This window comes from Paraniabella aurantiaca, from assembly GCF_050309965.1.
GTDB lineage: Bacteria > Bacteroidota > Bacteroidia > Chitinophagales > Chitinophagaceae > Niabella.
In genome coordinates this window covers 2,132,622-2,190,292 of record NZ_JBLOSY010000001.1, presented here as the reverse complement: position 1 = coordinate 2,190,292, position 57,671 = coordinate 2,132,622, and the positions used below count along the sequence as shown (strand labels likewise).

Below are 57,671 nucleotides of genomic sequence, written 5' to 3'. Positions count from 1 at the left end.
TTTGTGCAGCTGATATTGTTTTAAATATATCAATACGGTTATTGATACCCCTGTTGTATGCCGCGTTCAATGAAACCTTAAACTTGTTAGATGCTTTATAATCGACATTTGCTCTTATCGCCTGCCGTTCGTAAGAGTTATTTTTAATGTATGACTCATTCATACTATAAGTAGCCCCTATAAAAGTTCGCCATTTTCCCTTCCCCTGAGTCATAGAAAGATTATGCTCATTAATGTAACCGGTTCTGGTTACCATGTCCCACCAGTCATTATTTGTTTTAGAAGCTTGCTCAAGAGTTAAGCCCCCGGGTATTACTGTTTCATTAATTACACCAGTTTTACCATCATTTTCCCAGGCTTCCTGCAGCAATTTTAAATACTCAGAGGTATTAACAAAATCAGGACGGTTAGCATAGCTTACCAGCCCTAATTTATTGGAATAATTAAACTGAGCTCTTCCACCTTTACCGCGTTTTGTGGTAATGAGAATAACACCGTTGGCGCCCCTGGAACCATATATACCTGCTGCACCGGCATCTTTTAAAATCTCTACACTTTCTATATCATTAGGGTTAATGGCTGCCAGAGGGTTGCTGTTCATACCTCCATCGCTTCCTCTCAAAAAAGGATCTGAGGTCACAGGGATTCCATCAATTACATACAAGGGATCACCATTAGCGCTTATCGAACCAATACCCCGTATTCTTATTACAGATGAAGAACCGGCCATACCACTACCTTGTATTACCTGAACGCCAGGAGCCTTGCCTTGTAAAGAAGCCTCAAAGCTGGGCGCAGGGATCGCCGTAATTTGTGCACCACTCACTTTAGAAATGGCACCGGTAACATCACGTTTTCTTTGAGTACCGTAACCAATAACCACTACATCATCCATAGAGGTAGTTGACTGTCCTAATACTACATCGATAATGCTACGGTCTAACGGCATTTCTTTGGTAACATGCCCTACATATGAAAAACTCAGCATGGTGGCATTTTCAGGAACGCTTAACCTATAATAACCCGTACTATCTGTTATAGTGGCCAGCGTAGTTCCCTTTACTTCGACAGTAGCCCCTGAAATAGGAAGATTCGTGCTTTCTTCAGTAACCCTACCTGTTACTTCTTTGGTTTGCGCATGACTTATCAGCGCGCAAATCACCATTAATAGCGTTAAAAACGCAGGCAATCTTTTCATAAACATAGACAAACAATGTTAATTTTCTCAATCAGTTATGTGTACATGGTACACGATAAATTTTCGATACGAAAACAAAGTTAGGAATACTATGTGTATTAAGTACACATACCCCAATATTTTTTTTAGGCTTTTTTAGAAACCGAAGATTTTGCAGCTTTGGTCTTGAATTTGTGCAGCTTGCCCGGCCGGTGTGTTACGTCCTCCTCCAGCTCATCCAGCTCTAATAGCCAGCTCTTTAAGGCAATCTTTTTCCTGAAGTTCCTGCGGTCAAGTGGTGTTCCTAAAATGGCTTCATATAATTCCTGCAAGGCGCGCAGCGAAAACTTTTCCGGTAAAAGGTTGTGCACAATGGGGTGTTCCATGATCTGCTCCCGCAACATTTTGATACAGGTATCAATAATCTGCTTATGATCGAAGGCCAGCTTTTTAACGCCCTTAACAGCGTGCCAATGCAAATCGTTACTATCAATATTCAGCTTGTGGCTATTAATATCTACCAGGGAATAATAAGCGGTGCTTACCACCCGCCCCGACGGGTGACGGTTGACACTTCCAAATGTATGCACCTGCTGCAAAAACACATCATCCAAACCGGTACGGTCCTTCAACACGCGGTATGACGCGGCATCCAGGTCCTCATCCGGTTTCACCAGGTCGCCCAATAAAGAGTATAAACCTGAAAATTCTTCAAGATCCGACTGTATTAATAATACCTTCAACTCCTTATCTTCGTAACCGAAAATCACACAGTCAACCGACACCGCAATATTGAAATACTCCAGGTGGCTACTTTTCTCTACAGCTGCACTTTTTAACAGGGGATTATTCGTCATGGCTTATACAATGTGTTCTATATACACAAACCTAATATAATTTTCCTAATAAGGCAAACTATGCAAAAATTCTTTTCCAGCCCCGAAAAATAATTAGCTATTTAAAAACTTCCTTACATTTGTGTATCAAATACACATTAGCAGAACTGTTGTTAATATTGCTTTGCCATAGTCAGCTACAGGTGTTATCATTGAACGGCTGGTAAAATCAATACTTATTGCAGATAGCCATGCACTGATAATTCGCTGCTGCCAGCAGACAGATATCTGACCAACAGCATTAATAAAATAAGCAGATGAAACGATTTCTATTGCCCATACTCCTTTTAGCAATAAGCCTGGGCTGTAAAAAAACAAACCCTAACGAGCCACCCGAACCGGAGCCGCAGGTAGTGACTCCCCTTGTACAAACGGGCCTGGTTACTACAGACAAAAATTTTCCGGGTGCTAATGAAATGATTACGATTACATTCAACCCTGGTAAAGGAAACGCTGCACTGAATGCCACTACAGGGGATGTTTATATTCACTGGGGCGTAGTTACCAATAGCAGCAACGGCAGCTGGAAATATGTGAAAAGTGATTTTAATACAGCAGATCCATCGTCAAAAATGATTCGCCAGGCCAACGGCAGCTACTCCATTACAATTACACCACAAACTTTTTTTAATGTTCCCCCGGGAGAACAAATATTGAAAATAGCCATGGTTTTTAAAAATACAGATGCCAGTATAGTTGCGCGTAATACTGATGGAAGTGATATTTATATACCTGTTTACAGCAGTGGTTTACATGTGCGTTTTTTAGGCCCGGAAATGGCTCCCACTTCAACGCCATCCCCGGTTGTAGCTAATGTAACCGTAGGCCAACAGCTGGAAATAAGCGGCGTGGCCTCGCAATCAGCCAACCTGAAGCTTACCCTCAACGATATTGAGTTTGCCAACGCTGCAAATGCCACACAGATTATAGGGAAAGCAACCATCACTACCATTGGTGAACAGGTCATCAAAATAACTGCCAACGGTTCGGTACAGCAATCTTTTAAGGTAACCGCAACCGGCGCAGTGACTACGGCAGCCTTACCGTCAGGCGCAAAACCCAATGGCGTAACATTTTTGAATAATGGCGGCTCCGCTATACTGGCTTTATACGCCCCTCAAAAAAACTATGTATATGCGCTGGGAGATTTCAATAACTGGACAGCAACCGCTAATAGTTATATGAAACGCACTGCCGATGGCAATACCTGGTGGATACAGTTAGATGGGCTTGATCCTAATACAGAATATGCTTACCAGTTCTGGGTAGACGGCACCATTAAAATTGCTGATCCTTATACCGAAAAAGTGTTAGACCCTAATTATGATCAGTACATACCGGCCACCAACTATGCTAATTTTGGTACTTATCCAACCGGCAAAACAACCGGTATCGTCAGTACGATGAAAGCCAGTCAGTCACCGTATAGCTGGACCAATCCGGCTATCACCCGGCCGGCCAAAAATGACCTGGTGATTTACGAACTGCTTTTACGCGACTTCCTGGGAACCAATAATTACCAGATGTTAAAAGACACCGTCAACTACTTAAGCCAGCTGGGTGTAAATGCCATTGAATTATTACCTGTGAACGAATTTGAAGGCAATAATAGCTGGGGATATAATCCGTCCTTCTATTTTGCGCTGGATAAATATTATGGCAGCAAACCCATGCTGCAGGCTTTTGTAGATGCCTGTCATGCCAAAGGTATTGCGGTAATACTTGATGTTGTTTTTAATCATGCCGAGGGACAATCACCCATGGTGCAATTATATTGGGATGCAGCTAACAACAGGCCGGCGGCTAACAACCCCTGGTTTAATGCTGTGGCACCGCATAGCGCTATAAAATTCGGTAACGATTTTAACCATGAAAGCATGGCTACAAGAAATTTTGTCAAAGACGTGCTGAAGTTCTGGATGCAGGAATACAGGATAGACGGTTATCGTTTTGACTTTACCAAAGGATTTACACAAAAAGCCAGTTCGGACGATGCAGCCATGAGCGCAAAAGATGATAGCAGGATTGCTATTCTGAAAGATTACAATAATTATATCAGGTCAATTGATCCCAATGCATATGTTATACTCGAGCATCTGTGCAGCGATGAAGAAGAAAAACTGCTTGCTGCAGAAGGCATGATGCTTTGGAATAACCTGAACCATTCTTTTATGGAAGCCAGCATGGGTTGGCTGACCAACTCGAATTTTAATCGTGGCTTATTTACCACGCATGGCTTTGCCCAGGCTGATGGTTTGGTAAGTTATATGGAAAGCCATGATGAGGAACGCATGATGTATAAAAACCTGCAATATGGAAATGCAGCGGGGGCCTATAATGTAAAGGATCTGAATACTGCATTAAAAAGACAGGAACTATGTGCAGCATTTCTATTCACTATGCCGGGACCAAAAATGATCTGGCAATTTGGGGAGTTAGGTTATGATATATCTATTGATCATAACGGGCGCACCGGGGAAAAACCTCTTTTATGGGACTATAACAAACAGGCAGCAAGGGTGGCATTAAAAAATGCGTTTGCCCGGTTTATTGCTTTAAAAAAGAATAACAGCATTTTTAAATCCAATAACATCGTTGCTAATCTTAGCGGCGCTGTGAAATATATCAAATTAAGCGAAGGCACCAACACGGTTGTGGTGGTGGGAAATTTTGACGTAAATACGCAAACGGCATCTGTAGACATGGGTACTACCGGAACCTGGTATGATGTAGCTAATAATAGCACCATTTCACTGGCAGGCAGCAGCTATATCGCCAATCTTGCTCCGGGTGAATATCATATTTTCTCTAAAGCACTTCTTCAATAGCATAATTAAATCAAGCATAATCAATGCGCCCTTCTCCGGGGCGCATTTTTCTTAATAATACGTTAAAACAATTACGAAACTTTCGTAGACGACTTAAGATATTTATCTTGCTGCAAAATAGTTTATGAGAATATTGACCTGGTTTGCGTGCCTGGCCATCTGTCCTATGTTTTTATGGGGCCAGGATAAAGCACTATACCTCAATCCCGAAAATGCCCTGGGCTTTAAGGCCTCGTTGATATTTTCTGAAGCCGAACTAATACCGCTTGAAACCACCAAAGCCAGCAGTTTCAATAATGTTCAGAATTTTTTGGTAACTCCTTATTATTTTGCGGTGCTCGATAATAATTCCAATGCAGTTTTGTTTTTCAGCAAACAAGGTAAATTCCTGTTTAAGTACAGGAAAAAAAAGTATCGTATTGAGGACATTCAATATTCGGCGGAAAAGAATATCTTTTTTATCAGGTCGGTTAATAAAAACTATACAATACCAGAGCTCAAGGCTCAGCAGATAATAGAGCGATCTACCAGAACCGATTTTTCGAAGTATGTTAGCCTGGAGTTGCTGATGCCGGATGTCAACAACAGTTTTAAGGTGCAAAAACTACCGGTACCACGATATGCACTCAATGAGCTTGTATACTTAAATGGATATTATGTTGCCTTAAACGGGCGGTATAATAAATATGTAAAAGACACTGTAGCATATCATCTCAAACTTATTAAGGATAATAAAATAGTGAAATCCTATTTTCCGTTTGTTAACCTGCCAAAGCTGCCACCATTTTATGAGAACGTAGACTTTACCATCAATAGTACAACCGATGCTGCTGCAATGTTGGTACAAAAACAGTTTGACAATACCATTTACAGGCTTACACCAGACTCGCTCTACCTGGAATACAAATTTGTTTTCCCTGCCGACCAGACTATGACCGGCGATTTTCAATCAACCATGTTTCGAAGTAATATAGAGCATAACGCCGCTATCAATAAAAACAACAAAGTAATATCTGAACTGAATAACCTGGTAGAACATAAACACCTCCTGTTTTTCTCAGCAAGAGCGGTTAACTACGCTCAAAAAAACTACCTGTTTAATTCGACCGATAATAAGCTATATGACCTGGGGAAAATAACCACAGACAGCATTGTTTATAATTTGCCGCCTAAGATTTTTTCATCCATCACCCAGCAGGACGAAGAGTATGTTTATACAAGGATATCCAGTGTAGATCTGCTAAAGGAAAAAGACAAACTGATCGCTCAAAACAAGAACCTGCCTGAAAGAACAAAAGATCTCCTGGCAAAGCTCGACAAGTTCGACAATGCTATCGTTATTAAATTAAAAGTAAAACCATCAACCGCAAAATAATGAGAACTTTTTTACTGCTATGCCTCGTAGTCCTGTTTCCCACGGTGTTGATGGCTCAAAAAACGACGGGGGGTATTAAGGGTACCATTTATGATTCTATTAATGATTACGCCTTACAATCTGCTTCCATATCCGTTTACAAACAATCTGATTCCAGCATTGTAGAGTTTCAGCTTAGTAATACGTCCGGCGAATTTGATATCAAAAATTTACCTCCGAAAGTACCCTTGTATATGGTCGTATCACATACAGGATACCGGCCATTGGTAAAAAATCTTTTGCTCGACAGTTTAAACCTAATTACCGATTTTAAAAAATTGTTCCTCTTCCAGAAAGCAGAAAATGAAATGGATGAAGTAGTGGTAAAAGCGGTACAGCCTATACGAATGAACGGAGATACGCTTGAAATAAACCCTGATGCTTTTAAATTAGATTCGAATGCAGTAGTAGAAGACATGCTGATGCGGGTGCCGGGGCTGACAGTTTGGGGCGACGGAACAATTACCATGAATGGCCGCAAGCTTGAAAAAGTGTATGTAGACGGAAAGCCTTTCTTTGGCGGAGCTGCTCAAACTGCTACCCAAAACCTTCCTAAAAATGCTATTGAAAAAATTCAATTGTACCAGGAAAAAGATTTATCTAAAGTCCAACAGTCTGAGGAGAAAACAGATTCCCTGTATGCCATGAACATTAAGCTGAAAGCCGATAAGAAAAAAGGTATGTTTGGGAAAATTGGCGCAGGCTATGGAACCGATAACAGATACACGGGCGATGGTGTGATGCAGTTTTATAACAAACGAACGCAGGCGGGCATTGCAGCCGGTATTAACAATATCAATAAAGAAGAAGGCACGGGCGAAAATGCATTCATGGAGAACACTTTCAAATCGAACTTCCGGGTATTTTTTGGAGGTCGCGGAGGCGGAGCCGATGGCATTACCAGGCGAACTTATGCCAACGCCAAAATACAGCATAGCTTCTCCGAATCGGATAACTCCCAATTCTATAACCGTATGTCGGCAGATTATGGCTACCTGAATACTTTGAGAAATGTGACAACCAATACCACCAATGTTCAAAACATTACAGGCGACAATAACAACTATAAGTTATCAAATATCAGCGAAAGCAGAGGCATCAACAATAATACGAGCAATAATGTAAAGTTCATGTATGAGAACCGCAAACAATTCGGCAATTTTGTAAACCTGACAGCCAACTACACCAACCAGTTTACAACCAGCGAGAATGAATCCACTACCAATGTTTTCAAAAATGATTCAACAGCAATAAGTACCGCCCTTAACCGCAACAGGTCTACCACTGTAAATGACAACCTGAATATGTTTGGTTTTATACGTTCTAACGATGCCGGACAGTTACAGGACCCCAGGAAAAATTTTATGCTGTTTTTCAATGGAGGTTATAATAACTCGAGTAGCAACAGCAATACCGTAAGCCGCTTTTTGTCTTATATTGACAGCATTCCTTCCGACCTGATTGACAGAAAGTATAACACGCTTAACAGGAATTACAATGCCAGCCTAACCCTCAACTATGACGGTTTCAAAAGCCTGATATTCGGCATTTATAATTTCTTCAATATAGACGTATCCCTGGCCAATGACATCAGCATCAGCAGAAGCGAAATGGATTCCAGGGTTGCTGACCTGGATACCTTAAACAATTTATACCGGGCAAATGACCAGCTGACCAATAACAATATACTCACTAACTTCTATTATAAACCAGGTTTGAGTTTCAGGAAATCCATCAATAAATCGGTATGGGAAAAGTACAACTACTGGTTCTCCATGGGCATAGAGTTAAAATACCAGTTCCTGAATCAAAAAAATGAATCGAGCTTTTTGTTTCGCAATATCGACAGGAACTTCACCGCCTTCACGCCAAACCTGAACATGAATTTTAATTACAACAAGAATAATGCATACAGGATCAACTCTTACCTGTGGGCCAACATGCAGCAAACGCCGGCATCTATTGATCAGCTGTATCCGCTGGTAGATAGTACCAACCGGTATAATATCATAGCAGGTAACCCCAACCTTAAAGCTTCAACCAATACGTATAGTAACTGGAACTTTGATATCAGCCGCGCCAAAATGAATACCAAGAGCAATTACAGCGCAGGTTTAGGGTTAAATTATAACAACACAGCTAATGCCATTAGTGATAATACAGTTTACGATAGTTCGGGCCGGAGTACACGTTACCTGATCAACGTAGATAACCAAAGAGCTATCAGTGGAAACGTGAATGCAAGGTTTTCTACTAATCTTACCAAGATGAGCAATCTGAATTTCTCTTACAGGTTGAACCTGTCTACCAACGAACGTCCGGGATTCATCAACGATGTAAGTTCCAAGTCTACCAACAATTCTATCTCGAACAACTTAAGTGCTACTTATAGTCTGGTAGATAAATTCAATATCACCATTGGAGAAACAATAGCAACAAACAGAAGCAGACAGCAAAGTATCCGTTTTACGGGTAACTCTGTGATACGTAATTACACTACTTCGGGTAATATTAATTACTTTATAACAAAAGAGCTCACCCTGAACTCCTCTCTCAACTACCAGAATAATATTGCAGCAGACGGTAATTCGGCAAAAGCTACCATCTGGAATGCCAATGCCATCTATCGTTTTATGCAGCAGAAGGCCGAAATAAAACTTTCTGCATTCGACCTTTTACGTCAGAACCGAAACATCACCAATTTTATTGAACGAAATACAGCAACAACAACCATTTCCAATGGCCTGCAACAATACTTTATGGTCACTTTCTCCTACTATCCCAGGAAGTTTGGAGGTAGCAACCGCCCCAGTCCACCGTCATCGGGTGGCGCCATTATGATTGTTCGTTAACTCTTTCAAAGCCGTCTTTCACAGGACGGCTTTTTACTGTGCATTAAAAACTTTACTTTTAATTGCTTTTTATCCGTTTATATGTACAGCAAAGAAATTACCATTGCCCTGCAGGAAAATACGCAGGCACTTTTAAAAGACACCCCTGAAACACTTGCCTCCCCGGACAGTACCGAACAGCTGCGCCAGGCATTGCGTTTTCATGAATACCGCTATTATGTTTTAAGCGACCCGTTGATCGCAGACGGGGAGTATGACCAGTTATTTAAATTACTGGAAAGAACGGAACAAGCCCATAAAAACTGGATCACTAAAGATTCACCTACACAAAGAGTTGCCAAAGAGCTGACCGGTAATTTTGTAACCGTACAGCATCTGGTACCTATGTTGTCGCTGGACAACTCCTATAATGAAGCCGATCTGAAAGATTTTGACAGGAAAGCAAAACAACTATCCAAACTGGATACGATCACTTATTGCGTGGAGCCTAAGTTTGACGGGGGTAGTATTTCCCTTATTTACGAAGATGATTTATTGGTTCGCGGTGCTACCCGCGGCAACGGTGTGGCCGGAGATGATGTAACTACGAACGTGAAACAAATCCGCACTTTACCACTCTCCGCACGTTTTAGCGACTACGGTTTGCAGCAGGTTGAAATACGTGGTGAAGTATTAATGAACAAAAACAGTTTTAAAAAATATAACGATGCGCTGGTAGAAAAAGGCCTGGCGCCTTTAGCCAACCCTCGTAATGCAGCGGCAGGTACACTGCGCATAAAAGACCCGGCAGAAGTAAAAAGAAGAAACCTGGAAGCTTTTGTTTATCATATCAGCGACTACACGCTACTGCCCGGAAAAGAAATACCTGAAGAGCTAACTACACATGCAGGCTCGCTGAAACTATTATGGGAACTGGGTTTCAGAAGCCCGGTTAAGGAAATGCGGGTGTTTGATGGTATAGACGCAGTTGTAAGCTATTGCCTGGAATTTGAAACTAAACGGGATGACCTGCCTTATGAAATTGACGGTATGGTTATTAAAGTGAATAGCTTCGATCTGCAGGATCAGTTAGGCATGACCTCTCACCATCCGCGCTGGGCGATGGCTTTTAAATTCAAGGCCAGGCAGGGAACGAGTAAATTATTGAATGTAGATTACCAGGTAGGGCGTACAGGTTCCATTACTCCTGTTGCGAAAATCGAGCCTGTATATATTGGTGGCGTTACTGTAAGCTCTATTTCTTTATTTAACGAAGATGTGATACGTGAAAAGGATTTGATGATCGGAGATACGGTATTGGTAGAGCGTGCCGGCGATGTAATTCCCTACATCGTCAAACCCCTGGCTGAATTGCGTACAGGTGCAGAAACAAAGATAGAATTCCCCCGGGGCTGCCCGATCTGCGACAGCCAACTTTTTAAGGAAGAAGGAGAAGCAGCCTGGCGCTGCATCAATATTGAATGTCCTGCCCAGGTAGTAGAGCGCATGATCCATTACGTAAGCAAGAACGCACTGGATATTAAAGGCTTCGGGGAAGCCAATATCAGGAAGTTTTATGAATTGGGTTTATTAAAAGATATCCCGGGTATCTATAAGCTGGATTTTGAAGCGATTGGAAAACTGGAAGGGTTTGGCGCCAAATCAATTGAAAAGCTGCAGGAAGCCATACAGCAAAGTAAACAGCAGCCGCTGCACCGCCTCATTTTTGCCCTGGGGATCCGGTTTGTAGGTGAAACCACTGCCAAAGTATTAGCGCAGAAATTGAATCACCTGTTGGATCTCAGGAACTTTAGCCAGGAGGCATTGCAGGAACTCGAAGATATTGGCCCGAAAGTAGCGGGCAGCATTGTAGACTTTTTTAGCAATGAGGATAATATTAATATGCTGCAGGAACTGGAAGCATTAGGCATTGAAATGAATAATAGCACCAGGAAGATGCATGGCGGAGGCGAGCTGGAAGGTGTAACTTTTCTATTTACCGGAACACTTCCCACGCTTAAAAGAAGCGAAGCCGAAGAAATGGCGGAAGCCAAAGGTGGAAAAATACTGGGAGGAGTAAGCGCCAAATTGAATTACCTGGTAGTAGGTGAAGACGCCGGCAGCAAACTCGACAAGGCGAAAAAGTTAAATACTGTCAAAATTATCAGCGAAGCCGAGTTTTTGAAAATGATCTCTGCAGAAAATACCGGTTCTTAAAACCGGTTATTGATCTAATACTTTCACACTTCGGGAGAAGCTTTCTTCAAGCGATATGAAAGTTTCTGTTCTTTCTATACCTTTTATCTTCTGAAGCTTTTCATGCAATACATCCCTTAGTTCGGAGATGTCTTTACATATAATTTCAGCAAACATGCTATAATTACCCGTTGTGTAGTTTAAACGTACGATTTCTTTTATTTTATGGAGCTCTTTAGCTACCGAATCATATAATGAGCTTTCCCGCAGGTAAATGCCAATAAAAGCGATTACATCATATCCCAAAAGCTTCAGATCCGGATTTAAACGGGTACCTTTTACCACACCGTCTTTCTGTAGCTTTTTGATGCGCACATGTATGGTACCACCAGATACAAATAATTTCTTCCCCAGGTCGGCATACGAGATCTCAGCATCATCCATCATATGCTCAATGATCTGCAGATCCAGCTTATCAAGATTTAATTTAGAATTCATACTTAAGCAGCTTTAATTTGAAATAATCTAATACTAAACGCAATTTATTGAATATTTACTATATTATAAAAAATATTCTTAAAATATTTGGAACGAACGAGCATTTATCTTTATTTTTGTTCTAACAACGCCTGATAATAAAGGCAAAGTTCTTAAAAATTGTGGGGTGATGAAATTTTTGGCAGACATGCCCTCTTGTCTCGAGGGTGAGGATCACGGAATAAACACAACATAGAGCCGACCGTCAGGCCGACCAGGATTGACCACTAACTTTGTGTTGCGGCTAACCGCCTCGTGGAGGTTCGACCCCTCCCCCTACAGCATATTAAACCTTCGCCTTTGGCGGAGGTTTTTTTATTGCCAACTTTTTGAGGATGAAGACGCCAGCAGCATCTTTATTCATAAAGCGTTCAATTTTGCTTAGCCGTATTAGTCGTTGTATTTTGCTTAGTATCCCCTGCCCATTCATTACACCACAGTAGCCAAATATAAAATTAATTTACTACAAACCTTTCAGAGATAGATACTTATTTTTGTGGCCAACACAAAACAAATATGAAAAAGATACTATTTATGGTTGCCTTTTTAAGCAGCTTAACAGTTCTGGCTCAGGACGAAACGGTAAAAAACTTAAAGAAAGACTCGGAAAGACAAATCAAAAAAGACCCCAATGATACAACAACCAAAACCTGGAAGACGGGTGGATTTATTGGTTTGAATGCTGCACAAGGCTCGTTGAGCAACTGGGCTGCCGGTGGCGATAAGTTTTCTTTAGCCCTTAATGGTAATCTTAGCACCTACGCCTTTTATAAAAAGAATAAACATTCCTGGGACAACACGCTTGATATTAACATCGGGTATATGAATACCACATCGCTGGGAAGCAGAAAGAATGATGACCGGATTGATCTGGTGTCAAAATATGGTTATGCAATCGGCAAAAAATGGAATGTAGGGGCCCTATTCAATTTCAGATCACAAATGTTCAAAGGTTATACCTACGATAGTGATGGAAACCGCACTTTCAGCTCCAATTTTCTATCGCCGGCATATGTGCTGTTAAGCCCTGGCCTTGAATGGAAACCCAATAAAGATTTTTCAATTTTTATGTCTCCTGCTACTGTAAGATGGACCATTGTAAGAAACGATTCCCTGGCAAGTGTGGGTGCTTATGGAGTAGATACCGGCAGACATGTAAAAACAGAATTTGGCGCTTTTGCTTCTCTGAACTATTTCAAAGAGATCAATAAAATGTTCTCCTATAAAAGCCGCCTGGATCTTTACTCAAACTATTTAGATAAACCTAAAAATGTAGACCTTTACTGGACCAATATGATCAACATGAAGTTGACGAAATACCTGACGCTTACCTATAGCCTTGATATGATCTACGACGACGATGTAAGGTTATTCGGAGCTAACAACGAATCGCCTGCAGCCCAGATAAAATCAATGCTGGGACTGGGCTTCCTGGTAAAGTTTTAATTTTTTTCCTTGATGAGTTGTTCCCGGCAGTTATCTAAAAAACCTGCAACCACTTTTCTGAGAAGCAGATCATCCTGGTTAATAAAACCACTGTAAGAAAAGTCCGCTGCTTTTTGAAGCAGGTCTTGCAGATCAAAGTCGCTCTGGCTACCTTTTATAGCAAATTCCTTTTGCATCAGGTAGTCTGCCAGGTACTCCTGCTCAGTTTGCCCTGGTGTAGGTATTAAAATAGATTTTAATCCCAGTGCATTAATATCCATTACAGAGCTATACCCGCTTCTGCATACTATTAACGCAGCAGAACGCATAACAGCCTCCATTTCGTTGCCGGGCAAATGGTTATAAATAACAGCATCAGCAATCAACGGCAGTTCTTCCTGCAATGGTTTGCCCCGGATAACAGTAACCTGTTGCTTAATATCTTTTAATTGTGCAAAAATTTTCTGCTCAAAAAAACTTCTTTGCGGCTCGGGGCCTGAGATAATGAAAAGAATCCCACCCCCTTCATTTACAAAAGGCCTATGACTCATCCTTGTTAAGGGTCCCACATAAGCAACATTTGTAGCAGGCATGGAAGACGGATGCGATAATACACCGGCGAGATTTTGAGTTTCTTTAAAATCAGGCACCCAAACCTGGCTAAAGCGATTAATATACCTGTAGTTGACCCGTTGCGCCATATCATCAGCCAGCTGCCCCAATCCCGTTTTTATGCGTAACTGGTGGGTAATGAAAACAGAGGGGATTTTTGAGGTATACAAGCCAAACCGGTTATCGCTTATTACACCATCAATATGTTCGCGAATCAGCAGTTCTTTTAACCAGCTATTTTCGCGCTTTATGGAAGCAGCAATGCGTGGAAACTGCTGCATCATTTTCCAAAAAAAACCTTTCCCGGTGGTACTGTAAGTAACCCCGTAACCCTCTAAAAATAAAAATTTACAGTGGGGGAATTCGGCTGACAGGACTTTTTCCTGTACTTTATTGCCGGCAATAATAACCTCCGCATCATGTCGCAGTAATGCCCTGATCAACGGTATGCACCGGGTAGTATGTCCCAATCCCCAGTCCAGGGGAGCCACTAATATTCTTAATTTCCGGGGAAAAGGCATAGATATTGCTAAAAATATATCAGATCGCGAACCTTTTGTTTGATCCAATTGTAAAATAAGGTAAATTTACTATTACAGATTTTAGTTTGCCGGCAAAATGAGTAAATATCGGAGAGATATTATTTTGATCATTAAAGATGATGCTGTTTACCCCGATTCAATAGATACACGGGTGGAATGCCTGAATTATGTAATTGCATGTGTAGACAATAAAGAAGGTTTTTGCCAGGCCCATGAACTGGTGAACCGAAACCGGATCACTTCCAATAAGCGAAAAATACTATCAGCGGTTAAAAAAGAGCATTTAAAACCTTTTCGGTTTTTATTGAATAAGAACTAAAAAGCTCCGAAAAATTTCGGAGCTTTTTCATTTTAGAATTTAATTTCTTCTTCATTCGAATCGAAAAAGTGATATTCTGTCAGCTGGTAAGCTGTATCTTTTTCTATCCTGGTTTTCTGACCAAATTTTTTATTCCACTTTGATAATTTACTACTCCACCATAACCCCTTTGTTAAATATCCATACACAATAGGGTGTACAATGAGTTTGAGATTTTTATGCTTGTGTGTAATAAGATAATTGAGATTTTTTTCGATCTCATCTTCCAGCACTAATGTTGAAGTTATTTTACCGCTACCATTGCAACTGGGACATACTTCCTGGGTATTGATGTTTACCTCAGGGCGCATACGCTGCCGGGTAATCTGCATTAATCCAAACTTGGAAATGGGCAACACAGAGTGCTTGGCCCTGTCCGCAAGCATTACTTCCTCCATCGTATCAAAAAGCTTCTTCTTATTCTCCGCAAGCTTCATGTCGATAAAGTCAACCACAATGATTCCGCCGATATCTCTCAGCCTTAATTGCCGGGCAATTTCAGCGGCAGCTTCCAGGTTAGTCTCCAATGCATTTTGCTCCTGGTTGTTGCCTACATTTTTATAGCCGCTGTTTACATCAATTACGTGCAGAGCTTCGGTATGCTCTATAATGAGATAAGCGCCGCTGTTTAAAGTAACCGTTTTTCCAAACGATCCTTTTACCTGCTTGGTAATACCTAAAATATCAAAAACATTTCCCTGCGCCTGGTTAACGATCTCCGCTTTCTCAGGTGCAATTTTCTGAATATAGTTTTTGGTTTCGTTGTAGATATTCTTATCGTTGGTAACAATGCGGTTATAATCTGCGCTTAAAAGATCTCTTAAAATGCTGTTGGTTTTGTTCTGCTCGCTGAAAATTTTTGTGGGGGCTACGGCTCCTCTCAGGTTTTGCTGAACAGTGCTCCAGATATTAACGAGGTTTCCCAGGTCTTCATAGAGTTCCGCTGTATTTTTTCCTTCTGCCGCAGTTCTTACAATTACACCGAAGTTCTTAGGCTTAACGGCTTCAATTATTTTTTGCAGTCTTTTTCTTTCTTCGGAAGAATGAATTTTTTTAGATACTGCTACAATATTATTGAAAGGGGTTATTACAACAAATCTGCCAGGTAAAGAAAGTTCACAACTAAGCCGGGGGCCTTTGGCTGCAATGGGTTCTTTTAATATCTGCACCAATACGTGGGGCTTACCGCCAAGCACTTCGCTGATCTTACCCGTTTTTACAATTTCCGGTTCAACACTAAATTTTGAGAAGTCTATAGGGTTGGCATCTGTGGCTGCCATGGCCATATTAGTAAACTTTAATAACGATTTTGCATACGGGCTTAAGTCGGTATAATGCAAAAATGCGTCTTTTTCAAAGCCTACATCTATAAAAGCGGCATTAAGCCCGGGCATAAGCCTTTTTACTTTGCCCAGGTATAAGTCACCCACAGCAAAGCGGCCATCGCTTTTTTCGCTATGCAACTCCACCAGCTTCTTATCTTCTAACAAAGCAATTTCAACACCAGTGGGAGCGGCATTAATTACAATTTCTTTATTCATTGCATATGAACGTGTGCTATGCCTTAAAAGTAATTCTGACCAACTTTATCGGTTATACATGCAGGCAGAAAAGTATATGGCATTAAAGGATGGAAAATGCATATAACGATAAAGCAGGTAAAACAAATATACTACATAAAACCCCGCAAATAAACTAGGGGGTTATATGTAGAATATATTTCAGTAAAAGAAAGCTTATTTCTTTTTATGGCGGTTTTTTCTAAGTCTTTTTTTGCGCTTATGTGTTGCAATTTTATGACGTTTTCTTTTTTTACCACAAGGCATAGTTAAATAATTTTAAATCTTGTTAATATAATAGTTAATTCTGCTTTTTTAAAGCATCAATCCTTTTTTGAAGCTCAGCCCTCATTTCCGTATGCTCAGTTGCCAGCGGTAATGCTTTCTGATAATATGTTATTGCTTCTTGTTTCTTGTCCTGCTTCTCGTAAATATCTGCCAGCAGCAATAAAGCCTGCAGATTTTTAGAGTCGAGCCTGATTATTGTTTCAAGACGCTCTTTGGCTTTGTCGGTTTGCCCGCTCATGAGCGAACCCATAGCCAATGTCATTTGTGCGTACAAATTAGTACTGTCTTTAGAAACCACTTCCCTGATCTTGGCTATTCCCTCCATAGGAGCGTTGGATATACCTCCAAACATGTAAGTTGAGCCCAACCCTACTTTCGCAGAGTCGTTATCAGGATTTAACTGTAAAGACCTCTCGAACAAATCCTTTGCCTGCAGTGCCATCCACTTTGCCATCTCTCCATTTTCCACATGCTGCAGGTTGTTCAAAAACAAATGGCCTGCAAAATTGAGGTTTTTTTCTGAATTTTCCAACCTTGCTCCTTCAGCCACATACCACGCATAAGGAATAAAGGCTTTTACACTGTCTTTCCAATACATAGAAATCGCTCTGAAGGCTTCTACCTTTTGGCCCTGATCTGGCGACTTTTTGATAATGGATTCCAGCGATGTTAATCGTGCAGTGCCTGCCGGCAAAAGTGTTCCCTTTGCAGCAGTTAATGCACTATCAATTGAAAATGATGAAGTTGAAACGGAACCCGTACCTGGTTTATCAGCGTGATCGTGTTGATGCCCTTCATGTGCATTAGCCTGAACCTTGGGTTTAATGCTCCCAAACGCCCACAGCAAACACAACGCAGCAAGAGCAACAAAAATGGTAATATATTGAGGTTTCTTCACAATCAAAAAAAATTTGGATTGCAAAGTTAACCCCAATACTATATAAATTGTTTAAAAAAGAGTGGATAAAAAACTCAATGGCAGCTACGTTCTTTGTTTAGAACTTATTAATCATCGCCATCTTCTCCGGGGCCATCATCTGGTTTTGGCTCCTTCAGTTTTTTCACTTCAATGCTAAACTCTTTCGCTGGTTTAAATGCAGGAATATAATGTTCGGGAATATGTACCGCCACATTTTTCTTAATATTGCGGCCAATTTTTGCAGCCCTTTTTTTAGTTATAAAGCTGCCAAAACCACGAATGTAAATGTTTTCACCAGAAGCTAAAGTATCTTTAACCTCTTTAAACATAGTTTCGAGTGTAACCAGCACATCTACCTTGGGGATGCCGGTTTTGTCAGATATCTTGTTTACCAAGTCCGCTTTTCGCATAGAATAGAATTAATATTATTTTAACGATTCAATTAAATTGTAAAACAGCTTTTTATGCTTAATACTTCTAAGATATAAACAATTATTAATCCAATTTTTTTTCTTTAAAAAAAATAAATAAAAACTTTTGATCAATTTAACACATAAACAACTGGAAGTCAGCATTTTTTCAAAATTGTTGTTAAAGTGGCATGAAAACGATAATAACCGCCAAATGCCCTGGAAAGGAGAAAAAGACGCGTATAAAATATGGCTAAGTGAGATTATTTTACAACAAACAAGAGTGGAACAGGGGCTGGAGTACTATAATAATTTTCTCCGTAATTTTCCTACGATCAAAGATTTAGCTGCGGCCGACGAGAAAAAAGTATTTAAATTATGGGAGGGCCTGGGCTATTATTCACGTTGCCGGAACCTTATTGCTACCGCCCGCATTATTACAGAAGCCTACGGAGGTGTTTTTCCGGGCAGCTACAACGATATTTTAAAACTGAAAGGCGTTGGCTCTTATACCGCTTCAGCTATTGCTTCTTTTGCATTTAACCAACCCCATGCTGTGGTAGATGGTAATGTTTACAGGGTTTTGGCCCGGGTTTTCGGAATCGAAGAAGCAATAGATAGCACAACCGGCAAAAAGAACTTCCACCAACTAGCCAATGAACTGCTCGATCAAAAGCAACCGGGTAAGTATAATCAGGCTATCATGGACTTTGGTGCTACTATATGTAAGCCCGTTGCGCCCTTATGTGACCATTGCATCTTTCAAAAAAACTGTGTAGCTTACTCTTGTAACAGGGTGCAGCAGTTACCGGTAAAAGAAAAGAAAATCAAACAAAGAAGTCGTTTTTTTTACTTCTTTATTATTCAGCATGGCAGTAAAATTGCCGTAAGGGAGCGAACAGGAAAAGATATATGGCAACATCTGCATGAATTCCCGATGATAGAATTGCCGCAGGAAAACGATACAGATAGCGCTGTTGCTGAAGCCCTGAACCTGAAATGGATCAGCAAGGGCGATCCCATAAAGGCCGAATCCACCATTTACCGTCAAAAATTGACACATCAAAGCATTACTGCAATATTTTTCAACGTCCGGGTGAAGCAGTTACCCGCCTCTCTTAAAAATTACGACTGGAGCGAAGGAGATAAGTTATCCGCTTATTCTTTTCCTAAAATTATCAATGATTATTTGAACAGCAGGGTATTAGCAACCCAATAAGTGCTTTGGTAAACTCTAATGAATATTAAAAAAATATAAGCTGCGTGTATTAATTTTTCAGAATGGGTAAAAAAAATTAATTTTAGTTTACTATAGCTTAATACATACTTACATAAGAAAAATCAATAATTAATTTATGAGAGGAGTTAATCGCGTAATGCTAATCGGTAACTTAGGTAAAGATCCTGAAGTACAGCTACTGGAAGGGAATATCTCAGTTGCCAAATTCCCTTTGGCAACTACCGAAACTTTTAAGGACAGGTCGGGGAAACTGGTATCGCAAACAGAATGGCATACAGTAGTATTGTGGCGCGGTTTGGCAGACCTTGCTCAAAAATTTTTGCACAAATCGAGCCTTGTTTATATAGAGGGAAGATTGCGCACCAGAAGCTGGGAAGATAAGGACGGGGTAAAAAAGTATATCACCGAGGTTGTTGGCGAAAACTTGATTATGCTTGATAAAAAAGCTGAAGGATTGACGCATGAGCACGACGATCCCGCACCAGGTGGACCCGTTTCGGGCGAAGAAGGGGGCTCGGATACCATTAACTTTTAATTTGTTATGGTGCGATCCGACATCTGACAAAAAATACTTCACCAATAATATTTGTTTTGTATACACAGAGCATCATTCATTTACTTTTTGCTGATTTCTTACAGGTAGAATTGCAGGCTACCACGCAAAGCAGTACGGTTTTAGTTGTTGTCTTACTGCTCCTTATCTTTTTATCTTTTTCCATTTCGGGTTCGCAGGCCGCTATTTTTTCGCTGAATGAAAAAGATATTGATGTGTTGAAAACCAAGCAGCAACCTGCTGCCCGGAGGATCATAGACCTACTTGATGAGCCCAAGGAAGTATATACTTCAATGCTTATTTCCAAAACTGTTTTAAACATTTGTCTTATTATTTTAACCAACTACCTGGTTGACGAATACACACCGGAGGAGTATAAACATAGTGGTTATACCATTTTGCTTAAATGGCTGCTTATTGCCTTTCTTATAGTTTTTCCTTTAGAAATATTTCCCAGGGTATGGGCAAGACAGAATAGTTTACGGTTTGCTTATGAATGGCCCATTTTATTGTTTATTGTCGAAATGATCCATTATGTGCTGAGGCGCATGAGCAAAGGCATAGTGGCCGTTGCAGATGGCTTTGGAAAGACTTTGGGCACCGATAATGCCGAGGCCAATAGCCTGCAGGAATTTGATGAAGCGATAGATGTTCAAACTGATGACGAGGCATCTCCTGAAGAGAAAAACATCATGAAAAGCATTGTCAAGTTTGGAAAGATCTCTGTAAAAAAAGTGATGCGCAGCCGGTTGTATGTAAACGGTATTGAGTACAATACTACATTTCCCGAACTGGTTGAAAAAATTAAAGAGCTGCAATATTCACGTTTGCCGGTTTACAAGGGAGATCTGGATGAAATAGAGGGAATATTGAATACCAAGGACCTGATTCCACATTTATACGAGGAAAGCTTTGACTGGCATTCGGTTATACGCCCCCCCTATTTTGTACCTGACTCGAAATTGATAGAGGATCTGCTTTTAGAGTTCCAGAAAAAACGGATGCATTTTGCAGTAGTGGTGGATGAATTTGGAGGCACCAGCGGTATCATAACTATGGAAGATATTCAGGAAGAAGTGATTGGAGACATCAAAGATGAGTTTGATGTAGAAGAGATAGATAATAAAAAAATAGACGACCACACTTATATATTTGAAGGTAGCACCATGTTACGCGATGTTTGCAAAGTATTACAACTACCCGTTAATACATTCGATGAAGTGCGGGGTGATAACGAATCGCTGGGTGGCCTTATTAATGAAATATCGGGAGAACTTCCCAAAGAAGGCGATATAGTAAGTTCCGGCGACTTTGAATTTACTGTGCTCGAAGTAGAAAGAAACAGGGTAAAAAAAGCCCGGATTGTAATTAAACAGTCTTAATAGTGGGCGGCATCCGATAGCTATAGTACTTTTGCACAATGATCATAATCGAAAACAAAATAATAAGTGATGATGTGGCAGAGGCGCAATTTGTTTGCGACCTCAGCAAATGTAAAGGAGGCTGTTGTGAAGAAGGTGATGCGGGGGCTCCTCTTACAGAAGCAGAGCTGGATGAGGTAAATAACAGCTATGAAATTATAAAGCCTTACATGACCAAAGATGCCATCGAGCAGGTTGAAAAAAAAGGCCGGTACCAGTATGATGATGAATTTGGTTGGGTAACGCCAACATTACCCAGTGATAATGAAATATGTGTTTATGCCTACCGCGAACAAAATGGCCTTATCAAATGTGCATTTGAACAGGCCTACAACGACGGCAAAATAAAATGGAAAAAGCCTATCAGCTGTCATCTTTATCCTATTATAGCCTATCCTGGCAAACATGGCGATTATGAACGTTTGAATTATGAGCCACGTAAAAAATTGTGCAGCCCCGCTTGTAAGCTGGGAGAAAAGTTGAAAGTTCCGGTTTACCAATTTTTAAAAGAACCGCTGATTAGAAAATACGGCGAAGAGTTTTACGAGGTACTGGAGCAGGCAGTAACAGCCCACAACCATAGTGAATAGCATTTCATTGACTAACAGTAGTATTAACAGCCTTATTCAAGCATGTCGCAAACAGCCACCCTATTTAATAAAAAAAGTAAAGAAAAAGCAGCAGACAGGGATCATCGCCAGGTGATCAATTTTAATATCGGCAGGTACAATGCCCAGGTGCCCGCAGGCAAAACGCAGTTTTCAGACGTTATGCTGGCGCGTGAAAGGGCTAAAAACCTGAAGTGGAAAGCCATTGAAACGCTGGATACGCAATTGGAGAATTTTGAGGCCCAGGTTAGCAAACGCGGTGCGAAAGTAATATGGTGCGAGGATGCCCAACAGGCCATTGACGCCATTGTGAAGATCTGTAAAGAGAAGAATTGCCGCACCCTGGTGAAGAGCAAAAGCATGGTTACTGAAGAGATCCACCTCAACAAGAACCTGGAAGCGCAGGGTATAGAAAGCATCGAAACAGACCTCGGAGAATACATTCAACAGCTGGATGGTGAAACGCCCTACCATATTGTAACGCCGGCCATGCATAAAAGTAAGGATGACATTGCACGACTGTTTGCCAACAAACTCGGCACTGATCCTTCTTTAAGTGCTGAACAACTCACGCTTATTGCCAGGGATAAACTCAGGCAAAAATATGCCGAGGCAGAGGTAGGTGTAACAGGTGCTAATTTCATTATTTCAGATATCGGTGGCATCGCTATTACAGAGAATGAGGGCAATGCGCGGCTCAGCTGCTCCATGCCTAAAACACATATAGTAATTGCGGGTATAGAGAAAGTCATTCCATCTATGACCGATCTGGCACTGTTCTGGCCGCTACTGGCTACTTTTGGCACGGGTCAGCGTATTACTTCTTACAGCACAATTGTAACAGGCCCTAAGCAGCCGGGTGAAATAGATGGACCGGAAGAAATGTATGTGCTTTTACTGGACAATGGCCGCACCAACATGCTGGCCAACGAAAAAACAAGAGAAGCGTTATATTGTATCCGCTGTGGCGCCTGCCTTAACGCCTGCCCGGTGTACAAAAACATAGGCGGTCATACTTATAACACCACGTATAGCGGACCTATAGGGTCGGTTATCACGCCGCATTTAAAGCCCATGAAAGAATGGAAGCATTTAAGTCAGGCCTCCTCTCTTTGTGGCAACTGTACCGAAGTATGTGCTGTAAAAATAAACCTGCACGAGCTGTTGCTGGAGAACCGGCACGAAGCCCAGCAGGAAGGCTATGCTCCCTTTACAGAAACAGTGGCCTGGAAAATGTGGAAAACAGCAATGCTGAAGCGTAGCTGGATGAATATGGGTAACGGGAATATGAAAACCAAACTGATCAACTCTGTTGCAGGCGCGTGGACCAAAGAGCGCAGTAAACTGGAGTTTCCCAAAAAATCATTTAACGAATTATGGGCAGAGCGAAGAAAAGGAATGTAAAAATTAATGCCTAAAATAAAGTCCGGTTTTTTGAAACCGGACTTTATTTTTATAACGCTATTTAGCACCTGGCGGGCAATACTGCCTTAGGTAATTGGTATACAAAGTTTGTAAATGTGCCGAAGTGCCTTCGCCTTCAGCAATACTGTGAGACCGGTTAGGATAGCTCATCATCTGGAACTGCCGGTTATATTTGATTAATTCATTAAACAACATTTCTGCATTATTATAATGCACATTATCGTCGCCGGTGCCATGTATATAAAGCAGGTTGCCTTTTAAATTTTTAGCATGCGTAACGGGAGAACCTTTAATATAAGGCGTTTCATCCTGTTGTGGAATACCGGAATAACGCTCCTGGTAAATATTATCATAAGTACGCTGGTTACCTACCGCTGCTACCGCGATACCTGTTTTATAAATCTCAGGAAACTGGAACATCAGGTTTAATGTAGTGGAACCACCACCACTCCAGCCCCATACTGCAGTACGCTCGCCATCCAGGTAGGGGTACTGTTTCAACAGCGCCTTTGCAGCCATGGCCTGGTCGTGAATATTCAGGATACCAATGTTCTTGTACAGGGCTTTGCGCCAGGTTCTGCCCTTGGGCACAGGTGTTCCGCGACTATCTATAGACACATATATATAGCCGTCTTTGGCCATATCGCCCTTGTACAAAAAGTTACGCCCGGCCCCATAGCTATCTTTTACAGTCTGTCCCCAGGGTTCGGTATACACATAAAAAACAACCGGGTATTTTTTTGATGCGTCAAAATTAGCAGGTTTCGCCATCCACGCATCCATCTGCACACCATCTTCGGTAGTCACGGTTATAAACTCAACATTAGATTGGGCTTTTGCTGTTGTAGCAGCATCCATTTTAATACCCTCGCCGATTGGCTTATGATCTGCTACCGTAATCCACTCCACGGACGGGTGGGTATAATAGTTAGAGAAGCTGTGCACTGCGTATGTAGCGCCTGGCGAAAGGTTATAGCTATTGGTTCCCGGATAATCGGCAGGTGTTAATCGCTCCGCATTGCCGGCTCCATTTAATTTGGTACGATACAGGTATTTCTGTGTGGCATTTTCAGGAGAAGCATGAAAATAAAGATATCCACCCTTTTCATCAATAGCTGCAATGTCCATCACATCATATTTACCTTTCGTAATTAATGTTTCCTTTTTACCATCCCGGCTTACGCGGTACAAATGACGCCAGCCATTTTTTTCAGCAGGCCACAAAAACTCCTTGCCCCCGTTCAGCCAATCCCAGCCGCCGTTGGTATAGTCCTGGTCCCAGTTGGCTACGATATCAATCCAGGCACTGTCTTTTTCAGTATAAATAGTTTGTACGGCACCAGATGCTGCATTGCATAGCATCAGGTTGCTTTCATTCTGCCTCCTGTTTAAATGCTGTACAATCAGTTCACTGGTATTGCCTGCCCACTCCATACGCGGCACATACGATCCCCAAACGGCATCATCGGCTATATTCATCCATTGAGTTTTAGCATCGCTCAATGAGACAACACCTATTTTAAATACGGAGGGTTTTTCTCCGGCTACGGGATATTCTATCGGGATCAGTTTGGGATAAATTGAGTCGGTATTATTTACCATATTATACACCTTGGTATCCCCTGCGATGATCTTCCAATAAGCGATCTTCTTACTATCCGGCGCCCAGCGGAAGCCATCCCGGCAAAAAAACTCTTCTTCATAAGCCCAGTCGAAGGTACCGTTGATGTTTTTACGGTTACCGTCGGTAGTTAATGCCTTTATGGCTCCTGAAGCCAGGTCTTCTACGTACAGGTTATATTCACTTACATAAGCTACTTTGGTATTATCGGGTGACAATTTCGCAAACATCAGGGACGCTTCTGGTTTGCCTTTTCCCAATTGCTGCAACCGCCCGGAAGCCAGGTCCAGCACCCAGTAATCTCCGCGCGTATCTTCGCGCCAAACCTGCCGGGTATTATTGTAGATAAGTACTTTTGATTCATCCTTACTCACCACAAAACTCCTGACTTCGATTGGTTGGGTACTGCCGGATGGAGTCAGCCTGTTCGCGGGCACCAGAACTGCTTTCGAATGCTGCGGCAGGGTATACTTCACAATAGCGCCATCCTCGATCTTGTAATAAGTATTACCGTCTGCACCCCAGTTTACTGATTGAGCATGGATGGCGATAAAGCCCAACAGCATAAGGCAAAAACAAAGAAATTTCCTGAACATGTATTGGTTATTTTTTTAAAGAGATCAACGAATGTACTGATTGCTTTAGAAACCTCCTTGCAGAAAATGATAAGCGGGGAACCGGCATGGAAGAATGCCTAAACAAGCATCGTATATTCCAAAATGTTATATTACATTTGTTTGCATGCCAGAAAAATCGGGAAAGATATCCTTAAAAGATATTGCAAGGGAAGTAGGTGTTTCTGTTGCCCTGGTTTCCTATGTTTTGAATAACCGTTTTGAGAACCGGATCAATAAAGATGTGGCCGAAAAGATAAGAGCCACCGCACAAAGACTTCACTACCAGCCTAACCAGATTGCCAAAAGCCTTAAAACCAGTAAAACATTTACGATTGGGCTCGTTGTCGCTGATATTTCCAACCCCTTCTCTTCTAGCCTGGCAAGGATCATTGAAGATGAAGGTGCCAGGTACGGGTACACCGTTATTTTCGGCAGCTCTGACGAAGACCTGGTTAAATTTGAAAACCTGACCAATGCCTTTATTAACCGGCAGGTAGACGGTCTTATACTACTGCCGCCATCGGGCTCGGAGCCGCTGTTACTCCGTTTGAAAGCAATGCGGTTTCCCTTTGTAATTGCAGACCGGTATTTTCCTAAACTGGAGGCACATTGTGTAAACGTAGATAACCTGAAAGCCTCATACGATGCCGCAAGTTTATTTATTGAGCACAACAGGAAGGTAATCGGACTCATTAATTATAAAACAGACCTTGCGCATTTAAATGATCGTACGAAAGGCTATCAGCAAGCCTTAAAAGATGCCGGCATTAGTATTAATAAAAACTGGATCAGGAAAGTAGACATTTCCAATAATCCGATAGAAATAGAAAAAGCGGTGGCAGCTCTGCTTACCCCGCCTTCTGTTAATGCCATCCTTTTTGCATCTAACCGTATTGCCGTTCATGCACTGAAATACCTGGAGCAACAGCAAATCAAAATTCCCGGAGATGTGGAGCTGATCGGATTCGATGAAAATGAGGTATTTGATTTTACGAAGCCTCAGCTCTCTTTTATAAGGCAGCCTATGCAACAGCTTGGGCAAACAGCTACCGAACTGCTAATGGATGTGATTGCACAAACCAGGAAAGAACAGTTGATATTTATTGCCGCCGAACTGGTAAAAAGAGGCTCTACCAATAATTGACAGCATTATGCATATTTGCTGATAGCAGGCGAAAAATCTACCGGAGCTTCCTGGCCCACCTGTAATTGAGGCGTCAACAAAAGCTGCTCAATTTCCGTCCAGTTGTGCACACGGGTATGTTTACCGGCGTCCGCCAGCTCATTATGCGGCTGGGTATATAAAATAGTCTTTCCTTTAAAATAATTCAGATTTTTAAAATGATCATCGATCATAATATCGGCCTGGATAATAGTTTTAAAACCACAGAAAACTATTTGTTGCCATTGAATAAAAGGGAAATGCTCACTCAGCCATGCCTGTTTTTCTGGCAGGGACTGCGGAAACTCGGTAGCTGCCGACACAATGAATACTTCAAATTTTTCATTGAGTTTATATAAAACTTCCTGGCTATCGGCTATCACAGGCATGTCCCTGAAAAAACCAGGTTGATATACATAGGTTCTTGCCTTTTCAAATAGCTCATCATCCATTTTTCCGGCGCCGTCTTCCCTTGTCTTTCTCATCCCGGTATCAGCATAATCATATCTGGCAAACTGTTCAAAACAATCGGCCAATACACCGTCCATATCTACTGCTATTCTTTTCATTTGCTTTCGATTTTTTGTTATAAATTAAAGTCCCTGTATGACTAAACGTCAACTCCCGGCTTAGTCGATATACATATTTCGTACAATGAGCGCGCTTCCTAAAAGCCAGGTTTCGGTAAGCGAAAATACATTTTTGTTTAATCGATTAAACATTTTAGCGTAGCTTTGTGTATTAATAACACAACATTTTTATGTTTTGTTATTACAAATGAACCGTTTATGAACAAAAAATTATTTCCCCTCGCTTTGGGCGGACTGGCAATAGGAACTACAGAATTCATTATCATGGGATTAATGCAGGATGTAGCAGCTTCGCTTCAAATCTCCATACCCAAGGCAGGTTACCTGATATCGGCCTATGCAATAGGTGTTATTGTGGGTGCGCCTTTGCTGGTAGCTGCCTCTGTAAAATATAGTCCGAAGAAAGTTTTAATGGCAATGATGGTATTGTTTACCGTATTCAATGGTCTTTCGGCTGCCGCTCCGGGCTTTTACAGCCTCATTGTTGCCAGATTCTTCTCCGGCCTTCCCCACGGCGCTTTTTTTGGCATCGGAGCCGTAGTGGCCTCCAAAATGGCCAAAGAGGGCAAACAGGCGCAGGCCATATCGATGATGTTTGCGGGACTTACGGTAGCCAACCTGGCTATGGTACCGCTCGTTACTTATCTGGGACATCAATTAGGGTGGCGTTTTGCCTTTTTAGTAGTAGCGCTCATCGGCTTACTTACGATCTTCTTTATTAAAATGTGGCTGCCGCCTATACAGCTGAATACCCAAAACAGCATTAAAGATGAACTGCAGTTTTTCAAAACGCCCAAAGCCTGGCTGATCATTTTAATTACTGCTATCGGGTTCGGAGGCCTGTTTGCCTGGTTTAGCTATATATCGCCTTTAATGACCCACATATCGGGCTTTTCTATTCAATCGGTATCGTATATTATGCTGATTGCAGGTGCAGGTATGGTTGCAGGCAACCTGATCGGTGGAATTATGGCCGACAAAATGCGCCCTGAAAAAGCTGCTGCAATATTGTTTATTAGCTTGGTAGCAGCGTTGATAGCAGTTTTCTTCTTTTCAGAAAATCAAACAGTTTCACTGGTACTCACTTTTATCTGCGGGCTATTGGCGATGGCAGTAGGATCGCCGATCAACATATTGATGATCCGTGCAGCAGAAAAATCGGCCATGATGGGCGCAGCTTTTATGCAGGCAGCATTTAATATGGCTAACTCTATTGGTGCATACTTTGGCGGGTTGCCTATTGCATTGGGGCTGGGTTATAACTACCCCTCTTTTGTTGGTGCAATTATGGCATTTGTAGGCTTCCTGCTCAGCATCACTTTTATGATGCGGTACGGAAACGCCCGGAACGCCAAGGAGCTATTACTCAACCAACAGGCTACTACAGGTTGCTGATAATAAGGTTTTGCACCTCCTTCATTTCCTCCCCTGTCAGCGTGAGCTTGGGTTGCAGGAAGTTTAAATCATTGGCGTCATTAATTGGTATCAGGTGTACATGGGCATGGGGTACTTCTATCCCCACTACACTAACCCCGCACCGGTTACAATCGAATGATTTTTCTATGGCCCGGGCAATAGGTTTTGCGAAAACCAGCAGTCCCGACAAATAATTGTCGGGTACGTCAAATATCTTATCTACTTCAATTTTAGGCACAACCAACACATGTCCTTTGCGTAAAGGCATAATGTCCAGGAATGCAATAAATTGTTCATTCTCTGCAATTTTGTAGGAAGGAATATCGCCTGCTATAATTTTTGAAAATATGGTCATAACTACTCAGTTAGTGAAGGTGAAAAATACAATAAACTTGTTGAAAGTTTCTAAATTATAAGTACTTAGATCTAAATAAAAAAACCGGCCGAAGCCGGTTTTTAATATTTGCCATACTGATTGTTATAAACTGATCTCTTCTACCCTGAACTGTATGAGTCCGGCAGGTGCCTGAACATCAGCCACAGCACCTGGCTCTTTCCCCAGTATGCCTTGCCCTATAGGCGAACTAACTGATATTTTACCAGCTTTCAAATCTGCTTCCTGCTCACTTACCAGCTGGTAGGTAACCTGCTTTTTTGTTTTCAGATTAGTGAGTTTTACCTTGGTTAAAATAGATACTTTGCTTGTATCAATTGTACTTTCATCCAGTATGCGGGCATTAGCTAATGCTCCTTCCAAAGCTGCAATTTTGGCCTCCAGGAGGCCTTGAGCCTCTTTGGCCGCATCGTATTCCGCATTTTCTTTAAGATCTCCTTTTTCACGCGCTTCTGCAATTGCCCTGCTGGCTGCAGGACGCTCTACACCCTTTAAGTGCTGTAGCTCTCCTTTCATCTGCTCCAGCGTCTCCTTAGTTACATACTGAATAGCACTCATAACTCGTCTTTTTTTATATTAAACAAAAAAAATAACAACGCCCCGGAAGCTAACCAGAGCGTTGCTATCAATAGCTACAAATATAACGAAAAGATCAGTTTAATTAAAAAACGATTTGTTAAAGAAACTGACCCGAAAAACCGGCCTAAAATCCTAGTTTTCCCAATAAAACAGTTGCCATTTTCAGGAATGCCTCATGGGTATATCCTGCTATATGTGGTGTTACGATAACCCCGGGAAAAGACAGTAATTCAGCCAGTTGCTGCTTTTCAAATTCCGTATAAGTGTTTAGCTTTTCATTTTCCAATACATCGAGGCAGGCGCCTCTTATCTGACCGTTTTTCAATCCATCAATCAGATCCGCTGTATGAATCACCTTACCCCGGCAGGCGCTGATGATCAGTGGCTGCTTCTTCAAACGGGAGAGAAATTCTTTATCAAGAAAATGATGTGTTTCACTGGTAAGTGGTACATTAAAACTAATAATATCGGCATTCTCACAAACCTGCTCTAAAGTAGCCTCTTTGATATACCCATTTTCGAAGCCCGTCTTGTACTTATCATGAGCCAGCACAGTTACTTCAAAAGGCTGTAACAACCTGGCAAAGCTACTTCCTGTATTTCCATACCCGATAATACCCACGGTTTTTCCAAACAATTCTGTTCCGCGGTTTTCGTCGCGTAACCATATGCCTTTCTGCACTTCGGGAACAGCGATGTTCATCTTATTGATCTGCATCAGCAATAGCCCCAGAGAATGTTCAGCCACTGCGTTACGGTTACCTTCAGGGCTACTGGCACATACAATATTTTTTGACCGGGCATAGTCTACGTCAACCAACTCCATACCGCTTCCCAATCGCCCTATCCATTCCAATTGAGGAAGCGCGTCAATTAATTCTTTATCTACTTTGATGCGGGTTGTTAACACCAGCCCGCTAACGCCCTGACCATTGTTTTTAATTTCTTCGTAGGAGATCTGCGGCTGATAAGCAACGTCAAATCCTTTGTCAGTTAGTGTTTGCATTAAAATGGGGTGTGCATTCCCCGTAACAATTACTTTTTTCATTTTATTTATACTGCAATATTATTTTATCCGTTTTTTACCAGCCACAGCGGGTTATTTCGGGTCGAATACCCGCCTGAACGGACGGGCAGGGAACACCTAATTTACATTCTACTGTTTGCAAAAAATTCATCATAGACCTTTCATTTTAAAAGTGAGCGCTGCGAAATCCTGAATTGTTAATTGTTCTGCCCGCTGATTGAAAATGGCATCTTCGAGCTGCTCAGGCTCAAATAAAGACCGAACGGCATTACGCAGGGTTTTACGTCGTTGATTAAAAGCTGTTTTAACCAACAGGAAAAAATGCTTCTCACTTTTCATGGGCTCAATGGTTGCTTTCCGATACATTTTTATCACCCCGCTTTTTACTTTCGGGGGCGGATTGAAGCAGTTTTCATGTACATCGAACAGGTATTTTACCTCGTAAAAAGCCTGCACCAAAACGCTCAATACCCCATACACCTTATTTCCTGATGGTGCTGCAACCCGCTGCGCCACCTCTTTTTGAAACATCCCCACCATCACCGGCACCTGTTCTTTCCACTCTAATATCTTAAAAAGAATCTGGGTAGAAATATTGTAGGGAAAGTTTCCTACAACAGTAAATGCTCCTTCAAAGGGAGGCAATGCGTCCAGGAAGCTCTGATGAACAATTTTATCTTTAAGTTCAGGATAAGTATTGGACAAATAGGCCACTTTCTCATCATCAATTTCCACTGCCTTAAAATCAATACCGGGAATATCTTTTAAGTACTTGGTAAGCGCCCCGCCTCCGGGCCCGACTTCCAGTAATTGGGACAGGGGGTCCTGTTGCAATGCTTCGACAATCTTCCGGCAAATATTTTCATCTTTCAAAAAATGTTGCCCCAAAGACTTCTTTAATGTATACATGGCGCAAAGTTACTTGGCTGTCAACTATTTTTTACTTATTAATTTAAGCGGTGCTTGTAAGCTGCAATTGCAAGGCCTGGCAACAGGCAGCCGGCTTCATTCAGGAAATGTAAAACGGAACAATAAGCAGGCCTGAAAAATAATACTTACTTTTACAGCCTACTTTTTTGATATGAGTACAAATAAACCTGCAATTGGCATTTCGTGTGGAGATATAAATGGAATCGGTATTGAACTGATCGTTAAGGCTTTTTCTGATACAAGAATTACAGAAATATGTACGCCCATCATTTTTGCAAATAATAAGACCATCAACTTCTACCGGAAATTTGCCGGTGAAACCAACTTTAATTTTAATAATGTAAAAGATTTTACAAGAATTAATTCGAGGCAGGTAAATATTTTTAACTGCTGGGAAGAAGAAGTTGCGGTGACACCTGGCGTATTAAACGAAACGGGCGGAAAGTATGCAGTGCTTTCTCTGCAGGCGGCTGTAAAAGCCTTGCAGGAGGGAGCAATTGAAGGACTGGTAACTGGGCCCATTCATAAAAGCAACGTGCAGGGTGAAGCATTTTCGCATACCGGCCATACGCCTTACCTGAAAGAGGCGTTTGAGGCTAAAGATGTGGTGATGATGATGTGTGCACAAAATATGCGTGTTGCGTTGGTTACCGAACATGTTCCTGTTAAAGATGTTGCCAGCCATATAACGACGCAGGCTATATTGAGTAAACTTAACCTGGTGCAGGACTCTTTAAAAAAGGATTTTGGCATCACCAAACCCCGAATTGCGGTGTTGGGTTTAAATCCTCATGCGGGCGATGAGGGCCTGGTTGGTAATGAAGAAGAAACCATTATTAAACCAGCTATCAAAGAGGCCAGAAATAAAAATATCCTCGCTTTTGGTCCTTACAGCGCTGACGCATTCTTTGCGCGTGGACAATATGAAAAATTTGACGCAGTATTAGCAATGTACCACGACCAGGGATTAATACCTTTTAAGTCACTTTCAATAGGAGAGGGTATTAATTATACAGCCGGCCTTGATATTGTGCGTACCTCGCCCGACCATGGTGTTGCCTTTGACATTGCAGGAAAGGGTATTGCAGATGCGGCTTCGTTTCTGGAAGCTGTTTACCAGTGCGTAGACATTATCCAGCATCGGTACGAATACCAGGATCAGCGTTCTAATCCTATTAAAAAGGTAATGCCAGAAGTAACAGCAAAACTTATTGATGAAAAAATTGATGAGTAGAAAAACCCATGACTAAGCCCTGGCGGATTCTTTAAATAAACACCAGCCTGGCTTTGGGGCTTTTGTGCCCTGATGTCACTTTAAGATAGTTGCACAGGTCTGCGTTGTTGTAATTTTCCTCTTCACTTATAACATGAAGCGCGCCCAATACAGCCGGGGTTATAGACGCCATAAGAAAGTTTACTGTTTTGTTGCGAACCTGTGTTTTTTTAGCAATTTCATCAATTGTATCAACAAGCTTAACCCCAAATATTTCTGAGTTAATACCTCTCCCTTTTTCTACAATATGGAGATCATCGCTAAAAAGAGTTGAAAAATTCAGAATAGCACACTCTTTACCAATCTTAAAGATCTCTTCTGTTTTTCTGTTTTGGGAACATTGAAAATTGAGCGCAGCAATAGCAGCATCAGTAATCAGGTATACAGCACTTTCGATAGCTGAAGACGGTTCTTGAAAAAAGTTACTAGCGGAGAGGATCAGGTCCTTTTCATTATTTAATTGTGATATGACGCGGTGCTTGAAGTCCATAACCAATTTCGTAATTGAGAAGCGTTAAAAAAAAGAGGGGCGAACGTTTGACCTGGAAAGGTCCCGAAGCCCACTCTAAGCCCTCTAAACCACTGTAAAAATACCAAGTGGTGGGTTATGCATTTATCAATATTCGACGAATTGGCTGATTTATCAGATGAGTTGCCCTTTTTTATAGATCAGGCCTCTTTCAACTTAAAGCTCAGGCAAAATAGCCCAGTAAAAAACAACCACCCTTCTGCGTTCGTCATTATCGGTATAATCTGTAATATTATTAAAAGGCAGCGCCTGTCCCCTGCCATAGCTTGAATAGCCAATTTTTAATTGATTGTAATTGGAGAACTTCGATGCGCTGGTTTTCATAATGATTTTCAGGTTACGCAATAACTCGTTCGCTCTTAAATCTGAAAGCGCCTGATTCATTTGAACGCTTTGAGGATCAGGCTGCTTCATATAACTCTTTAGCTCATTAAATAATTTAGTGCCGGGAGTAATGGGAGTGGCGTCGGCGTAGCCTACAATTACCAGGTGTGCGGTTCTTTTGATATCGGGATATCGATTAGAGATTGCCGACATGGAGTCTATAGCCGGCTGAAAAGATTGATTAACGCTGCTAAAAGCCGAAGGTGCTATGCGGTAAATTCCAGGTTCGAAAAACGCCCCCATACCATATTTTTGAAAAGCCTCCATTTTTACTGCCTCATCTAAAAGCTGGTAGATACGATCTCTTGTTTTCTTCTGAAGCTGAAATGAATCTAACCTGACAACATAAGATTTAACATCGTCTTCATAATTGTTGGGACGGAAGTTCTTTTTTGTCTCCAGGAAAAAATCTACGGCATTAACCGTTTGCTGAATTTGGCTGAGATCGTCCTGCAAAGTAGATAAAAGGGATACGATCTTTTTGTTAAGCGAACTATCTACCCCCTGCTTGCCTAGTTTCTTTAACATTTCCGCCTGCAGGTCACTTAACGCTACAGAGTCTGCATTAATAGATTCACGGGTAGTTTTGCTTTTTTCTGCTGTAGCAGCAATTCTTTTCTGAGTACCGCAGGATGTCATTAAGGCCCCAATGACAACAGAGGCATATATAAGTTTCTTAATCATGTAGGTTATTCAGGAAGTCGTTTTATAGTAAATCCATTATTAGAGGGTGTCGAGGATATTTTTTTAATCTTGTTCTTCAACATTTTCGAATAGACCAGTTTTCTTTCGGGTGAAGTACTGGTTTCCGGCTCCTCTTCATCTTCCATTGTATTTATAGTAGCATCTCTATTAAGAGAAATATTTATAAGTCCTACACTTTCTCCCAATTGAAGATCCTGAGAAGAGAGCAATAGCTCGTCTGCAAATATACCTTTTGCCTTTAACAAAGCTGTATTAGACTTTGAACTGTCTGCTTCCGTACGCCAGTTGTATAACATTACAATTAAAAGTGCGGTGGCGCCTATCCAGAGCAAAACCAAAGAAGAACCCGCCCTTTTTGTATAAAATGTACTAGTCTTTGGCATTTTCTTTTAATGTTTTGTTGATCAGATTATCAATTTCATCTATAAAGCTATTGCAATTGTCTACTGCCGCTGTCTGTCCGCTATTCAAAAGTTTGCCGTTTTTCATGATGACCTTATACACTGAATGTTCAGGGCCTAAAGAAGAAAATGTCGATTTCATCCTGTGCAGGATCCGGTTAATGGCTTCGGTATCTTTTTGATCAGCAGCCGCCACAAGATCGGTCTTATCTTTTAGCCATTGGCCTCTCATCTCCTTCAATATCTCAGCCAGCACTTCCTTATCATTTCCTATAATGGAGGTCAGATAATCCAGGTTTTCATTGACATCGACAGCTACATCCGTTTTGGGCTGCACCAATCCGGAGACTTCTTTCCCTGTTTGTTTTAGATAAAAAGCCATTTTTTGTACCAGTAGCTCTTCATCTACAGGTTTGGCCATGTAATCGGAAAAGCCGGCTTCGAGGCATTTTTGCACTTCACCCTCTGAAACATAAGCCGTCATTGCAATTACGGGGGTTTTCAAATAAAGTTCTTTGCGTAAAAGAGAAATGGCGGTATAACCATCCATCACCGGCATTTGAATATCCATTAATACCAGGTCAAATACCTCTTTCCTTAAGAGATTTACAGCCTCCTGTCCGTTGTCAATGATACGGGGGCTTAGATTATGTTTGCTAAAAATATGTTTCAATAAGACCTGGTTGGCTTTGTTATCTTCAACAACCAGCACCCGGTAGTCCTCAAATGAGTAGGTAGCGGAGACTTCACTGCTTACCGCCTCTTCAACCCTTTCCGACTTTTCGAGTATACATGTAAAATTAAATTCTGATCCCTCGTTTACATGACTATATACCGAAATAGAGCCGCCCATACGCTCTACCAGGTTTTTTACAATAGTTAATCCAAGCCCTGTTCCCCCATGTTGACGCTGGGCTCCCTGCTCCAGTTGCTCGAATCGCTCGAATATAGTTCCTATTTTTTCTTTAGGGATACCGATACCACTGTCTTTTATAGTAAAAGACAGCTTATAAAACTTCTGCTCCTCGTCCACCCAAATGATGCCGGCACTCACCTCTACCCCCCCTTCTGTTGTGAATTTGATGGCGTTACTGATGAGGTTGATAAATATCTGCTGTAACCGGTCGGGATCGCCAACTACATACTGCGGAATTTGCTCATCAATGAAGTAATTATACACCAACCCCTTATCATGGATAGTGGCTGAAAACATTTTTTTGATCCTGGTAAAAAGATCGTACAGGTTAAAGGGCCGATGCGCAATGGTCAATTTTCCTGCTTCTATTTTCGAAAGATCTAAAACATCATTTACAATATATAACAGGTTATAGCCGCTGGATCTAATGATTTCAACATACTCTTTCTGCTTGGCATTTAATTCGGTACTATCCAAAAGGTTGCCGAAGCCAATCAGCGCGTTGAGCGGCGTGCGCAACTCATGGCTCATATTAGCCAGAAACTCATCTTTTGCATTTTTGCTTTTAAGAGCTGCCAGTTCTGCCTCCTTTAATTCCTCGATTAACTTTAATTGTTGCGACTGGCGGCGTATAATTATAGTAGCCAGCAGCAGAATAGCTATGATTGAAAACACAGCCAGTATGCGGTTAAACAGGGACAACTTACTTGCCTGATCTGTATTGGTATCCAGGGTTTGCTGAAGATCATCCCTTAATTCCCGCTGCAGTTGCATGCAGTTTTTATAAACTTTGTTACCCAGGTCAAGTAATCTAAGAGAATCTACATTTAATTTCAACAGTTGGGTATTGGAACTTTTTACTGCGGCCAGTATTTTTTCCGAAATATTTACCTGAGTATCTATAATACTATTAATAGAATCGGCCCTGGCCTTGGTTGGACCCTCAGAAAACGAACTTAATACATAGGCATTGTACCCCAGGGTGTTTACAGAGTCATGGATCGCTTGTAGCCGCACTTTATCTGCCAAAAAACCTGCTACCCCCTTGAGCTTGCTTTCCAGTTCGAAAGACGTATTTACGATCTCCTGGATACGGTTGTTGAGCCCGAAAGTTGTTACGGCTTTCAGGTTCCCGGTAGTTAACGCATTGGTTGCTTTGTTTGTAAAAAACTGGGTCACCACAATCAATGCCATTAACGCAAGAGCTAAGGTTACTACAGAAAAGAATGCTACATTTTTTTTATTCATGGCTGTGCAAAAAACTGTTACAGCAATTGCAGGCTCTTCAGCAGCGCATCTTTGTACGACTCTGAAATGGGTATGGCCTGACCATGCACATAAACAATTCTATCCTCTATATAATCGATTTTATCAAGGGCTATCGTATAGCTTCGATGAATACGCATAAATTTTTGAGAAGGCAATTTATCTTCAATGGCCTTTAAGCTACCATGAACAACATAGCTTTTTTGAGGAACATGTAGCTTGATATAATCTCCCTTAGCTTCGATCCACAAAATGTCATTCATGTTCAGCTTCCTGATTACTTTGTTATCTTTTACAAAAACAAAATCGCTTGACTCATCTTTACCAATTTTCACGTTTTCATTGCTCAGGAGTTCTTTAGCCCGTTCTACCGCATGTAAAACCCTTGCCAGCGAAAAAGGTTTAACAATGTAATCTACCACATTCAGTTCAAAAGCTTCTACAGCATACCCCTGTTTAGCTGTTGTAAAAATTGTCAATGGCCGTTTTTGCAACATGCGCAACAACTCTATCCCTGTTAGTCCGGGCATTTCGATATCAAGAAAAAGCAGATCAATGGGATTATTCTCTATATAGGTTTTAGCCTTCAAAGGATCATCAAACTCTCCAATGATATTAATACCATCAATTTTGATCAGGATTTGCTGAAGCAACATCCGGGCTACTTTATTGTCGTCTACTATGAGGCAATTTATTGGGCGGTCCATAATCAGTTTTAAGCTAATATACGTATTCCAAAAGTATTAAATTTAAACATATAAGCCCTGTTCCGCAGAACAAGGCTTATTTATTTTCCGAACTACCCTTTCGGGCAACTCACTATTGGCACATTTTCAAGTTTAAGTTATTGCCCGGGCAAGTCTCTTACGCTTTTTTATACTGTGGTATGAGGCTATTGGCCAATTCTACCATTTGTTTCAGGCCATCTTCAGGTAAGTTTCCTTTTTTGAATTCAGCCATCAATTCTGGTAATTTATTTTCCATTTCCAGCAGGAAATGATCTTCAAATTCTCTAACCCTGTTTACAGGCACTTCTTTAATTAAACCGTTGGTACCCAGGTAGATAATAGCCACCTGTTTTTCAACAGTAAATGGAGAGTATTGTGGTTGCTTTAAGATCTCCACGTTACGGGCACCTTTGTCAATTACGTTTTTAGTAGCAGCATCCAAATCACCACCGAATTTAGAGAATGCTTCCAGCTCACGATAAAGCGCCTGATCCAGTTTCAGCGTACCGGCAACTTTCTTCATCGATTTGATCTGAGCGTTACCACCCACACGGCTTACAGAAATACCTACGTTGATCGCCGGGCGAATACCTGAAAGGAACAAGCTCGACTCCAGGAATATCTGTCCGTCGGTGATTGAAATTACGTTAGTTGGGATATATGCAGATACGTCACCCGCCTGAGTTTCAATAATAGGAAGTGCTGTTAACGAACCGCCGCCTTTTACCAGGTGTTTAATTGATTCAGGAAGATCGTTCATATTTTTTACGATCTCATCGTTATTGATCACTTTAGCAGCTCTTTCCAGCAAACGGCTATGCAGGTAGAATACGTCACCAGGATAAGCCTCACGACCCGGAGGACGACGTAATAACAAAGAAACCTCACGATAAGCTACGGCCTGTTTAGAAAGATCATCATAAATAATCAATGCAGGACGACCTGTATCACGGAAAAACTCCCCGATAGCAGCGCCGGCGAAAGGAGCATAGAACTGTAAAGGAGCCGGATCAGAAGCAGAGGCCGCTACGATGGTAGTGTACTCCATAGCCCCGTTGTCCTGTAATGTTTTCATTACACCGGCAATAGTAGATGCTTTTTGGCCAATTGCCACATAAATACAGTATACAGGCTTGCCGGCGGCAAAAAATTCTTTTTGATTGATGATGGTATCCACCGCGATGGCTGTTTTACCAGTCTGGCGGTCACCAATGATCAACTCCCTTTGACCACGGCCTACGGGGATCATCGCATCGATTGCTTTGATACCTGTTTGCAGAGGTTCTTTTACGGGCTCACGGAAAATTACCCCTGGCGCTTTGCGCTCTAAAGGCATTTCATATAATTCACCGGCAATAGGACCTTTACCGTCGATAGGATTACCCAGGGTATTTACAACACGACCTACCATGCCTTCTCCTACTTTTATAGAGGCGATCTGCTTGGTACGACGCACTTTAGAACCTTCTTTAATTCCTTTGCCTTCACCCATTAATACCACACCCACATTATCTTCTTCCAGGTTTAACGCAATGGCGCGAACACCATCTTCAAACTCAACAAGTTCACCATAACGTACATTCCCCAACCCGTAAACACGGGCAATACCATCCCCTACCTGCAACACAGTACCTACTTCTTCTAAGTCTGCGTGGGCATTAAAATTGCTTAATTGTTCCCGCAGTATGGCGCTTATTTCGTCGGGTTTAATTTCTGGCATATACTTTATTTAAATATTGGTTTTATTGCGGCTATTTTTACAGCCTTTATTTTTCAGGCTGCAAAAGTAGGATATCGGTAAATTATAACAAAATAAATAGCCTGTATCCTTGCAGCAGTTTAAAGCTTTTGACCCCCAAAACGTCGTTTTTAGGTCGGGGGACTGATTTCTCCTTATTTTATTACCAAAACGCCGTCGGCCAGGAATCTCAGCTGCTTTTGAGGCTCTTTTATCGCATCAATTTCTGCCTGGCTTTTTTTAGCATCTTTCGCATAGTGCTGTAACTCAGCAACTGAGGTGGTTTTATTGAATGCAATACCGTCTAAAACAATCGATTTACCCACGATATCCATGGGTACAAAAAAGGCATAATCCTTAAATTTTACAAACATTTTACTTTTATCTTCCAGCTCTACCTCCATCCAGCAGCCTTTTTTAGGGCAGGATGCTACTACTTTTCCCGATATTTTAGTTTGCACAGAGTCTTTTTTTGACAGGTCTTTTGATACCTGGGTAAGACTTGTAATTCCTTTGGCGTCTATCTTTTCTCCATAGGTATCGCCGGCGTTAGCAGGACCTGCCGGGGGTTGGGCGTAACCCAACTTCACCATGCAAACCAATAGAAAAAGCGTGATTATTTTTTTCATGTTGTATAATTAAGAGTGCAAATTTATAAAACTATCTATTTTTGCAGTATGAATAAATTAAATGTAAGAGCGGGTGTGCTGTTCGCGATTATTTTAGTAGCTGCGTTGAGCAAGCTGATTTTTTCTCACCTCGGGGTTTACAACCTTTCTCCTTTAGTGGCCATTGCATTATTTGGAGGCTCCCAATTTAAAAATAAACGATTGGCCTATTTGTTCCCCATTGTGGCTTTTTTAATATCTGACCTGGCTTTTTACCTGGTGGGTAAAACAGGCTTTTATGGTGTTAGCCAGTTTTTTGTGTATGGAGCCATTTTGTTGATCACTGCACTGGGAACTACCTTACAAAATCCGAAAGCCATTAAGATTCTGGGTTATTCACTCACGGGATCGGCCATATTCTGGATTATCTCGAACTTCGGCGTTTGGATAGGCAGCCGCATACCCGGGGCTATTGAATATGAGCCGGGCCTTACATTAGGAATGACCTACCTGAGAGCGCTTCCTTTTTACAATGAAGTTAGCGCGCAAATGTTCAGAAACGCTTTTGGAGGGGATATCCTTTACTGCTTCCTGTTGTTTGGGGTATATGCTCTCGCCCAGAAAAAAAATCCGGCGCTACGCTATTCCAATACATTATAAAATTATCGGAACCAACCAACAGCGGTTTACATAGGTTCTTAAAACATTTCAGGCAGCGCTGTAACGCGCTGCTTTTTCTTTGCAACCATACCTATAGCAAGAACATCTTTTAACTTTTTTACGTTATATATCAAATTACCTTTGCAGGCAAGATCAATTACCAGTTATGACAGGAAAGGCTTTATTATCAACGATTTTAGGAATTATACTTTCAACTTCTTTATGGGCCCAGGATGGCAAGGGATTCAATATCCCTATTAACCGCCAGCTTTTCCACGATAATATTATTAAAGAAAAAAACTTACTGCTGGGTAGCGATGGCAAACAGGATGACGAATTTACCCTGCAGGGTAATGCTGATGCCGGCAGACTGGCTACAGCGGCAATTAATAACCAGGTTGATGCTATCCGGTACCTGATAGAAACTGATAGTAAAATTGAGCAGCGACTGAAGCCCGGCTACCTGGTGGGGCTAACAGATATATTAAGACATATGCGTACCGGCTGGCGTAAAAGGGAAGTATTGCCCAGTCACTTTGCACAGATCTTCTCTTTATATAAAAAACTGATCGAGGTAAATTCTGCAAAGGAGTCTATTATTCCTTACGTACAACATTTTCCTTATGATATTGCTTACACGGCTACATTACCCCGTGTGTTTGAGGAAAACCCTAATTATAATGAGCTGAAGGACCTGCTGATCTTAAAATATTCGGCTCAATATCCTGCCAAAACTTTTTACCAGCTCACGAAGTATACTAATTCGAAACATACAGACAGCCTGATAAAAGCAGTTGGACGCCAATACCCTGAACAGCTGTATTCTTATGCCCAGGCTGGTAATTCACTGGGATATAAAATTCGCAGTATCAAGGATGACAATTTTGTAAAAACAGTTGTAGGGCTTTCTGAAATGAAAAGTGGCCAGATTTATTTTCCCTTCCTGGACAATTTGGTAAAAGGAAAAATTACTATGGCTGAACTGGATGCAGCAAAAGACGACCGGGTTAAGTATTACCGCTTGCTGGTTAAAACACAGATGGATTATGCCCGCCGGGCATTAAACGGGGATACGGCAGTAGGTTTTACGGAATTGACCAATCGTTTACAGAAAAAGGCGAGCGATGAATTTGTAAATGAAATTAATGCACTGCATGAAGCCACCAACGCAGTGAGGTTTAAATGCCTGCAGGAGCTTACACCACAGGAATTGTATTACCTGGCAGTATTAACCGATGGCTTAATATATACCAGTAGCTACACTGCAGGTGTATACCCCTTGATGATGCAAAAGATCAATAACCGTGGTGATTCTTTACTACTGACCTTATCTTTTGATCACTACAGGAAGTTTCTCCGCCAGGCTGCAGGTTATAACACCCTTAAAAACTTTTTCGCCACGTTTAAAAGTAAAGATGATGCTACATCTGTAATGACGGCTTTTGTAAACGGATTAGAAAAATCGAAAGGACTGGAAGATGGTGTGGATGTGGCTGACTCTTATGCCAGTCTTTATGAAACGCTTCCCGACCTGGCTAAGCAGATGTTAACCAATATTAAGACCAACTACCAGAGAAACGCAAGAACAGGTAATAAACGAGGCGTTGCTATTTATAATATCCTTGATAAATTATTCCAGTCAGCAGATCCTACCAAGGATATCAATCTTACTAAAGAGTTAGGCATACCCCCGGTGTACAATGTACCTTTTGACAATTTCACTAATGAAAAAGGCGAGATCATTACGCAAATGTTTTTTTATGGCGATGAGGATGGGATGATGGATTTCGACATTTTCGTACGCACTTTCAGCAATGATCCCAAATGGAAACTGGATCAAAGCAACAGCAAATTTGTGGTAGCGAAAACAACTTCGGGCGTACCTATTTACCTCTATGCCAACAGGCCGCTCGCCAATACACCTGATGAAGATTATGTAGCTCAGAATGCGATGCAGGAGTTCTTTGAAAAAAACAATCTGTCTCCTACGGTTACTTTTCACCGCGGGCATAGTTATCATGCGCCAACCAGTGTTAGCTATATTACCCCTACCAACCGGGTGGTATTTATGGGCTCTTGCGGAGGCTTCTTCCTGATCGACTCTATTTTGAAAAAGTCGAGCGACGCACATATTATCTCATCCAAGCAAACCGGTTACCGCGATATTAACCTTCCGTTTATACGTACTTTCCTGGAAACCCTTCGCCTGAAGAAAAATATCGACTGGATCTCTTTCTGGAAAGAATTTACATCGGTAGCAAAAGTTACAGGCATAGAAGATTATATTCCTCCTTACAAAAACCTGGGTGCTTTATTTATCAAAGCGTATAAAAAAGAAACCGGGGAAGAGGATATATAAGTACACAATATGATTAAACACCAAATCATATTAGAAGGGTCGGCTTTATGGAGTTACGACTATGAAATCGCCGAAACAGGCGACAGGTATATTAGCTTTAGCTTAATAGGTGGTATACCTCATCATCACAAAGGTGACATTGTTCTTGCTGATGGTGGTATCATTACCATAACGGGAGACGAGAATATTAAAATCCCTTTATCGTCTATACGGGAGATCTACCTGGGTTTTGATGAGGTATATAAGAATATATATGTAAAAAACTTTGGGATCTTCTGGCAGCCTTTGCGAATCCAATATTATATAACGACTAACCGTTTAGCAACTATTTATTTAGTAGTCGACTATGGTGGCATGTTCAATAAGAATAATAAATGGTATGAAACCATAACCAATATACTCTCCTAACTGTTGTAATTTTTATATCTTGCGTGAATGGAGCAGGGAAAGAAGTTATTTTTTGATGTTTCGAAATTGCGACGCATATTTCAATATGCAGCTCCTTACAAAGGCAGGTTTTACTGGTCGGTAATACTGGCTATTGTTTTAGCAGCGCTAACACCCGTGCGCCCATTGCTGATACAGTTAACAGTAGATCAATATATAGCACAGTCGCTACCTAAAATGGTTATTTACGTAACCATTATACAAATGGGTATTATATTGATAGAAACGCTGATGCGTTTTGCTTTTTCATTTATTACCGCATGGCTGGGACAGGCGGTGGTAAAAGACATCCGGAATTCTGTTTATAAAAAAGTGCTGGGATTGAACCTGCGGCAGTTTGACCGAACGCCTATAGGCACATTAACCACCCGCACGATCAACGATATTGAGTCGATCAATGAAATCTTTTCTGATGGCCTGATTCCCATTATCGCGGATATGCTGTCGATTGTGTGCGTACTTGGCTACATGTTCTGGGTTGATTGGCAGTTAACCCTGATCGCACTGATACCCTTCCCTATTATGATTGCCGCTACTTACTACTTTAAAGAAAGTATCAACAAATCTTTTTTCAAAGTGAGAAATGCAGTAGCGGCATTGAACGCCTATGCCCAGGAGCATTTATCGGGCATGAGCGTGGTACAGGCATTCGCTGCAGAAAGAAACGAGTTCAATAAATTTAAAGCGATCAATAAGCAGCATCGCAATGCGAATATCAACGCCATTTTTGCTTATTCTGTTTTCTTTCCTGTAATTGAAATTGTACTGGCGTTATCAATAGGCCTGGTAGTTTGGTTTACGGCTAAGGAGGCATTAGACCTGCAGCAAAGCCAACAGGGTGTGGTTGTGGCATTTATTCTCTGCCTGAACTTATTATTTCGCCCCTTACGTATGATCGCGGATAAATTCAACGTGGTACAAATGGGAATTATTGCAAGCGACCGGGTATTTACCGTATTAGATAATGAGGATGAAGAAAAAGTGCCGGAAGGTGGATATACAGTGCCTGAAGATCGTGTAAAAGGTCAAATTGAATTTAAGAACGTAACCTTTGCCTATGTAGATGAGCATTGGGTGTTGAAAGATGTAAGCTTTGATATAAAACCGGGTCAAACTATTGCAATTGTAGGGCATACCGGCAGTGGTAAAACCACTATTATCAGCCTGATCAACCGCTTTTACAATATTCAGAAAGGAATCATTGAAATTGACGGCATTGATATTAAAAAGCTGCCACCCGATTACCTGCGTGAAAATATAGGAGTGGTATTGCAGGATGTGTTCCTTTTTTCTGGCTCTATAATGGACAATATTACGCTACGCAATCCGAATATAAGCAGGGAGCAGGTTATAGCCGCTGCCAAAATGATCAATATGCATGATTTTATTATGCGCCTGCCAGGTGGATATGATTATAACGTAAAAGAACGCGGGGCTACGCTTTCTCTGGGCCAAAGACAGTTGCTGTCTTTTATCCGTGCGCTTTTATACGATCCCTCAATATTGGTTTTAGATGAAGCTACTTCATCTATTGACACCGAGAGCGAAATACTCATTCAAAAAGCAACAGATACTTTAATTCAGAACAGAACCTCCATCATCATTGCCCATCGGCTAAGCACCATTCGCAAGGCCGATAAAATATTGGTTTTGGATAAGGGTAAATTAATGGAAGCCGGTACCCATAGCGAGTTACTGGCCAAAGGTGGTTTTTATGCCAGCCTGCATCAGATGCAGTTTGAAAAAGAAATGGCATAATCACACTCTAGTGCGGGATTACCTCTACTAATATTTCATTGCCCGACTTATCATAATAGGTGCAGGTCATTTTATTCATTTCGATTACCCATTTTTCAATACCCGACTTAGCACAGTCGTTGCAGAATGTAAGATAGTCTGTATTACCTTGCTGATGTGCTTTCAGGTCTGCTTTAAATTGTTCCTTGTCAGATGGTTCTGCAATCGCCAACTCAGGGTACTTTGGTTCTGCAGCAATTTGATAATTACTTGTACCGAAGTAATTAATACGCCCGTCGGAAACAAACGCTTCATAGCCCGTCACTCCCAGTTCCTTTATCTCCTGAATATAGGCAGGAAAATCTGCTCCTGATTGTACTTTGCTATGGGCCTGCTTAATTTGTGCTAAAGTAAACATCGTTTCGGTTTTAATTATCGTTCCAGAAAATGAACAAATAAGTTCAGGCTGCAAATATAATACAGTGATTCTAAAGAGATCAGCCCGCCGGCTGCTTATGTTTTTTAGTGGTAAACATAAATTTTGTTCCTACTCCTACCGTTGAATCAAGGCTAATTACGCCACCCATTTTATTGATCAGTTCCTTTACAATAGCCAGTCCCATTCCATAGCCTTTGTCACCGTAGTTATCGTTTGCTTCCTGAGCTTCGAAGAGATTAAAAACCCTCTCCATGAACTCATGGTCAATACCTTTACTATTGTCTTTTACATAAAATGCATATTCCTGGTTATTATCAGCTATGCCTATTTCTATTTCTGCTACCTCTTTATCGTTGTACTTAATGGCATTGGATATTAAATTGATCAATATCTGTTCCAGTGCAATTTTGTTGATATGAATGGACTCGAGTGATGTATTAAAATTGATGATACGTTTATCGTTACATGCAAACAAATCCTTTATTGCTGTTCTTAGTTCATCGAGTGAAACATTAGATGCGCTTTCATGTAGTAATTTATCAGACCGGCTTTGTTCCAGCAAATCGCTGATCAAATTTTTAAGCTTAGAGGAAGAGCCTTTGACAATTTGCAACAATTCTACAACATCTGGTCCTATCTCATAGGCCGTAGTCAATAAGTCGGCCACCCCGATAATATTATTGAGCGGAGATCTTAAGTCGTGAGCTACGGTGCCTACGAATTTCTCAAGGGCTTTGTTCTTTTCATTGAGCCTGTTAGTAACCCCTTCTAATTGAATTTTATTGCGACGTAGTTCAATCAGCCGCATGGCCTGCCTGGATAATGCTTTTAACGACTTTAACTGACTGTCTGAAAGCTGGCTGGGCTGATCGTGTACTACACATAAGCTACCCAAAGCATAACCATTCTCAGTTACCAAAGGAACACCTGCGTAAAAAACAACATGCGGCTCACCGGTAACAAAAGGGTTATCGGCAAATCGCTCATCCTCCCGGGCATCGGGTACCATGAATAACTCTTCCGGGTTATTGATGGCATGTGTACAAAAGGAAAGATGCCGTGGCACTTCTGATCCGGGTAAACCATGGCTGGATTTAAACCACAACCTGCCGCTATCAGCTAACGTGATCTGCGAAATTTTGGTATTGCAGATCTGCGATGCGATCTCAGTTATATTATCGAAGTCCTCTTCAGAAATAGTATCCAGTATATTGTATGAATAGAGTTCTTTTAATCTTTCCTGCTCGTTGGCAGGCATAGGAGGAAACTGCATGTATGTGTTTAGTTATGACTTATAGGGATTATTCAATCACCTGCTGAAGGCAGCGCGATATATACCACAAAGATAGGAAGACGCCACACACTGTAAAATTACATTGTATATAAATGTTTTGCTGCCAGGCTATTTTAACAATAATTGCTTATGCGTCTCAATGAGTTTTATTTAGCAAGCGTTATAGTTGTAAACTCCCGCTCAACCAACTCACCGGTTTTAGTTTTAACTGTTTCTGTTTCAGATCCGGTGTTTGCTATTTTCCAGGCAGTTTTTGCAACCACCTCTTCTACTTTTTTTGTGTCATACAGTTCAAAACCAAATTTCACAAAGAGTAATGTTTGCATAAATGCTTTTTGGGCAAATGTGATATTGAACCAGCCGCCTTCAGCTGTAATCCTGTTTATTTCATTTAACAGCGCTACAGGGTTCTTCCAGAAATAGATGGTGTTCACCGTAAACACTTTATCGAAACTGTTGTCATTAAAGGATGTTTGGTTTCCGTCATATAGAAAAAATGCAGCCTGTTTGTTTTCGACCCATTGTTGATTGAGCCTCCGGGCTTCTTCCGTCATCAATTCAGACATTTCCAATCCTGTATATTGAAGCGCGTCTGCCTTATTAAGCAAATATTCAATATGCCCGCCATTGCCATGGCCAATTTCAAGCACCCTATGCCCCACACGCAACCCAAGCCTGCTAATGGAATGGTGTGTCATGCCAATATTGTTTTCATTCATCATATTTGCTACATCAATACCCGCAGCGCCGTTAGGCTGCCTGAGCTGTGCCGCTAATTGTTCCAGTTCCTGTTGCGTTGCCATTATTACTATAGTGAGTTAAACAAACTTTGCATTGAACAATGTATCAGTCATGCATGATCAATTGCAAATTAGCCATTGTGAAGATTTTCATTGTCATAGTTTAGCCATCTATATCCTCTTAAAGATTAAATGATCACTGCTTTGCCACGGGCGTTTATACCAGTGTCCTGATAATCTGTCCGATCTCTTTTGCTTTACTCACCGTCATAAAATGGCCACCACCGTCTATCACATAATCAGCCTTAACGTTCTTTATAGGTAAGATCCGGTCTTTATTACCATGAATATGGATACTATTGACCGGCATCGTTACATTTTGCCAATTGATAATTTCGTTGATCGCCCATTTAAAGAACCCCGGGTCGGTGTCCTTTAGAATGTCGCTGAGCAATTGTTTTTCCGGTTTTGTTTTCACGCCAAAAAACCAATCGGCTATTGCATTAGGACGCGTTAATTTACGTTCGGGAATCAACTTTCTCAACTTCAATAAACACTTCATCAAAAATCCGTGTGGTAACTCATTTTTTGTTTTTGCAGAAGCTATTAATATGATCTTTTCAACGGGAATCAGCTTGGATATTTCAACAGACAACATACCGCCAAAAGACAACCCCATTAAGATTGATTGCGGCTCTATCCTATTTTCCGCAATGCGTTTTGCATAATGGGTCAGGGGTTCATTGGGTTCTGGTTTAATCCATTCAATATGGTTGATGTCGAGACCATAAAAATCGATGTTTTTAAAGACACGCTGGTCTACACCCAGTCCGCTGAATACATAGATCTTATTCAATGGCTTCAGCAATTTAATTATTCTACAATCTTTTTCAGTCCATCTATTACCAAGCCCCAGTTTTCTGCCGAATGCTTAGCCTTATCATCGTCGTAGTTGGTTTGGGTAATCGTGAGCGCTGTGCCTTCGTCTACCGGCTTTACCGTATAGGTTACAAACAAATAGTTTTCGGGAATATCTTCCTTCCCGCTCCAACTACTTAAATAGGTAAACGAAAGCTTTTCGTTAGGCACATATTCCTGTATAATACCTTTATCGATATAGGTTTTACCCTCATACTCACCCGTCCAGGTAATGGCGCCGCCCGGCCTCCAGTCACCCTGTTGATCAGAACCAAAAAAATACTGCTTTACCAGTTCCGGGTTCGTTAACGCATCCCATACCTTTTCAACCGGTGCTTTGATGATGGTTTGATAAGTAGCTATATGGCCCGTTTGCATGTTGTATGTTTTATGTTTGAAAAGAAGGCTGTTTTAAACTACTAAGTTAAGACAAGCTACATAAACATCGCCAACAATGACACAAGTATATCCCAACATTGTCTTACTTTAATTAAAAGCCTGTCGAAATTCTAATGGCGAAAGATTGGTTTTGCTTTTAAATAATTTGCTGAAGGATTGGGAATGTTCAAAGCCCAGTTCGTAAGCTATTTCACTCACCGTTAAAGCCGTGGTAGATAGTTTCTCTTTCGCTTTTTCGATCAGTTTATTATGGATATGCTGTTGCGTTGTTTGCCCGGTTAGCGATTTTAACAGGCTACCCAGGTAATTGGGTGTCATACGAAGCTGCGCGGCTATTTGTTGGGCTGTAGGCAGTCCTTTGTTGATCAGGTCATCATTAGCAAAACAAGCATCCAAGGCCTGCTCCAGCCGCTCCAGCACCTGGTGCCCGCTCTTCTTACGGGTAATAAACTGCCGCTGGTAGAATCGCTCACAATAATTCAATAACACCTCGATCTGGGCTATAATGATATTTTGGGTAAACTGGTCGATACCTGATTGATACTCCTGCTCAATTCCCTTGAAAAGCCCCATCAATAAAGCTTCCTCTTTTTCAGAAAGAAATAATGCTTCATTCACATCATATCCAAAGAAGTCGTAGTTGTGGATCGTTTTAGCCAACGATGTATTCCATAAAAAATCCGGATGAAAAGCCAGCAGATAACCCGAAGCCTTCTTCACGTGATCAGCAGGTTTATCAATGTGCACATGAATCAATTGCTTAGGTGCTACAAAGCAAACCAATCCCTCATCAAAGTCATATTGCTTTTGACCGTACCTGAACTTGCCCTGGATATCGCGTTTCAGTCCAATAAAATAAAGATCCTGTATCCAGCCAATCTCTTCCTCTTCCACCTGGTATTCTACCTGGCTATAGTCTACCAGGCTTACCAGCGGATGTTGTGGTTTGGGAAGCCCGCAAATGGCATGAAAATCATTTATCGTGTCAATGGTATAAAGCTTACTATTTTTCATAATGATGATTTAAAGGGCGACAGCCGTATTAGTGCTGCCGCCTGTTTTACCTGTGGTTCATTAAAAATCAGTAGACCTGCTGATGGTTTCGTGCTGCGCTATTTCTTCACCCAATGTTTTCAGCGTTTTTCCCGCCAGCTCAAATGCATCAGAACCTAAAAGCAAATGTACAGGAGGATTTTCCATTTCAGCTAATTCTATTAAGGCCACTGCAGCTTTATCCGGATCACCGGGCTGGTTGCCATCAATTTCCTGCTCATGCGCGGCCTGTATCTTCCGGGCTACCGAATAGGCTTCAATCTCATTGGCTGGAGTATTTAAAGATCCGCCCGACAGGAAATTCGTGCGGAAATAACCCGGGTATACTACCGTAGCTTTAACGCCAAATTCTTTCACTTCTGCAGCATAAGACTCTGTAAATCCTACCATTGCGAACTTGGTGGCGCAGTATACACCCCAGCCGGGAAAATCGCCGGTCAATCCGCCTATAGAAGCAATATTAATGACAATACCGCTTTGCTGCTTACGCAAATAAGGAGTGGCTTTACGTATTACATTCAATGCGCCAAATACATTGGTGTCGAAGTTAGCACGCGCTTCTTTATCGCCTAATTCTTCCAGGGTGCCCAGCTGTCCGTAGCCAGCATTATTTACTACCACATCGATGCTGCCCCATTTGGCTACCGTTTTATCAATAGCATTGCCCACACTGCCTTCGTCCAGCAAATCAACTTCTAAAGACAACAAACCCGGATGCTGGCCTAACGCTTTTTCCAGGCCTTGCAAAGTGCGGGAAGTAGCTGCCACCCTGTAACCTTCACTTAATAATTTTTTTACCAGGCTTAAACCTAACCCTTTTGAGGCGCCTGTAACCAACCATACTTTCTGTGTTTTCATTTTTTAATTTTTTGTTTTATTAAATCAACACAGCAAAGATCGGATGGCAAAACAGGTAGCATGTGGCGAAAACAACGGATGTTGTAGCCAAAACAACGATTCGAAAAAAAACAGGAAAATTTTGCTACTGTAACCTGCGGTTACGGGTTAATTCGATCTGGTCGATACTACCTACAGGGGCAATTTTTATGTTTTTATTATTCCCTGTTACATAAAAACAATAAGTACTATTGGAACCGATCAAGTGTACCGGTTCTGTTTTCCCATTTCCAAAGCTTATAGTGTAGTCCAAATTAAGATCGCCGGTTTTTATCTTTTTCGCCTGCCTGAAACCTTCAGCCACACCAATGCCAGAAAAGAAGCCCAGCAGTATAAATACCAGTGTTTTGATAAACATATTAGTAAAATGAATAGCACTTTCTTCATCATTCATTTGTACTCCGGATTTAAGTCCTGCTACTTTTTTCACCCAATTCTTATCCCTTCGCTTAGCTAAATAAGCCGGTAGCCCATAAGCACTCATAGCCATCAGTATTACAACAGCAAAAACAAGCGGGTGCGAAACCAGATCTTCAACCGGGCTTATTAAAATATCTGTGATCGTTGAATACCTCATGATATTAATGCCTAACTGGTAATAGAGAATGCTCTCCTTGAGCACACCCATAACGATCAGAAAAAGATAACCAAACGGTAGCAGCTTCTGTATGCCTGTTGTAAACTTCATGTTTTGTTTTAGTCTTAATGGAAAAGCAAATGTAGGAATCGGTTTTTTCAAAATATCACCTTTTAGTGAGTTAAGTAAAACTCAGTTAGTCATTCTCTGACCATCTCTTTACTAATGGCTGTAAGATATGTTGCCGGATAGCTTTCTTTAAAATTGCCTTATCTTGTATAAAACGTGCCAAGGCAGGAGATAGGTGATAATACAGGTGAACCATTAACCGGCCGGTTTTTGTCTGTTGCAGTACATTGTCGCGGTAACGTCTTAACACCAATACTTCTTCGGCATCATAATTTCCATAACATGCAGTTGCAATAAAACAGCCTTCTGTTTTTTTAAATACGCCGGGAGGCACAATTTTGTCAATATACTCTAGCGACTCTTTCAAACCTTTGCCGGTTTGGTCTTTATAATATTTAACGGCGTGCAGTTTACCTTTCGTACGCGCTATCTCAATAACCCGCTGCGCCATAGTAGCATTTTCTTCAGATCCTGACACAGCAATAGTCGTAGCATCATTCTGCTGACTCATTTGTCCATTATCTACCAGTTGATCTACATATTCCTTACATTGATTCAGGCTCCAACCCGTATTGTCCTTACAATATTTAATAGCGTTCAATTTTCCCGTTGTTTGTGCTATTTCAATGATCCGCTGATTGAGAGTACCTAGATCAGGTGAAGTATTTGCCGGGGGTGTATCGACTGCCCGAGATGCGGTTTTTAGTGGCTGTTCAACGATTTTTGATGGCGCCGCATCAGTATCTGTAGCCTTAAATGTATAACCACAGCTTAAACAGATCAAAGTGAGTCGTCCGTTGCTTTTTTCTGCGGTACTTAATTGCTTAGACTGGCAGGATGGGCAGCGGATATTTAAGAGTTGACTCATAAATCTAAGTTAATCAGTATATGCATCTTTGCCAAACTTAAGTGCTCCCCTCTTCTAAACCGGCTGCTGCAATGGAAACATCTTTCCCTTTACTAAACTTTCTTACTACCCACGGTAAGGTAAGCCCTTGCCCCAGCAAAGAGAAAAGCACCACGGCAATAGAAAGAAAAATAATTTCGTTACGCATCGGAAAGGGATGATGATTATTCACAGTCAATGGGAGACCCAGGGCAATAGCCAGTGAAACAATACCGCGCATACCTGCCCAGGTAATGATCAGGCTGGTTTTGGAATCAAACAACGCATCCTCACTAATACGCCGTTTCCCTTCAAAGGCCTTTTGCAGGTTAAATTGCTGCATAAATACCCTGATCAACCTGATCAGAAAAGTGATAACGGTGATAATACCTGCATAGCCTATATAGGTCCATATCTGGTCGGTCTCCATTCGTTTTAATACCAGGGGAAACTGCAGCCCTATCAAAACAAATATTAACCCATTTAATAAAAAGATATTAACGTCCCAGAAATTGCGCGACTGTTGTTTGATGTGCTCAGGAAACCTGTTCTTGCTTAGCCAAGACATGTTAAGCCCCAGCACCACAACGGCTATTACACCTGACACTTCAAAATGCTCGGCTACCAGGTAGGTAACAAAGGGCATTAACAGCATCAGGCTGATCACCACCATAGAATTGTCTCTGAAAAAACGCAGCACAAAACCTAATAGCTTCGCGATGATGATGCCTACCAGGAAGCCGCCTCCCAGGACGATCAAAAAATCAAACAGTGCTTTCCACCACACAAAAGCCACGCCTGTAACAGCAGCTACAGCAAACCGATACGCTACCAATGCTGAAGCATCATTCACCAGGCTTTCGCCTTCGAGTATGGTTACGGTTTTATGAGGCAACCCCAGCCCCTTTGTAATACCAATAGCTGCAACTGCGTCGGTAGCAGACAGTGTAGCACCCAATACAAACGCCAAAGGCCAGCTCATTCCCGGAATTAAATAATGGGCTACGGCGGCAATGCCCGCTGTAGTAATGAAAACCAGCCCTATAGCCAGTGTACTAATGGTATTGATATTAGTTTTGAAATCTTTGGCAGAAATATTAAAAGCCGCATCGTATAACAGGGGAGGCAAAAAGATCAGCATGATGATCTCCGGGTCCAGTTCTATAGCAGGCATACTAGGCGTAAAGCCCGCAATCATACCTACCACAATCAATAATACCGGCACTGGCACTTTGAGCTTATCGGCAAAAGCGGAAGCACCTAATGTTAATGCCATAATAATAAGGATAATGGTATAATGCTCCATACTGTTATAAAGATAATATTTGCTTTGAATACATGAACATCCAAAGAGCACCGGCAATAACAGAAGCTAGCAGCAGTGTTTATATTGTTGCTATTTGCCGAAATCAATAAATAACAATAACAAAGCAGCCGTTACAACGGCGAAGATGTTTATTTCAATCCAATACCCATTTCAATTACCTTATTTATCCATTGCTTACGCCGATCTTCGTCAGCCGTTTTAATAATCCCGATATAACTTACCTTAACGGGAGTAATACCGCAGAACTGCAACACCGATCGCCTGAGCTGATTGACACTGGGTCTTCCAAACGCAAGCCGGTAATAAATACCCGGCTGATCGAGCGTGGTAATGATATGTGCCGTTTTTCCTTTCAATAGCTTATCCCACCAAACGGAGCCTTCGCGATACTTGAAGGCATAACCCGGTAAAAACACCCTGTCAATAAAGCCTTTGGTAATGGCAGGCAAGCCTCCCCACCAAACGGGGTGTACCCAAACCAGGTGATCGGCCCATTGAATGCTTTCCCATGCAGCAACTAAATCGGGTTCCCAATCTATTCTTTTACGATACCCATATTGCAGGTTAGGATTGAATTGAAGATCAGCAATAATCAATTCCCTTACTTCTGCACCCGATCGAACGGCGCCCTCTTTATAGGCACCCGCCAGTGCGAAGCATAACGATTCTTTATTAGGATGACCATTAATGATTAGTACTTTTTTTGACATATTCCCGGTTTTTCCAGGAAGACGGATTAGGTTGAGATTTATTTTAAATCTTGTCGAATATGTCAGAAAAAAGGGTAACGATTATCATTCTGTTATTTCTACCAGGTTGCCTTCTGTATCCAGCACTACGCTTTCATAGTAGCCGTCGCCTGTGGTACGGGGCTCTCCCGCTATGGTGAAGCCGTCTGCTCTCAACCTTTCAGTAAGCAGGTCTACCTGCTCTTTGCTACCCACTGATATAGCCAGGTGCGTAATGCCGGTCATCAGCCCTCTTTGACCGGTAGTAGCTATAATATCCGGCCGATGCATTAATTCGATACGGGCACCGCCGTCTTTAAAAGAAATAAAATAAGAAGTGAAATTTTTTGTAGGATTATGATACGGTTTGCTTGCTACCATATCAAAGTAAGTAAGGTAAAAATCTTTTGCTTTTTCAAGATCTTCTACCCAAAAAGCTATGTGATCTATTTTCATAGACTAAAAATAGTGATTATCGTAATTGTAAGATAATTGATAATGACGATCTTCCTTCCTTTCTATTATCCTAGTGAACACGCAAAGCTTCTCTTACGTTTCTAGCTGTATTTCTCCTGCCGTAACTCATGCCGGCGTTTCAACTTAATGAGCTGGAGTTTTAAGCCGTCGTAGTATAAGCCGCCTATAAGCAATGCCGCAGGTACCCCTAAAGCATAAAAGCCAAAATAGGTATATAACACCCCTCCCGCTATTCCTCCTAAAAAGAAAAAAGCAATAATTCGCAACCTAAGCCTGATAGTAGCTAACAGTTTGTTCTTTTGTTCTTTCCTTTTATAGAAGAATAATTGGGAGATCTCTATACCCAAATCTGTGAAGAGACCGGTTAGATGGGTAGTTCTTACCATGGCTCCTGAAATTCTTGTTACCAATGAGTTTTGTAAACCCATGGCAAAAAGCAAGCTGCAGGCAATAAGATCAGCATACCCTGAAACCAGGTAAGGTCCTGCCATTGCAACACTCAACAATATCAAACTTTCAAAAAGACCGGGAATAATATAAACAAACCTTTCGTTCTTCCTCATAATCATTTCTACCAGAAGGCTGGAGATAAAAGATCCAAGAAAAAAGAATAAGATATATAAAAAGTACACTAAACTCCGGGACCATTGAAGTTTAAAAACCTCATCTACAAAAAAGGCAAAATGCCCGGTTACATTAGTAGTAAGCCGTTGTACAGATATAAAACCAGCTACATTTACTACACCTGCTACAAAAGACAACAGGGAGGCAATTTTTTTATTATGATTTAACGTTCTGGTTTTTCCGCTGTGTCTAAACATACTGCAGGTTTATCAGCTTCATAGCCAATTACACTGCAAAATTACAGTTTACTGCGCGTATCTTAGCCGGGACTCACAATGCACAGCATTACTGCATTTTATCGAGCCATTGTTTCAGTTGCTCTTCGCTCAACCATTTTTCAATTTGAATTGAAGCAGGCAATGTGGAGAAACTGCGCTGCACATATAAGCCTCTTTGATAGGAAGGTTCTTTTAAAAGGATTACGCGCCGGCCATCTAATGGTTCGATATCTTCAGGGCTGCCTTCGCTCCATATCCAATGGTCACTGTCGCTGTTGCCGCTTTCTTTATGCGATGCGGAAAGTATCGGCCAGGTACACATATCCCATTTACCTGCAACAGAAGCTTCCCCATCCTGCGGTCCGGTGCCATCTACCACTGCAGTAAGTTCGGCATCGATGGCATCTCCAAATTCAGGTATACTCATCAATAACAGCTGTAATTGAAAATTATCAGCAATGCCACTGATCGTACCTGTAAAAGCTTTTTTCTGAGATAGTTCCACCACCAATATAGGCTCATTGAAAAGCACGCTGAATAAGGTACTCAGCCAACTGCAGGCATTGCTCACCTGTATATAGGGCTTTACCCGATCGTATAACAAAGCTTTACCTTTATTAAAAAGTTGCAAATCGCTGCTGTAGGTTGACACCAGGCAGGGGTATATTTTTTCCAGCCAGTCGTCGGCTTTCACTTGATCAGGATGCTCAGTGGCAACCGTCTCCCGCATCTTATCCACTGCTCCATAAGGATCTTCGTCTTCATCATCCGTTGTTTCCATAACCGTTACAGAAGCTTTTAGCAATGGTTCGGCTATATCAAGATTTTTAATGGTTAATCGCTCTAGCGCTCCAATGAAGTGTTTGCCTTCATATCCTTTTTCTACCAGGTAGCCACAAAGCATAATAGCATTCACTGCATTTTCAACAGATCCCGTTTCAAATACTCCTGCCAGCGATTCCATTGCCGCAGCTGCCTCTTCGTTTGCTGCACCTGGTAGCAGATCTAAAAACCAATTGATCGCTGATTTCACGTCGTTGCCATCAGAGGTTGCAGAAGCAAGTGTTTGCGTTAATCTGGCAGCGGCTGCCGGAAATGTTTGCTTTTCAGACATGATACAATTTTATTCTTTTAATGGTTATTACACTAAATTATGCTAATAGTAAATGTAGTTAAAGTAACTTACACCATAGCAGAAGACCTTAGAAATCAGGGAGCTCATTTCTCACTTTAACACCCTGCATCTCTAGCTTGTCCTTAAGCCCTAACCAGGTGTTATCTCTAAGCGTACCGGCCGGGTAAAGATTGTATCTAAAATCTTTTGTTATAACCCGCAGACTATCGGGCATCTTTCCATGCGTTTCAAAAACTACTTCTTCAATATTTGAGAGCCGATAAACCTTTTTTCGCCACCAAAGATTATGATTTTTTACTACCAGAAAAGACGAAGACACTTTAAAATAGTGCATCAGCCATGAATTAAAGAGAAACCAGAAAGTGCCCAAAACGGCGATAACTATCCAGGCCCCTACCCTGACGCTGCTCCCCATCACCAAAAGTCGATAGGCAATAAAGCCACCTAATCCCCAAAGTATAACACCCCGAAACGACATAAATTGGTTGCCTATAAAAAAATCAT

53 protein-coding genes (2 of these 53 cut by a window edge) are annotated in these 57,671 nt (G+C 41.4%); 18 read left to right on the top strand and 35 right to left on the bottom strand.

Annotated elements, in window-relative coordinates; genetic code table 11:
• Both ACLOAU_RS09560 and ACLOAU_RS09555 read right to left on the bottom strand, forming a co-directional pair.
• A protein-coding gene (locus ACLOAU_RS09560; protein WP_427861642.1) for a SusC/RagA family TonB-linked outer membrane protein crosses the window boundary here: on the bottom strand, positions 1-1,198 show its 5' portion. It extends 1,859 nt beyond the left edge of the window; 1,198 of the gene's 3,057 nt are visible here — the first part of the coding sequence; it begins with the start codon at positions 1,196-1,198; its stop codon lies beyond the left edge, outside the window.
• Between the two features lie 125 nt (positions 1,199-1,323).
• A complete protein-coding gene (locus tag ACLOAU_RS09555; protein ID WP_427861641.1) occupies positions 1,324-2,034 on the bottom strand; it encodes an NUDIX hydrolase in 711 nt (236 codons plus the stop codon).
• Between the two features lie 296 nt (positions 2,035-2,330).
• Here ACLOAU_RS09555 and ACLOAU_RS09550 point away from each other — a divergent pair, with 296 nt between their 5' ends.
• From ACLOAU_RS09550 to ligA, 4 genes are all read left to right on the top strand, one after another.
• Positions 2,331-4,901, top strand: a complete 2,571-nt coding sequence (locus ACLOAU_RS09550) for an alpha-amylase family glycosyl hydrolase (protein WP_427861640.1) — start codon at positions 2,331-2,333, stop codon at positions 4,899-4,901.
• 124 nt (positions 4,902-5,025) lie between these two features.
• On the top strand, positions 5,026-6,276 hold the full coding sequence (locus ACLOAU_RS09545) for a 6-bladed beta-propeller (RefSeq protein WP_427861639.1): 1,251 nt from the start codon (positions 5,026-5,028) through the stop codon (positions 6,274-6,276).
• Positions 6,276-9,167, top strand: a complete 2,892-nt coding sequence (locus ACLOAU_RS09540; protein WP_427861638.1) for an outer membrane beta-barrel protein — start codon at positions 6,276-6,278, stop codon at positions 9,165-9,167. Before ACLOAU_RS09545 ends, ACLOAU_RS09540 begins: the two co-directional genes overlap by 1 nt.
• Positions 9,168-9,248: 81 nt before the next feature.
• A complete protein-coding gene (gene ligA, locus ACLOAU_RS09535; RefSeq protein WP_427861637.1) occupies positions 9,249-11,363 on the top strand; it encodes an NAD-dependent DNA ligase LigA in 2,115 nt (704 codons plus the stop codon).
• Positions 11,364-11,369: 6 nt separating this feature from the next.
• Here ligA and ACLOAU_RS09530 read toward each other — a convergent pair whose 3' ends face one another.
• A complete protein-coding gene (locus ACLOAU_RS09530) occupies positions 11,370-11,840 on the bottom strand; it encodes an Lrp/AsnC ligand binding domain-containing protein (RefSeq protein WP_427861636.1) in 471 nt (156 codons plus the stop codon).
• A 555-nt stretch (positions 11,841-12,395) separates the two neighbouring features.
• On the opposite strand from ACLOAU_RS09530, the gene ACLOAU_RS09525 reads away from it, so the two are divergent.
• A complete protein-coding gene (locus tag ACLOAU_RS09525) occupies positions 12,396-13,325 on the top strand; it encodes a DUF3078 domain-containing protein (RefSeq protein ID WP_427861635.1) in 930 nt (309 codons plus the stop codon).
• Here the strand turns inward: ACLOAU_RS09525 and ACLOAU_RS09520 are convergent.
• The gene (locus ACLOAU_RS09520; protein WP_427861634.1) at positions 13,322-14,437 is read right to left on the bottom strand and encodes a glycosyltransferase; all 1,116 of its coding nucleotides are present in this window, start codon (positions 14,435-14,437) and stop codon (positions 13,322-13,324) included. The two genes, ACLOAU_RS09525 and ACLOAU_RS09520, sit on opposite strands and share 4 nt — an antisense overlap.
• Before the next feature lie 97 nt (positions 14,438-14,534).
• Between ACLOAU_RS09520 and ACLOAU_RS09515 the strand changes: the two genes are divergently transcribed.
• Positions 14,535-14,777 carry a hypothetical protein gene (locus tag ACLOAU_RS09515; protein ID WP_427861633.1) on the top strand — a complete coding sequence of 81 codons (243 nt, stop codon included), beginning with the start codon at positions 14,535-14,537 and terminating at the stop codon, positions 14,775-14,777.
• A gap of 32 nt (positions 14,778-14,809) precedes the next feature.
• On the opposite strand, the gene ACLOAU_RS09510 is transcribed toward ACLOAU_RS09515, so the two are convergent.
• The 3 genes from ACLOAU_RS09510 to ACLOAU_RS09500 all read right to left on the bottom strand — a co-directional run bounded on the left by ACLOAU_RS09510 (position 14,810) and on the right by ACLOAU_RS09500 (position 17,992).
• Entirely contained in the window at positions 14,810-16,357 is a 1,548-nt protein-coding gene (locus ACLOAU_RS09510; protein ID WP_427861632.1) for an Rne/Rng family ribonuclease, read from the bottom strand.
• Between the two features lie 319 nt (positions 16,358-16,676).
• Positions 16,677-17,561, bottom strand: a complete 885-nt coding sequence (locus ACLOAU_RS09505) for a tetratricopeptide repeat protein (protein ID WP_427861631.1) — start codon at positions 17,559-17,561, stop codon at positions 16,677-16,679.
• Positions 17,562-17,668: 107 nt separating this feature from the next.
• A complete protein-coding gene (locus ACLOAU_RS09500; RefSeq protein WP_114789766.1) occupies positions 17,669-17,992 on the bottom strand; it encodes an HU family DNA-binding protein in 324 nt (107 codons plus the stop codon).
• A gap of 127 nt (positions 17,993-18,119) precedes the next feature.
• Here ACLOAU_RS09500 and mutY point away from each other — a divergent pair, with 127 nt between their 5' ends.
• From mutY to ACLOAU_RS09475, 5 genes are all read left to right on the top strand, one after another.
• Complete coding sequence (gene mutY / locus ACLOAU_RS09495) at positions 18,120-19,211, top strand: A/G-specific adenine glycosylase (RefSeq protein ID WP_427861630.1); 1,092 nt, start codon at positions 18,120-18,122, stop codon at positions 19,209-19,211.
• A gap of 136 nt (positions 19,212-19,347) precedes the next feature.
• Positions 19,348-19,767, top strand: coding sequence for a single-stranded DNA-binding protein (locus tag ACLOAU_RS09490; RefSeq protein ID WP_427861629.1), 420 nt, complete (start codon positions 19,348-19,350; stop codon positions 19,765-19,767).
• 56 nt (positions 19,768-19,823) lie between these two features.
• Complete coding sequence (gldE, locus tag ACLOAU_RS09485; protein ID WP_427861628.1) at positions 19,824-21,167, top strand: gliding motility-associated protein GldE; 1,344 nt, start codon at positions 19,824-19,826, stop codon at positions 21,165-21,167.
• A gap of 38 nt (positions 21,168-21,205) precedes the next feature.
• On the top strand, positions 21,206-21,796 hold the full coding sequence (locus tag ACLOAU_RS09480) for a DUF3109 family protein (RefSeq protein ID WP_427861627.1): 591 nt from the start codon (positions 21,206-21,208) through the stop codon (positions 21,794-21,796).
• A gap of 42 nt (positions 21,797-21,838) precedes the next feature.
• Positions 21,839-23,218, top strand: coding sequence for a LutB/LldF family L-lactate oxidation iron-sulfur protein (locus ACLOAU_RS09475; protein WP_427861626.1), 1,380 nt, complete (start codon positions 21,839-21,841; stop codon positions 23,216-23,218).
• A gap of 57 nt (positions 23,219-23,275) precedes the next feature.
• On the opposite strand, the gene ACLOAU_RS09470 is transcribed toward ACLOAU_RS09475, so the two are convergent.
• Entirely contained in the window at positions 23,276-25,456 is a 2,181-nt protein-coding gene (locus tag ACLOAU_RS09470) for a S9 family peptidase (RefSeq protein WP_427861625.1), read from the bottom strand.
• A gap of 145 nt (positions 25,457-25,601) precedes the next feature.
• Between ACLOAU_RS09470 and ACLOAU_RS09465 the strand changes: the two genes are divergently transcribed.
• Positions 25,602-26,621, top strand: coding sequence for a LacI family DNA-binding transcriptional regulator (locus ACLOAU_RS09465; RefSeq protein WP_427861624.1), 1,020 nt, complete (start codon positions 25,602-25,604; stop codon positions 26,619-26,621).
• A gap of 5 nt (positions 26,622-26,626) precedes the next feature.
• Here ACLOAU_RS09465 and ACLOAU_RS09460 read toward each other — a convergent pair whose 3' ends face one another.
• Positions 26,627-27,208 carry a 5' nucleotidase, NT5C type gene (locus ACLOAU_RS09460; RefSeq protein WP_427861623.1) on the bottom strand — a complete coding sequence of 194 codons (582 nt, stop codon included), beginning with the start codon at positions 27,206-27,208 and terminating at the stop codon, positions 26,627-26,629.
• A gap of 219 nt (positions 27,209-27,427) precedes the next feature.
• Between ACLOAU_RS09460 and ACLOAU_RS09455 the strand changes: the two genes are divergently transcribed.
• A complete protein-coding gene (locus ACLOAU_RS09455; protein WP_427861622.1) occupies positions 27,428-28,624 on the top strand; it encodes an MFS transporter in 1,197 nt (398 codons plus the stop codon).
• On the opposite strand, the gene ACLOAU_RS09450 is transcribed toward ACLOAU_RS09455, so the two are convergent.
• The 4 genes from ACLOAU_RS09450 to rsmA form a co-directional block, all read right to left on the bottom strand.
• Entirely contained in the window at positions 28,611-29,000 is a 390-nt protein-coding gene (locus tag ACLOAU_RS09450; RefSeq protein WP_427861621.1) for an HIT family protein, read from the bottom strand. The genes ACLOAU_RS09455 and ACLOAU_RS09450 overlap by 14 nt on opposite strands.
• A gap of 123 nt (positions 29,001-29,123) precedes the next feature.
• On the bottom strand, positions 29,124-29,597 hold the full coding sequence (gene greA, locus ACLOAU_RS09445) for a transcription elongation factor GreA (RefSeq protein ID WP_427861620.1): 474 nt from the start codon (positions 29,595-29,597) through the stop codon (positions 29,124-29,126).
• Positions 29,598-29,742: 145 nt separating this feature from the next.
• Positions 29,743-30,666: an NAD(P)-dependent oxidoreductase gene (locus tag ACLOAU_RS09440; RefSeq protein ID WP_427861619.1), complete on the bottom strand. Its 924-nt coding sequence runs from the start codon at positions 30,664-30,666 to the stop codon at positions 29,743-29,745.
• Positions 30,667-30,795: 129 nt separating this feature from the next.
• Positions 30,796-31,554, bottom strand: coding sequence for a 16S rRNA (adenine(1518)-N(6)/adenine(1519)-N(6))-dimethyltransferase RsmA (rsmA, locus tag ACLOAU_RS09435; protein ID WP_427861618.1), 759 nt, complete (start codon positions 31,552-31,554; stop codon positions 30,796-30,798).
• A 172-nt stretch (positions 31,555-31,726) separates the two neighbouring features.
• Between rsmA and pdxA the strand changes: the two genes are divergently transcribed.
• Complete coding sequence (gene pdxA, locus ACLOAU_RS09430) at positions 31,727-32,809, top strand: 4-hydroxythreonine-4-phosphate dehydrogenase PdxA (protein WP_427861617.1); 1,083 nt, start codon at positions 31,727-31,729, stop codon at positions 32,807-32,809.
• Between the two features lie 31 nt (positions 32,810-32,840).
• Here the strand turns inward: pdxA and ACLOAU_RS09425 are convergent, their stop codons facing one another.
• From ACLOAU_RS09425 to ACLOAU_RS09395, 7 genes are all read right to left on the bottom strand, one after another.
• On the bottom strand, positions 32,841-33,338 hold the full coding sequence (locus ACLOAU_RS09425; RefSeq protein ID WP_427861616.1) for a DUF937 domain-containing protein: 498 nt from the start codon (positions 33,336-33,338) through the stop codon (positions 32,841-32,843).
• 195 nt (positions 33,339-33,533) lie between these two features.
• Entirely contained in the window at positions 33,534-34,445 is a 912-nt protein-coding gene (locus ACLOAU_RS09420) for an OmpA family protein (RefSeq protein ID WP_427861615.1), read from the bottom strand.
• A 5-nt stretch (positions 34,446-34,450) separates the two neighbouring features.
• Positions 34,451-34,849 carry a hypothetical protein gene (locus ACLOAU_RS09415; protein WP_427861614.1) on the bottom strand — a complete coding sequence of 133 codons (399 nt, stop codon included), beginning with the start codon at positions 34,847-34,849 and terminating at the stop codon, positions 34,451-34,453.
• Positions 34,836-37,031, bottom strand: coding sequence for an ATP-binding protein (locus ACLOAU_RS09410; RefSeq protein ID WP_427861613.1), 2,196 nt, complete (start codon positions 37,029-37,031; stop codon positions 34,836-34,838). The genes ACLOAU_RS09415 and ACLOAU_RS09410 overlap by 14 nt, the downstream gene beginning before the upstream one ends.
• 17 nt (positions 37,032-37,048) lie before the next feature.
• Positions 37,049-37,756, bottom strand: a complete 708-nt coding sequence (locus ACLOAU_RS09405; protein ID WP_427861612.1) for a LytR/AlgR family response regulator transcription factor — start codon at positions 37,754-37,756, stop codon at positions 37,049-37,051.
• A gap of 157 nt (positions 37,757-37,913) precedes the next feature.
• On the bottom strand, positions 37,914-39,497 hold the full coding sequence (atpA, locus tag ACLOAU_RS09400) for a F0F1 ATP synthase subunit alpha (RefSeq protein WP_427861611.1): 1,584 nt from the start codon (positions 39,495-39,497) through the stop codon (positions 37,914-37,916).
• Between the two features lie 173 nt (positions 39,498-39,670).
• Positions 39,671-40,144, bottom strand: coding sequence for a DUF4920 domain-containing protein (locus ACLOAU_RS09395; protein WP_427861610.1), 474 nt, complete (start codon positions 40,142-40,144; stop codon positions 39,671-39,673).
• A 48-nt stretch (positions 40,145-40,192) separates the two neighbouring features.
• On the opposite strand from ACLOAU_RS09395, the gene ACLOAU_RS09390 reads away from it, so the two are divergent.
• The 4 genes from ACLOAU_RS09390 (at position 40,193) to ACLOAU_RS09375 (ending at position 45,347) form a co-directional block, all read left to right on the top strand.
• Positions 40,193-40,783 carry a DUF6580 family putative transport protein gene (locus tag ACLOAU_RS09390; RefSeq protein WP_427861609.1) on the top strand — a complete coding sequence of 197 codons (591 nt, stop codon included), beginning with the start codon at positions 40,193-40,195 and terminating at the stop codon, positions 40,781-40,783.
• Between the two features lie 166 nt (positions 40,784-40,949).
• Complete coding sequence (locus ACLOAU_RS09385; protein WP_427861608.1) at positions 40,950-43,142, top strand: hypothetical protein; 2,193 nt, start codon at positions 40,950-40,952, stop codon at positions 43,140-43,142.
• 9 nt (positions 43,143-43,151) lie between these two features.
• Positions 43,152-43,550: a hypothetical protein gene (locus ACLOAU_RS09380; protein WP_427861607.1), complete on the top strand. Its 399-nt coding sequence runs from the start codon at positions 43,152-43,154 to the stop codon at positions 43,548-43,550.
• A 27-nt stretch (positions 43,551-43,577) separates the two neighbouring features.
• Positions 43,578-45,347, top strand: coding sequence for an ABC transporter ATP-binding protein (locus tag ACLOAU_RS09375; RefSeq protein WP_427861606.1), 1,770 nt, complete (start codon positions 43,578-43,580; stop codon positions 45,345-45,347).
• 7 nt (positions 45,348-45,354) lie between these two features.
• Here ACLOAU_RS09375 and ACLOAU_RS09370 read toward each other — a convergent pair whose 3' ends face one another.
• The 15 genes from ACLOAU_RS09370 to ACLOAU_RS09300 all read right to left on the bottom strand — a co-directional run.
• Positions 45,355-45,744: a DUF1398 domain-containing protein gene (locus ACLOAU_RS09370; protein ID WP_427861605.1), complete on the bottom strand. Its 390-nt coding sequence runs from the start codon at positions 45,742-45,744 to the stop codon at positions 45,355-45,357.
• 79 nt (positions 45,745-45,823) lie between these two features.
• Positions 45,824-47,038 carry a GAF domain-containing sensor histidine kinase gene (locus tag ACLOAU_RS09365; protein ID WP_427861604.1) on the bottom strand — a complete coding sequence of 405 codons (1,215 nt, stop codon included), beginning with the start codon at positions 47,036-47,038 and terminating at the stop codon, positions 45,824-45,826.
• A 167-nt stretch (positions 47,039-47,205) separates the two neighbouring features.
• On the bottom strand, positions 47,206-47,862 hold the full coding sequence (locus tag ACLOAU_RS09360; RefSeq protein ID WP_427861603.1) for a class I SAM-dependent methyltransferase: 657 nt from the start codon (positions 47,860-47,862) through the stop codon (positions 47,206-47,208).
• Positions 47,863-48,016: 154 nt separating this feature from the next.
• Positions 48,017-48,655 (bottom strand): alpha/beta fold hydrolase, encoded by a 639-nt coding sequence (locus ACLOAU_RS09355; RefSeq protein WP_427861602.1) that lies wholly within the window; start codon positions 48,653-48,655, stop codon positions 48,017-48,019.
• Positions 48,656-48,672: 17 nt separating this feature from the next.
• Positions 48,673-49,095, bottom strand: coding sequence for an SRPBCC family protein (locus tag ACLOAU_RS09350; protein WP_427861601.1), 423 nt, complete (start codon positions 49,093-49,095; stop codon positions 48,673-48,675).
• Between the two features lie 108 nt (positions 49,096-49,203).
• Complete coding sequence (locus ACLOAU_RS09345; protein WP_427861600.1) at positions 49,204-50,130, bottom strand: helix-turn-helix domain-containing protein; 927 nt, start codon at positions 50,128-50,130, stop codon at positions 49,204-49,206.
• Positions 50,131-50,190: 60 nt separating this feature from the next.
• Positions 50,191-51,027, bottom strand: coding sequence for an SDR family NAD(P)-dependent oxidoreductase (locus ACLOAU_RS09340; RefSeq protein WP_427861599.1), 837 nt, complete (start codon positions 51,025-51,027; stop codon positions 50,191-50,193).
• Between the two features lie 124 nt (positions 51,028-51,151).
• Entirely contained in the window at positions 51,152-51,805 is a 654-nt protein-coding gene (locus tag ACLOAU_RS09335) for a hypothetical protein (RefSeq protein WP_427861598.1), read from the bottom strand.
• A 34-nt stretch (positions 51,806-51,839) separates the two neighbouring features.
• Positions 51,840-52,640, bottom strand: a complete 801-nt coding sequence (locus ACLOAU_RS09330; protein WP_427861597.1) for a CFI-box-CTERM domain-containing protein — start codon at positions 52,638-52,640, stop codon at positions 51,840-51,842.
• A 37-nt stretch (positions 52,641-52,677) separates the two neighbouring features.
• Positions 52,678-53,964, bottom strand: coding sequence for a Na+/H+ antiporter (locus ACLOAU_RS09325; protein WP_427861596.1), 1,287 nt, complete (start codon positions 53,962-53,964; stop codon positions 52,678-52,680).
• A 149-nt stretch (positions 53,965-54,113) separates the two neighbouring features.
• On the bottom strand, positions 54,114-54,695 hold the full coding sequence (locus ACLOAU_RS09320) for an NAD(P)H-dependent oxidoreductase (RefSeq protein ID WP_427861595.1): 582 nt from the start codon (positions 54,693-54,695) through the stop codon (positions 54,114-54,116).
• 84 nt (positions 54,696-54,779) lie between these two features.
• Entirely contained in the window at positions 54,780-55,169 is a 390-nt protein-coding gene (locus ACLOAU_RS09315; RefSeq protein WP_427861594.1) for a VOC family protein, read from the bottom strand.
• Positions 55,170-55,270: 101 nt separating this feature from the next.
• On the bottom strand, positions 55,271-56,011 hold the full coding sequence (locus ACLOAU_RS09310; protein WP_427861593.1) for a YoaK family protein: 741 nt from the start codon (positions 56,009-56,011) through the stop codon (positions 55,271-55,273).
• An 88-nt stretch (positions 56,012-56,099) separates the two neighbouring features.
• Entirely contained in the window at positions 56,100-57,146 is a 1,047-nt protein-coding gene (locus ACLOAU_RS09305; protein ID WP_427861592.1) for a hypothetical protein, read from the bottom strand.
• A gap of 88 nt (positions 57,147-57,234) precedes the next feature.
• Positions 57,235-57,671, bottom strand: partial view of a hypothetical protein gene (locus tag ACLOAU_RS09300; RefSeq protein ID WP_427861591.1) — the final stretch only. Its footprint extends 511 nt past the window's final position; only the last 437 of its 948 coding nucleotides appear in the window; its start codon lies off the right edge, out of view; the stop codon is at positions 57,235-57,237.

What these genes read in the sequence shown, in the direction of transcription:
- ACLOAU_RS09395 (WP_427861610.1), bottom strand. Translation starts at nt 40,144, where the DNA reads ATGAAAAAAATAATCACGCTTTTTCTATTGGTTTGCATGGTGAAGTTG.
- ACLOAU_RS09550 (WP_427861640.1), top strand. Translation starts at nt 2,331, where the DNA reads ATGAAACGATTTCTATTGCCCATACTCCTTTTAGCAATAAGCCTGGGC.
- ACLOAU_RS09425 (WP_427861616.1), bottom strand. Translation starts at nt 33,338, where the DNA reads ATGGACTTCAAGCACCGCGTCATATCACAATTAAATAATGAAAAGGAC.
- ACLOAU_RS09520 (WP_427861634.1), bottom strand. Translation starts at nt 14,437, where the DNA reads ATGCCTTTTCCCCGGAAATTAAGAATATTAGTGGCTCCCCTGGACTGG.
- ACLOAU_RS09555 (WP_427861641.1), bottom strand. Translation starts at nt 2,034, where the DNA reads ATGACGAATAATCCCCTGTTAAAAAGTGCAGCTGTAGAGAAAAGTAGC.
- ACLOAU_RS09530 (WP_427861636.1), bottom strand. Translation starts at nt 11,840, where the DNA reads ATGAATTCTAAATTAAATCTTGATAAGCTGGATCTGCAGATCATTGAG.
- greA (WP_427861620.1), bottom strand. Translation starts at nt 29,597, where the DNA reads ATGAGTGCTATTCAGTATGTAACTAAGGAGACGCTGGAGCAGATGAAA.
- ACLOAU_RS09375 (WP_427861606.1), top strand. Translation starts at nt 43,578, where the DNA reads ATGGAGCAGGGAAAGAAGTTATTTTTTGATGTTTCGAAATTGCGACGC.
- ACLOAU_RS09470 (WP_427861625.1), bottom strand. Translation starts at nt 25,456, where the DNA reads ATGTTCAGGAAATTTCTTTGTTTTTGCCTTATGCTGTTGGGCTTTATC.
- ACLOAU_RS09480 (WP_427861627.1), top strand. Translation starts at nt 21,206, where the DNA reads ATGATCATAATCGAAAACAAAATAATAAGTGATGATGTGGCAGAGGCG.
- ACLOAU_RS09365 (WP_427861604.1), bottom strand. Translation starts at nt 47,038, where the DNA reads ATGCAGTTTCCTCCTATGCCTGCCAACGAGCAGGAAAGATTAAAAGAA.
- ACLOAU_RS09350 (WP_427861601.1), bottom strand. Translation starts at nt 49,095, where the DNA reads ATGCAAACGGGCCATATAGCTACTTATCAAACCATCATCAAAGCACCG.
- ACLOAU_RS09380 (WP_427861607.1), top strand. Translation starts at nt 43,152, where the DNA reads ATGATTAAACACCAAATCATATTAGAAGGGTCGGCTTTATGGAGTTAC.
- ACLOAU_RS09340 (WP_427861599.1), bottom strand. Translation starts at nt 51,027, where the DNA reads ATGAAAACACAGAAAGTATGGTTGGTTACAGGCGCCTCAAAAGGGTTA.
- ACLOAU_RS09325 (WP_427861596.1), bottom strand. Translation starts at nt 53,964, where the DNA reads ATGGAGCATTATACCATTATCCTTATTATTATGGCATTAACATTAGGT.
- ligA (WP_427861637.1), top strand. Translation starts at nt 9,249, where the DNA reads ATGTACAGCAAAGAAATTACCATTGCCCTGCAGGAAAATACGCAGGCA.
- ACLOAU_RS09450 (WP_427861621.1), bottom strand. Translation starts at nt 29,000, where the DNA reads ATGACCATATTTTCAAAAATTATAGCAGGCGATATTCCTTCCTACAAA.
- ACLOAU_RS09540 (WP_427861638.1), top strand. Translation starts at nt 6,276, where the DNA reads ATGAGAACTTTTTTACTGCTATGCCTCGTAGTCCTGTTTCCCACGGTG.
- ACLOAU_RS09475 (WP_427861626.1), top strand. Translation starts at nt 21,839, where the DNA reads ATGTCGCAAACAGCCACCCTATTTAATAAAAAAAGTAAAGAAAAAGCA.
- ACLOAU_RS09460 (WP_427861623.1), bottom strand. Translation starts at nt 27,208, where the DNA reads ATGAAAAGAATAGCAGTAGATATGGACGGTGTATTGGCCGATTGTTTT.
- ACLOAU_RS09305 (WP_427861592.1), bottom strand. Translation starts at nt 57,146, where the DNA reads ATGTCTGAAAAGCAAACATTTCCGGCAGCCGCTGCCAGATTAACGCAA.
- ACLOAU_RS09465 (WP_427861624.1), top strand. Translation starts at nt 25,602, where the DNA reads ATGCCAGAAAAATCGGGAAAGATATCCTTAAAAGATATTGCAAGGGAA.
- ACLOAU_RS09385 (WP_427861608.1), top strand. Translation starts at nt 40,950, where the DNA reads ATGACAGGAAAGGCTTTATTATCAACGATTTTAGGAATTATACTTTCA.
- ACLOAU_RS09320 (WP_427861595.1), bottom strand. Translation starts at nt 54,695, where the DNA reads ATGTCAAAAAAAGTACTAATCATTAATGGTCATCCTAATAAAGAATCG.
- ACLOAU_RS09370 (WP_427861605.1), bottom strand. Translation starts at nt 45,744, where the DNA reads ATGTTTACTTTAGCACAAATTAAGCAGGCCCATAGCAAAGTACAATCA.
- ACLOAU_RS09440 (WP_427861619.1), bottom strand. Translation starts at nt 30,666, where the DNA reads ATGAAAAAAGTAATTGTTACGGGGAATGCACACCCCATTTTAATGCAA.
- ACLOAU_RS09345 (WP_427861600.1), bottom strand. Translation starts at nt 50,130, where the DNA reads ATGAAAAATAGTAAGCTTTATACCATTGACACGATAAATGATTTTCAT.
- ACLOAU_RS09500 (WP_114789766.1), bottom strand. Translation starts at nt 17,992, where the DNA reads ATGCGAAAAGCGGACTTGGTAAACAAGATATCTGACAAAACCGGCATC.
- ACLOAU_RS09315 (WP_427861594.1), bottom strand. Translation starts at nt 55,169, where the DNA reads ATGAAAATAGATCACATAGCTTTTTGGGTAGAAGATCTTGAAAAAGCA.
- ACLOAU_RS09515 (WP_427861633.1), top strand. Translation starts at nt 14,535, where the DNA reads ATGAGTAAATATCGGAGAGATATTATTTTGATCATTAAAGATGATGCT.
- atpA (WP_427861611.1), bottom strand. Translation starts at nt 39,497, where the DNA reads ATGCCAGAAATTAAACCCGACGAAATAAGCGCCATACTGCGGGAACAA.
- rsmA (WP_427861618.1), bottom strand. Translation starts at nt 31,554, where the DNA reads ATGTATACATTAAAGAAGTCTTTGGGGCAACATTTTTTGAAAGATGAA.
- pdxA (WP_427861617.1), top strand. Translation starts at nt 31,727, where the DNA reads ATGAGTACAAATAAACCTGCAATTGGCATTTCGTGTGGAGATATAAAT.
- ACLOAU_RS09330 (WP_427861597.1), bottom strand. Translation starts at nt 52,640, where the DNA reads ATGAGTCAACTCTTAAATATCCGCTGCCCATCCTGCCAGTCTAAGCAA.
- ACLOAU_RS09490 (WP_427861629.1), top strand. Translation starts at nt 19,348, where the DNA reads ATGAGAGGAGTTAATCGCGTAATGCTAATCGGTAACTTAGGTAAAGAT.
- ACLOAU_RS09525 (WP_427861635.1), top strand. Translation starts at nt 12,396, where the DNA reads ATGAAAAAGATACTATTTATGGTTGCCTTTTTAAGCAGCTTAACAGTT.
- ACLOAU_RS09420 (WP_427861615.1), bottom strand. Translation starts at nt 34,445, where the DNA reads ATGATTAAGAAACTTATATATGCCTCTGTTGTCATTGGGGCCTTAATG.
- ACLOAU_RS09360 (WP_427861603.1), bottom strand. Translation starts at nt 47,862, where the DNA reads ATGGCAACGCAACAGGAACTGGAACAATTAGCGGCACAGCTCAGGCAG.
- ACLOAU_RS09415 (WP_427861614.1), bottom strand. Translation starts at nt 34,849, where the DNA reads ATGCCAAAGACTAGTACATTTTATACAAAAAGGGCGGGTTCTTCTTTG.
- ACLOAU_RS09310 (WP_427861593.1), bottom strand. Translation starts at nt 56,011, where the DNA reads ATGTTTAGACACAGCGGAAAAACCAGAACGTTAAATCATAATAAAAAA.
- ACLOAU_RS09390 (WP_427861609.1), top strand. Translation starts at nt 40,193, where the DNA reads ATGAATAAATTAAATGTAAGAGCGGGTGTGCTGTTCGCGATTATTTTA.
- ACLOAU_RS09455 (WP_427861622.1), top strand. Translation starts at nt 27,428, where the DNA reads ATGAACAAAAAATTATTTCCCCTCGCTTTGGGCGGACTGGCAATAGGA.
- ACLOAU_RS09510 (WP_427861632.1), bottom strand. Translation starts at nt 16,357, where the DNA reads ATGAATAAAGAAATTGTAATTAATGCCGCTCCCACTGGTGTTGAAATT.
- ACLOAU_RS09405 (WP_427861612.1), bottom strand. Translation starts at nt 37,756, where the DNA reads ATGGACCGCCCAATAAATTGCCTCATAGTAGACGACAATAAAGTAGCC.
- ACLOAU_RS09410 (WP_427861613.1), bottom strand. Translation starts at nt 37,031, where the DNA reads ATGAATAAAAAAAATGTAGCATTCTTTTCTGTAGTAACCTTAGCTCTT.
- ACLOAU_RS09545 (WP_427861639.1), top strand. Translation starts at nt 5,026, where the DNA reads ATGAGAATATTGACCTGGTTTGCGTGCCTGGCCATCTGTCCTATGTTT.